Annotated in this window: 52 protein-coding genes and 2 tRNA genes (2 of these 54 running past the window's edge); 29 read left to right on the top strand and 25 right to left on the bottom strand. The window is 64.3% G+C overall.

Annotated elements, in window-relative coordinates; genetic code table 11:
• Both betA and betB read right to left on the bottom strand, forming a co-directional pair.
• Positions 1-1478, bottom strand: partial view of a choline dehydrogenase gene (betA, locus tag AC3G7M_RS11845; RefSeq protein WP_489212185.1) — the 5' portion only. The gene continues 178 nt to the left of window position 1, outside the view; the window shows 1478 of its 1656 coding nt (coding positions 1-1478); its start codon is at positions 1476-1478; its stop codon lies beyond the left edge, outside the window.
• Positions 1478-3568 (bottom strand): betaine-aldehyde dehydrogenase, encoded by a 2091-nt coding sequence (betB, locus tag AC3G7M_RS11840; RefSeq protein ID WP_489212183.1) that lies wholly within the window; start codon positions 3566-3568, stop codon positions 1478-1480. The genes betA and betB overlap by 1 nt, the downstream gene beginning before the upstream one ends.
• A gap of 294 nt (positions 3569-3862) precedes the next feature.
• Between betB and choX the strand changes: the two genes are divergently transcribed.
• From choX to AC3G7M_RS11795, 9 genes are all read left to right on the top strand, one after another.
• Positions 3863-4825: a choline ABC transporter substrate-binding protein gene (gene choX, locus AC3G7M_RS11835; RefSeq protein WP_489212181.1), complete on the top strand. Its 963-nt coding sequence runs from the start codon at positions 3863-3865 to the stop codon at positions 4823-4825.
• Positions 4826-5022: 197 nt separating this feature from the next.
• Positions 5023-5871, top strand: coding sequence for a choline ABC transporter permease subunit (gene choW / locus AC3G7M_RS11830; RefSeq protein ID WP_489212180.1), 849 nt, complete (start codon positions 5023-5025; stop codon positions 5869-5871).
• Between the two features lie 4 nt (positions 5872-5875).
• The gene (choV, locus tag AC3G7M_RS11825) at positions 5876-7102 is read left to right on the top strand and encodes a choline ABC transporter ATP-binding protein (RefSeq protein WP_489212178.1); all 1227 of its coding nucleotides are present in this window, start codon (positions 5876-5878) and stop codon (positions 7100-7102) included.
• A 59-nt stretch (positions 7103-7161) separates the two neighbouring features.
• Complete coding sequence (gene parA, locus AC3G7M_RS11820; RefSeq protein WP_489212176.1) at positions 7162-7791, top strand: ParA family partition ATPase; 630 nt, start codon at positions 7162-7164, stop codon at positions 7789-7791.
• A complete protein-coding gene (locus AC3G7M_RS11815) occupies positions 7788-8234 on the top strand; it encodes a hypothetical protein (protein WP_489212174.1) in 447 nt (148 codons plus the stop codon). Before parA ends, AC3G7M_RS11815 begins: the two co-directional genes overlap by 4 nt.
• A gap of 23 nt (positions 8235-8257) precedes the next feature.
• Positions 8258-9040 carry a phosphate/phosphite/phosphonate ABC transporter substrate-binding protein gene (locus AC3G7M_RS11810; RefSeq protein WP_489212172.1) on the top strand — a complete coding sequence of 261 codons (783 nt, stop codon included), beginning with the start codon at positions 8258-8260 and terminating at the stop codon, positions 9038-9040.
• Positions 9041-9128: 88 nt separating this feature from the next.
• Positions 9129-9701: an alpha/beta family hydrolase gene (locus tag AC3G7M_RS11805; protein ID WP_489212170.1), complete on the top strand. Its 573-nt coding sequence runs from the start codon at positions 9129-9131 to the stop codon at positions 9699-9701.
• Between the two features lie 63 nt (positions 9702-9764).
• On the top strand, positions 9765-10049 hold the full coding sequence (locus tag AC3G7M_RS11800) for a type II toxin-antitoxin system Phd/YefM family antitoxin (protein WP_489212169.1): 285 nt from the start codon (positions 9765-9767) through the stop codon (positions 10047-10049).
• Positions 10046-10489, top strand: coding sequence for a type II toxin-antitoxin system VapC family toxin (locus tag AC3G7M_RS11795; protein ID WP_489212167.1), 444 nt, complete (start codon positions 10046-10048; stop codon positions 10487-10489). Before AC3G7M_RS11800 ends, AC3G7M_RS11795 begins: the two co-directional genes overlap by 4 nt.
• Here the strand turns inward: AC3G7M_RS11795 and AC3G7M_RS11790 are convergent.
• The 3 genes from AC3G7M_RS11790 to AC3G7M_RS11780 form a co-directional block, all read right to left on the bottom strand.
• Complete coding sequence (locus AC3G7M_RS11790) at positions 10486-10917, bottom strand: type II toxin-antitoxin system VapC family toxin (RefSeq protein ID WP_489212165.1); 432 nt, start codon at positions 10915-10917, stop codon at positions 10486-10488. The two genes, AC3G7M_RS11795 and AC3G7M_RS11790, sit on opposite strands and share 4 nt — an antisense overlap.
• Positions 10918-11175, bottom strand: a complete 258-nt coding sequence (locus tag AC3G7M_RS11785; protein ID WP_489212163.1) for a type II toxin-antitoxin system Phd/YefM family antitoxin — start codon at positions 11173-11175, stop codon at positions 10918-10920. It lies immediately after the preceding gene.
• 67 nt (positions 11176-11242) lie between these two features.
• Positions 11243-12238: a fatty acid desaturase gene (locus tag AC3G7M_RS11780; RefSeq protein WP_489212161.1), complete on the bottom strand. Its 996-nt coding sequence runs from the start codon at positions 12236-12238 to the stop codon at positions 11243-11245.
• Positions 12239-12378: 140 nt separating this feature from the next.
• Between AC3G7M_RS11780 and AC3G7M_RS11775 the strand changes: the two genes are divergently transcribed.
• Positions 12379-13242 carry a helix-turn-helix domain-containing protein gene (locus AC3G7M_RS11775; RefSeq protein WP_489212159.1) on the top strand — a complete coding sequence of 288 codons (864 nt, stop codon included), beginning with the start codon at positions 12379-12381 and terminating at the stop codon, positions 13240-13242.
• 9 nt (positions 13243-13251) lie between these two features.
• On the opposite strand, the gene AC3G7M_RS11770 is transcribed toward AC3G7M_RS11775, so the two are convergent.
• Genes AC3G7M_RS11770 through AC3G7M_RS11760 form a run of 3 tightly spaced genes read right to left on the bottom strand, consistent with a single transcriptional unit; the run spans position 13252 to position 15831 of the window.
• Positions 13252-14010 (bottom strand): ABC transporter ATP-binding protein, encoded by a 759-nt coding sequence (locus tag AC3G7M_RS11770; RefSeq protein ID WP_489212157.1) that lies wholly within the window; start codon positions 14008-14010, stop codon positions 13252-13254.
• Positions 14007-14858 (bottom strand): ABC transporter permease, encoded by an 852-nt coding sequence (locus tag AC3G7M_RS11765; RefSeq protein ID WP_489212156.1) that lies wholly within the window; start codon positions 14856-14858, stop codon positions 14007-14009. The genes AC3G7M_RS11770 and AC3G7M_RS11765 overlap by 4 nt, the downstream gene beginning before the upstream one ends.
• On the bottom strand, positions 14851-15831 hold the full coding sequence (locus tag AC3G7M_RS11760) for an aliphatic sulfonate ABC transporter substrate-binding protein (RefSeq protein WP_489212154.1): 981 nt from the start codon (positions 15829-15831) through the stop codon (positions 14851-14853). The genes AC3G7M_RS11765 and AC3G7M_RS11760 overlap by 8 nt, the downstream gene beginning before the upstream one ends.
• 194 nt (positions 15832-16025) lie before the next feature.
• On the opposite strand from AC3G7M_RS11760, the gene AC3G7M_RS11755 reads away from it, so the two are divergent.
• Positions 16026-18332 carry an AsmA family protein gene (locus tag AC3G7M_RS11755; protein WP_489212152.1) on the top strand — a complete coding sequence of 769 codons (2307 nt, stop codon included), beginning with the start codon at positions 16026-16028 and terminating at the stop codon, positions 18330-18332.
• Between the two features lie 64 nt (positions 18333-18396).
• Here AC3G7M_RS11755 and AC3G7M_RS11750 read toward each other — a convergent pair whose 3' ends face one another.
• The 6 genes from AC3G7M_RS11750 to AC3G7M_RS11725 form a co-directional block, all read right to left on the bottom strand.
• Positions 18397-19167 carry an L-iditol 2-dehydrogenase gene (locus AC3G7M_RS11750; RefSeq protein WP_489212150.1) on the bottom strand — a complete coding sequence of 257 codons (771 nt, stop codon included), beginning with the start codon at positions 19165-19167 and terminating at the stop codon, positions 18397-18399.
• Positions 19164-19991, bottom strand: a complete 828-nt coding sequence (locus tag AC3G7M_RS11745; RefSeq protein ID WP_489212148.1) for a carbohydrate ABC transporter permease — start codon at positions 19989-19991, stop codon at positions 19164-19166. The genes AC3G7M_RS11750 and AC3G7M_RS11745 overlap by 4 nt, the downstream gene beginning before the upstream one ends.
• Positions 19988-20917: a carbohydrate ABC transporter permease gene (locus AC3G7M_RS11740; protein ID WP_489212146.1), complete on the bottom strand. Its 930-nt coding sequence runs from the start codon at positions 20915-20917 to the stop codon at positions 19988-19990. Before AC3G7M_RS11740 ends, AC3G7M_RS11745 begins: the two co-directional genes overlap by 4 nt.
• A gap of 138 nt (positions 20918-21055) precedes the next feature.
• On the bottom strand, positions 21056-22360 hold the full coding sequence (locus tag AC3G7M_RS11735) for an ABC transporter substrate-binding protein (protein ID WP_489212144.1): 1305 nt from the start codon (positions 22358-22360) through the stop codon (positions 21056-21058).
• Positions 22361-22489: 129 nt separating this feature from the next.
• Positions 22490-23452 carry a sugar-binding transcriptional regulator gene (locus tag AC3G7M_RS11730; protein WP_489212142.1) on the bottom strand — a complete coding sequence of 321 codons (963 nt, stop codon included), beginning with the start codon at positions 23450-23452 and terminating at the stop codon, positions 22490-22492.
• A 108-nt stretch (positions 23453-23560) separates the two neighbouring features.
• A complete protein-coding gene (locus AC3G7M_RS11725; protein WP_489212140.1) occupies positions 23561-25702 on the bottom strand; it encodes a ComEC/Rec2 family competence protein in 2142 nt (713 codons plus the stop codon).
• Between the two features lie 25 nt (positions 25703-25727).
• Here AC3G7M_RS11725 and gltX point away from each other — a divergent pair, with 25 nt between their 5' ends.
• The 8 genes from gltX to AC3G7M_RS11685 all read left to right on the top strand — a co-directional run bounded on the left by gltX (position 25728) and on the right by AC3G7M_RS11685 (position 37897).
• Complete coding sequence (gene gltX / locus AC3G7M_RS11720) at positions 25728-27140, top strand: glutamate--tRNA ligase (protein WP_489212138.1); 1413 nt, start codon at positions 25728-25730, stop codon at positions 27138-27140.
• 27 nt (positions 27141-27167) lie between these two features.
• Positions 27168-28103, top strand: coding sequence for an aspartate carbamoyltransferase catalytic subunit (locus tag AC3G7M_RS11715; protein WP_489212136.1), 936 nt, complete (start codon positions 27168-27170; stop codon positions 28101-28103).
• Positions 28104-28126: 23 nt separating this feature from the next.
• Positions 28127-29401, top strand: coding sequence for a dihydroorotase (locus AC3G7M_RS11710; RefSeq protein WP_489216036.1), 1275 nt, complete (start codon positions 28127-28129; stop codon positions 29399-29401).
• Positions 29402-29549: 148 nt separating this feature from the next.
• Positions 29550-30143, top strand: a complete 594-nt coding sequence (plsY, locus tag AC3G7M_RS11705) for a glycerol-3-phosphate 1-O-acyltransferase PlsY (protein WP_489212134.1) — start codon at positions 29550-29552, stop codon at positions 30141-30143.
• The gene (dprA, locus tag AC3G7M_RS11700; protein ID WP_489212132.1) at positions 30140-31276 is read left to right on the top strand and encodes a DNA-processing protein DprA; all 1137 of its coding nucleotides are present in this window, start codon (positions 30140-30142) and stop codon (positions 31274-31276) included. The genes plsY and dprA overlap by 4 nt, the downstream gene beginning before the upstream one ends.
• Positions 31277-31296: 20 nt before the next feature.
• Positions 31297-34002 carry a type I DNA topoisomerase gene (gene topA / locus AC3G7M_RS11695; RefSeq protein ID WP_489212130.1) on the top strand — a complete coding sequence of 902 codons (2706 nt, stop codon included), beginning with the start codon at positions 31297-31299 and terminating at the stop codon, positions 34000-34002.
• A gap of 11 nt (positions 34003-34013) precedes the next feature.
• A complete protein-coding gene (gene rnr / locus AC3G7M_RS11690; RefSeq protein ID WP_489212128.1) occupies positions 34014-36410 on the top strand; it encodes a ribonuclease R in 2397 nt (798 codons plus the stop codon).
• Positions 36407-37897 carry a S41 family peptidase gene (locus AC3G7M_RS11685; protein WP_489212127.1) on the top strand — a complete coding sequence of 497 codons (1491 nt, stop codon included), beginning with the start codon at positions 36407-36409 and terminating at the stop codon, positions 37895-37897. The genes rnr and AC3G7M_RS11685 overlap by 4 nt, the downstream gene beginning before the upstream one ends.
• 12 nt (positions 37898-37909) lie before the next feature.
• Here AC3G7M_RS11685 and AC3G7M_RS11680 read toward each other — a convergent pair whose 3' ends face one another.
• The gene (locus AC3G7M_RS11680) at positions 37910-38890 is read right to left on the bottom strand and encodes a glutathione S-transferase family protein (protein ID WP_489212125.1); all 981 of its coding nucleotides are present in this window, start codon (positions 38888-38890) and stop codon (positions 37910-37912) included.
• 145 nt (positions 38891-39035) lie between these two features.
• On the opposite strand from AC3G7M_RS11680, the gene AC3G7M_RS11675 reads away from it, so the two are divergent.
• Together AC3G7M_RS11675 and AC3G7M_RS11670 are read left to right on the top strand one after the other, a co-directional pair.
• Positions 39036-39110: transfer RNA gene (locus AC3G7M_RS11675), tRNA-Thr, on the top strand.
• Between the two features lie 260 nt (positions 39111-39370).
• The gene (locus AC3G7M_RS11670; protein ID WP_489212124.1) at positions 39371-39907 is read left to right on the top strand and encodes a hypothetical protein; all 537 of its coding nucleotides are present in this window, start codon (positions 39371-39373) and stop codon (positions 39905-39907) included.
• Between the two features lie 41 nt (positions 39908-39948).
• On the opposite strand, the gene AC3G7M_RS11665 is transcribed toward AC3G7M_RS11670, so the two are convergent.
• A complete protein-coding gene (locus AC3G7M_RS11665; RefSeq protein WP_489212123.1) occupies positions 39949-40839 on the bottom strand; it encodes an FRG domain-containing protein in 891 nt (296 codons plus the stop codon).
• Between the two features lie 150 nt (positions 40840-40989).
• Between AC3G7M_RS11665 and AC3G7M_RS11660 the strand changes: the two genes are divergently transcribed.
• Together AC3G7M_RS11660 and AC3G7M_RS11655 are read left to right on the top strand one after the other, a co-directional pair.
• The gene (locus AC3G7M_RS11660) at positions 40990-41844 is read left to right on the top strand and encodes a hypothetical protein (RefSeq protein ID WP_489212121.1); all 855 of its coding nucleotides are present in this window, start codon (positions 40990-40992) and stop codon (positions 41842-41844) included.
• A gap of 299 nt (positions 41845-42143) precedes the next feature.
• The gene (locus AC3G7M_RS11655; RefSeq protein ID WP_489212119.1) at positions 42144-42920 is read left to right on the top strand and encodes a toll/interleukin-1 receptor domain-containing protein; all 777 of its coding nucleotides are present in this window, start codon (positions 42144-42146) and stop codon (positions 42918-42920) included.
• Between the two features lie 1122 nt (positions 42921-44042).
• On the opposite strand, the gene AC3G7M_RS11650 is transcribed toward AC3G7M_RS11655, so the two are convergent.
• Positions 44043-44339 (bottom strand): addiction module antidote protein, encoded by a 297-nt coding sequence (locus AC3G7M_RS11650; protein ID WP_489212117.1) that lies wholly within the window; start codon positions 44337-44339, stop codon positions 44043-44045.
• Positions 44340-44627, bottom strand: a complete 288-nt coding sequence (locus AC3G7M_RS11645) for a type II toxin-antitoxin system RelE/ParE family toxin (RefSeq protein WP_489212115.1) — start codon at positions 44625-44627, stop codon at positions 44340-44342.
• Between the two features lie 174 nt (positions 44628-44801).
• Between AC3G7M_RS11645 and copM the strand changes: the two genes are divergently transcribed.
• Positions 44802-45188, top strand: a complete 387-nt coding sequence (copM, locus tag AC3G7M_RS11640) for a CopM family metallochaperone (RefSeq protein WP_489212113.1) — start codon at positions 44802-44804, stop codon at positions 45186-45188.
• A gap of 35 nt (positions 45189-45223) precedes the next feature.
• On the opposite strand, the gene AC3G7M_RS11635 is transcribed toward copM, so the two are convergent.
• From AC3G7M_RS11635 to AC3G7M_RS11625, 3 genes are all read right to left on the bottom strand, one after another.
• Positions 45224-45586, bottom strand: a complete 363-nt coding sequence (locus AC3G7M_RS11635; protein ID WP_489212111.1) for a hypothetical protein — start codon at positions 45584-45586, stop codon at positions 45224-45226.
• A gap of 416 nt (positions 45587-46002) precedes the next feature.
• The gene (gene polA / locus AC3G7M_RS11630; protein WP_489212109.1) at positions 46003-48807 is read right to left on the bottom strand and encodes a DNA polymerase I; all 2805 of its coding nucleotides are present in this window, start codon (positions 48805-48807) and stop codon (positions 46003-46005) included.
• 24 nt (positions 48808-48831) lie between these two features.
• Positions 48832-49035: a zinc-finger domain-containing protein gene (locus AC3G7M_RS11625; protein ID WP_489212107.1), complete on the bottom strand. Its 204-nt coding sequence runs from the start codon at positions 49033-49035 to the stop codon at positions 48832-48834.
• Positions 49036-49081: 46 nt separating this feature from the next.
• Here AC3G7M_RS11625 and AC3G7M_RS11620 point away from each other — a divergent pair, with 46 nt between their 5' ends.
• The 5 genes from AC3G7M_RS11620 to AC3G7M_RS11600 all read left to right on the top strand — a co-directional run bounded on the left by AC3G7M_RS11620 (position 49082) and on the right by AC3G7M_RS11600 (position 54328).
• Entirely contained in the window at positions 49082-50086 is a 1005-nt protein-coding gene (locus AC3G7M_RS11620) for an alpha/beta fold hydrolase (RefSeq protein ID WP_489212105.1), read from the top strand.
• Between the two features lie 71 nt (positions 50087-50157).
• Positions 50158-50234: transfer RNA gene (locus AC3G7M_RS11615), tRNA-Arg, on the top strand.
• Positions 50235-51022: 788 nt separating this feature from the next.
• Positions 51023-51373, top strand: coding sequence for a hypothetical protein (locus tag AC3G7M_RS11610; RefSeq protein ID WP_489212103.1), 351 nt, complete (start codon positions 51023-51025; stop codon positions 51371-51373).
• A 956-nt stretch (positions 51374-52329) separates the two neighbouring features.
• Positions 52330-52767 (top strand): dihydroxyacetone kinase subunit DhaK, encoded by a 438-nt coding sequence (locus AC3G7M_RS11605; RefSeq protein WP_489212101.1) that lies wholly within the window; start codon positions 52330-52332, stop codon positions 52765-52767.
• A complete protein-coding gene (locus AC3G7M_RS11600) occupies positions 52676-54328 on the top strand; it encodes a dihydroxyacetone kinase subunit DhaK (protein WP_489212099.1) in 1653 nt (550 codons plus the stop codon). Before AC3G7M_RS11605 ends, AC3G7M_RS11600 begins: the two co-directional genes overlap by 92 nt.
• Here AC3G7M_RS11600 and AC3G7M_RS11595 read toward each other — a convergent pair.
• The 4 genes from AC3G7M_RS11595 to lon all read right to left on the bottom strand — a co-directional run.
• On the bottom strand, positions 54249-54548 hold the full coding sequence (locus AC3G7M_RS11595; RefSeq protein ID WP_489212097.1) for a molybdopterin cofactor-binding domain-containing protein: 300 nt from the start codon (positions 54546-54548) through the stop codon (positions 54249-54251). The genes AC3G7M_RS11600 and AC3G7M_RS11595 overlap by 80 nt on opposite strands.
• Before the next feature lie 54 nt (positions 54549-54602).
• Positions 54603-55214 (bottom strand): chemotaxis protein CheB, encoded by a 612-nt coding sequence (locus tag AC3G7M_RS11590; protein WP_489212095.1) that lies wholly within the window; start codon positions 55212-55214, stop codon positions 54603-54605.
• Positions 55215-55408: 194 nt separating this feature from the next.
• Positions 55409-55705 carry a hypothetical protein gene (locus AC3G7M_RS11585; RefSeq protein WP_489212093.1) on the bottom strand — a complete coding sequence of 99 codons (297 nt, stop codon included), beginning with the start codon at positions 55703-55705 and terminating at the stop codon, positions 55409-55411.
• A 279-nt stretch (positions 55706-55984) separates the two neighbouring features.
• On the bottom strand, positions 55985-57512 hold the 3' portion of the coding sequence (lon, locus tag AC3G7M_RS11580; protein WP_489212091.1) for an endopeptidase La. Its footprint extends 926 nt past the window's final position; the window shows 1528 of its 2454 coding nt (coding positions 927-2454); its start codon lies off the right edge, out of view — the gene reads right to left on this strand; its stop codon occupies positions 55985-55987.

The raw sequence follows: 57512 nt of genomic DNA, 5'->3' as shown, positions 1-57512 counted from the left end.
AAACCGATGACGCGGGTTTCAGGGTCGACCACGGCCATGGGATCTGACGGATCGCCCATCTTGTTGCTGCAGGAGGGATGATAGGCGCTTTCGACTTTGGCCGCGATGAAGGCGTCAATCTGCTCATCGGTGACCACATCCTGGCCCGGCTGCAATTCCCGGCCGCGATAGGGATCAAACGCCTTCTGGCCGAAGATTTCGCGCGTGAGACGTACACAGGCCCGCATCTCAGCCCAGTCATCCGCATGGCTGAGATAATTGAAGAAGACCTTTGGCTTTTCCCGCGCATCGGCGGAGCGCAGACGCACCCAGCCCCGGCTTTTGGACCGCATTGGCCCGACATGGGCCTGCATCCCATGCTCGGTCGCCAGGCTATTGCCGTCATAGGACACGGCCAGGGGCAGGAAATGGTACTGGATATCGGGATAGGGCACGCCGGCCCGGCTGCGGATGAAGCCGCAGGTCTCAAAATGATTGGTCGCACCGAGGCCATCGCGGCGCAGCAGCCAGCGCGCGCCGATCATCCCCTTGGAGATCAGCGATTGCGCCGAGAAGAGCGTGATCGGCTGCGTGACCGCGACCTGGAAATAGAATTCCAGATGATCCTGCAAATTCTCGCCGACGCCGGGCCGGTCGGCCGCGACCGTGATGCCGTGCGCGCGGAGTTCCGCCGCCGGACCGATCCCTGAAAGCTTGAGCAATTGCGGGGAGTTGATCGGGCCGCCTGAGAGGATGACTTCCTTTCGCGCGCGAACCTCAATCTCCTGCCCAGCCGTATGATAGCGGATGCCGACCGCGCGGCGCCCTTCGAGCAGGATCTGGCTGGCGAGCGCGTTCGTGCGCACCTCCAGATTCTTCCGCTTCATGGCGGGTTTCAGATAGGCGTTCGCCGCACTCCAGCGCTGGCCGCGGCGGACCGTCTGGTCCATGCGGCCGAAGCCTTCCTGCTGGTAGCCGTTGACGTCGGCCGTTTCAGGATAGCCCGCCTGTTTGGCGGCTTCCACCCAAGCCCAGTAGAGCGGATTCTTGGTCGGGCCATAGGAAGTATAGAGCGGCCCTTCGCCGCCGCGATAGGCGTCCCCACCCTCCTCCCGATGTTCGGCCCGGCGGAAATAGGGCAGCACATGCCGATAGCCCCAGCCGCGGGCGCCCCCCTGCTCCCAGCCCTCAAAATCCAGGGCATTGCCGCGGATATAGACCATGCCGTTGATGGAAGAGGAGCCGCCCAGCACCTTGCCGCGCGGCGTATGCAGCCGGCGCCCGCCTAAATGCGGCTCGGGCTCGGTCTCATAGAACCAGTTATACTGTTCGCGGTTCATCGGGATGGAGAGGGCCGCCGGCATCTGGATGAAGATGGAGGCATCCGATCCGCCATATTCCAGCACCAGCACGGTGTTCTTGCCGTCTTCGGTCAGCCGGTTGGCGAGCACACAGCCGGCCGACCCGGCGCCGACGATGATATAGTCAAAGCTATCCATCAGTACGGCGCCTCCACCGGGGCCAGCGCCACATAGACGCTTTTGATCTGCGAATAATGGTCGAGGGCCGCGCGGCTATTCTCCCGGCCCAGGCCCGACTGCTTATAGCCGCCGAAGGGCAGCTCGATCGGCGTGATATTATAGGTGTTGATCCAGCAGGTGCCGGCCTGAAGTTCGGCGATGACGCGATGGGCGCGCGTCAGATCCTGCGTGAAGACCCCGGCACCGAGGCCGAATTCGGTGTCATTGGCCCGCGCCACGACCTCCTCCTCCGTATCGAAAGTCAGGATCGTCAGCACCGGGCCGAAGATCTCCTCCCGCACGATTGTCTGATCATCGTTGCTCGCGTCGAAGACCGCAGGGGAGACGAAATTGCCCAAGGCGAGCGGACCGTCCGAGACGCGCTTGCCGCCGCAGAGCAGTTTCGCACCCTCAGCCACGCCGCGTTCGATATAGGACAGAACCTTATGCAGATGGGGTGCTGAGATGAGCGCGCCCATCTGGGTCTCAGGGTCCAGCGGATCGCCGATTTTGATTGTCGCCGTGCGTTCCAGCAGGCGGGCAATGAACCTGTCCTTAATGCTGCGATGGACGAAGACGCGCGTGCCGTTGGAGCAGACTTCGCCGGCCGAATAGAAATTGCCCAGCATGGCGCCCGAAATCGCGGATTCGATATCGGCATCGGCGAAGACGATAATGGGCGATTTGCCGCCGAGTTCGAGCGTCACATGTTTCAGCGTCTCGGCCGCCGCCGCCATCACCTTCTTGCCCGTCGGCACCGAGCCGGTGAGCGATATCTTGGCAATGGCGGGATGGGCGGTGAGAAGGCTGCCGGTGCGGCCGTCACCCGGCAGGACGTTGAAGACGCCGTCCGGCACGCCGGCTTCGGTCATGATCTCAGCCAGCTTGAACGCGGTCAGCGGCGTCAGTTCGGAGGGCTTGAAGATCATGGCATTGCCGCAGGCCAAAGCGGGTGCCGACTTCCAGCAGGCGATCTGAATGGGATAGTTCCAGGCGCCAATGCCGGCGACGATCCCCAGTGGCTCCCGCCGTGTATAGCCCATGGCATGGGGGCCGAGATCGACGCTTTCCCCGGTGATGCCGCCCGCGAGGCCGGCAAAATATTCGATGCAATCGGCGCCCGAAACGACATCGACGACATTCGTCTCCTGGATCGGCTTGCCGGTATCCTGGGTCTCCAGCCTTGCCAGATCATCATTGCGGGCACGCAGCAGGTCCGCCACCCGGCGCAGCACGCGGCCGCGCTCCATCCCCGTCATCCGGGCCCAGATCTTCTGACCCGTCTTTGCAGAGACGATCGCGGCGTCCAGCTCGGCCGCGCCGGCGATCTCGATCTCGGCCAGGACCTCACCCGTTGCGGGATTGCGCGTGACGAAGGTGTCGGCCGCCGGATTGGGGCGATAGGCGCCGCCGATCCAATTGGCGATGCGCGGAATGGGCGCAGACGGTGTGGCAGGCACGTGCGACATGGTCGGTCCTTCAGGGCTCACGGGGAGCTGCGTGTCGATGAAGCCGGCGGCGATGCGGCGGGCCGCTTCGGAATCGGACGGGCTCCAGGCGGCGGCGAGCGTCGTGCGCAGCCAGAGACCGTCGATGATGGCGGCGATGATGATGGCAAGGCGCTCGGCTTCCTCATCGGACGTCATGGAGCGCAGGGCGTGGCGGAGATTGGAGAGCACGCGCAGCTGATAGATGCGCTGCACCCGCTTGAGACGGTCGGAATGGATGGCCTGGCCCCAGAAGGCGAGCCAGACGGCGCTGGTCTGGCTGTCCATCTCCTCCGGCGCCAGATTGGCGTCGATCACCGCCTGCAGTCTTTCGCGCGGGGTGCGCGCGGCCCGCATGCGGGCCGCGGCGGCGCGGCTAAGGCGGGAAGCGAGGCTGCGCAGCGTCGCTTCCAGCAAGCCGTCCTTATCGCCGAAATAATGCGCGACGAGGCCGGCCGAAACACCGGCATGCTTGCCGATGAGGCCCAACGTTGTCGCATTGAAACCAACCTGCGCCATGACGTGAATCGTGGTGTCGATCAGCTGCTTGCGGCGAATATCTTCCGAATCCCGGCGTGACACGCCTCTCTCCGCTTCTGTGGCGGCGAAACGGCCGCCCTGGTTTTGTATGATTGCTTGAACGTGCAATCAAGGTCCGATCGTGAGCCTATCGAAAAAGGTTCGATATTAGGCAATGACTGCCTAATTGCGGTGCAATTTGCCTATATTGTGCAATGCAAAACAAAAAACTCGTCCTTTTCTTGAATAAAAAGGGATGACCGCCAGCGAAGATTGAAAGTATGTTCAACTTATGGCTCCGGGCGGAGCGGCCTAGAGCGCTTGAGACCTTCCAAAACGCGAATAAAGGACGGCAAGATGCGTAAACACCTTCTGCAGGCTGTGGCGGCTTTGGGACTGATCGCGGGAAGCGCGGGACTGGGCAGCGCCGCCCAGGCCGCGGCCGATCCGGCGTCCTGTAAGAACATCGCCTTTTCCAATGTCGGCTGGACCGATATTTCGGCCACGACCGGTACGGCGACCTATATTCTGGATGCGCTGGGCTACAAGACGACGACGACGATCCTGTCGGTGCCAGTCACCTTCGAGGAAATGAAGCAGAAGAAGATCGACGTCTTCCTCGGCAACTGGATGCCGACGATGGCCGACAATATCAAACCCTATGTCGCCAACAAAACAGTCGATGTGCTGGGCGCCAATCTTGAAGGTGCGAAATACACCCTGGCGGTGCCCACCTATCTGTACAATCAGGGACTGAAGTCCTTCCAGGACATTGCCAAGTTCTACAAGGAGCTTGACGGCAAGATCTACGGCATCGAGCCGGGCAATGACGGCAATGCCCTGATCCTGACCATGATCAAGGACAATACCGACGGTATCGGCAAGTTCACGCTTGTGCAGTCCAGCGAACAGGGCATGCTGGCCGAAGTGACCCGCAAGACCAAGGATCACAAGGGCATTGTCTTCCTGGGCTGGGAACCGCATCCCATGAATACGAAGTATGACATGCAGTATCTGTCGGGCGGCGACGCCATCTTCGGGCCGAATTACGGTGGTGCGACCGTCTATACCAATACGACCGGCGGCTATGTTCAGGCCTGCCCGAATACCGGCAAATTCCTGACGCAGCTGAAATTCACGCTGGAGATGGAGAACAAGATCATGGGCTCCATCATGTATGACAAGCAGGACCCCGCGGTGGCCGCCGCCGCCTGGCTGAAGGCCAACCCGGATGCGATGACGCCCTGGCTTGCCGGCGTCACCACCGCCGATGGCAGCCAGCCGGCGGACGCCGTCGTGAAGAAGTCGCTCGGCCTCTGATCGGCTGCGATTTCGTCTGTTGTGATGTCGCCCGCGTGCAAGTCGCGCGGGCGACACGACCGCTCATAATAGCGTGTCTTCCCCTGCTTCCCGACCGCTGAACCCTGGCAATGCGCCCATAAAACTCTGAACCGATCAGGGGTTTTATGCTCTGATGCTGTCAGGACACCCGCGACCTTCTGGAATGGAGTGCCTTCATGCTGAACGGGCTGGCGGATATCGTCTCAGGCCATAAGATCCCGCTCGGCGACTGGATCGCCAATGTCGTCAATTCGATCAGCGGTTCGGACGCGATCGATGCCTTTTCCAACGGCGTGGCGGCCGCCATCAACGGGCTGACCTGGGTTCTGGAAGCCATACCGGCCATCGTGCTGATCCTGCTGATCGGCGCCATCGCCTATGCCATCCAACGCTCCTGGAAGCTCGTCCTTTTCGTTGTTCTGGCGCAGCTTTTCATCCTCAACCAGGGCTACTGGTCGGCGACGATGGAGACGACCTCGCTCATCATCTTCGCGACCCTGATTTCCATGGTCATCGGCGTGCCCATCGGCATTGCCTGCGCGCATCGGCCCTGGCTGTTTACCTTCGTGCGGCCGCTGCTGGATCTGATGCAGACGCTGCCGACCTTCGTCTATCTCATCCCCACCGTCGTGCTGTTCGGCCTGGGCGCCGTGCCCGGCCTGATCTCGACCATCATCTTCGCCATCGCCGCCCCCATCCGCCTGACCCAGCTCGGCATCGCCTCCGTGCCGCCGCCGCTGATCGAAGCGGGCGAGGCCTTCGGCGCCTCCAAAAACCAGCTGCTGTGGAAGGTGGAGCTGCCGCATGCACTGCCGACCATCATGGCGGGCCTCACCCAATGCATCATGCTCAGCCTGTCGATGGTCGTCATCGCGGCGCTGGTCGGGGCCGGTGGCCTAGGCGTGCCGGTGGTCAGCGCGCTGAATACGCTGCGCGTCGATGTCGGCTTCGAATCCGGCCTCTGCATCGTCGTGCTGGCGGTGATCCTGGACCGCGTCTGCCGTCCGCGTGAGAGCGAGGGTTGAGACCATGACCGAGACCCATCCCGTCATCGAATTCGCCAATGTCGATATCCTGTTCGGCAGCCATGGCCGCTCGGGCGGCAAATCGGAAGCCGCGGCCATCCAGCTGATGGATCAGGGCCTCAGCCGCGAGGAGATTCTGGCCAAGACCGGCGTCGTCATGGGCGTGAAGGATGCGACGCTGACCGTGCGCGAAGGCGAGATCTGCGTGCTGATGGGCCTGTCGGGCTCGGGCAAGTCGACGCTGCTGCGTGCCGTCAACGGTCTCAACAAAGTCACCCGCGGCCGCGTGCTGGTGCGTGATAAGGACCGCCAGGTCGATATCGCAAGCTGCGACCGGGCGACGCTGCGCTATATGCGCACGCGTCGCATCGCCATGGTGTTTCAGCAATTCGCCCTGCTGCCCTGGCGCACGGTGCGCGAGAATGTCGGCCTTGGCCTCGAACTCCGCGGCGTGTCGGGCGCTGAACGGCGGCGCATCGTGGACGAGAAGCTGAAGCTCGTCGCCCTCGACAAATGGGCCGATAAATATGCGCGCGAACTCTCAGGCGGCATGCAGCAGCGCGTGGGCCTGGCGCGGGCCTTTGCGACGGACGCCGATATTCTGCTTATGGATGAGCCCTTCTCCGCGCTTGACCCGCTGATCCGCACCAAGCTGCAGGACGAGCTTCTGGCGCTGCAAAAGGAAGTGAAGAAGACAATCATCTTCGTCAGCCATGATCTGGATGAGGCGCTGAAGCTGGGCAACCAGATCGCCATTCTGGAAGGCGGTCGCATCATCCAGGCCGGCGAACCCGAGGATATCGTGCTGCGTCCGGCGAATGATTACGTGCGCGAATTCGTGCAGCACATGAATCCGCTGAACGTGCTGCGCGGCCGCACCTTCATGACGCCGCTGGATGGCCTCGCCGCGCGCGACGGCTGGGCGGTGCTGGATGCCTATCGGCCGGTCCTGCTGCATTCCGGCGGTGCCGTCGCCGGCAGTGCCATCACCGCGGCGGGCGTGCCGGTGCCGATCGTGGCCGTCACCGACGAGGCCGACCTGCCCGCCGCCGGTACCTGTGCGGCGGTCGATTGCGAGGCGACGATGAAGACCGTCATCCAGCTGCGCCAGGCGACCGGCATGCCGGTGCTGATTACCCAGCGGGGCCAGATCGTCGGCATGTGCGGCGAGGACGAGATCCTGCACGCGCTCGCCTCCGAAGGCTGGCAGACGGTGCAAGCGGCGGAATAGGCGCTCGCCTCCCCGCCCTGCCCGCCTATAGTGGCGCCGTGCAGCGGAGTCTCTGACCCATGGCGCTTGTGATCACCGTCGCCCAGCAGAAGGGTGGCGCGGGTAAAACCATGCTCGCCGCCAATCTGGCCGCCGCTATGGCCCTCCATCGGCGCGTCTGCCTGCTGGATATCGACCCGCAGCGCAGCCTGACCCGCTGGCATGAGATTCGCGGCCGCTTCGCAAAACCCTTGGCCGCCATCGGCGTCTCAGACGTCGCCGGCTGGCGGCTGCGGGCCGAACTGGACCGGCTGACCAGGAGCCATGACGCCGTCATCATCGATACGCCGCCGCAGGTCGATACAGAGGCCAAGCTCGCCATCCGCGCCGCCGGGTTGGTGCTGGTACCGCTGCAGCCGAGTCCGCCCGATCTATGGGCGGCGCAAGGCACCGTGCAGCTGGCGCAGGCCGAAGGCCGCAAGCTGCGGCTGGTATTGAACCGGGCCCCGGCGTCATCGCGCCTGCGCACGCAGGTGGAGCGGGAAGCGGCAGCAGCCGGGTACGAATGGCTGGACAGTACCCTCGGCAACCGCGCGGGCTTCGCGAATGCCTTTGCCCAGGGGCTGGGTGTGGTCGAGGCGGCACCGAAATCGGTCGCCGCCCAGGAAATCATGGCGCTGCTGCGCGAAATCGAAGGAGTGGTGGCGTGACCTATCTTGTCTGGCTGATAACCGCGGTCCATCTGCTCTGCGTCGTGCTGTGGGTGGGCGGCATGGCCTTCCTGCTGCTGACGCTGCGCGGGAGCCTGGGCGCCATCGACCCGACGGCGCGGCTGGTGCTGCAGGGGGCAGTGTTCCGGCGCTTTTTCCGCACGATATGGCAGGTGATGCCGATGGCCATCGTCAGCGGCCTGCTGCTGGTGATCCTCGTCTACAGTCACCAGAAGATGCCCTGGGAGGTGATGGTGATGCAGACCGGCGGCGTGCTGATGGCAGCCCTCTTCATCGGCACCGTTCTGGTCCCGAACAAGCGGTTCCAGGCGAAGCTCGCCGCCGGGACGGCGACCGCCGCGGATGCCGCCCCTGTCCGTCGGCTGATCTGGCTGAGCCTTGGCATCGGCGCGGTCGTCCTGGTTTGCGTCGCGAACCTCTGACCATGTGGCGCGCGAGCCTGCCGATGTATGCGCTGCCAGAGATGGCGGCGGCCAACGACGCGCTGTGGGTGGCCTTGCGCGCCGCGGCCGACATCGAAGAACCGCAGGCGCTGTCGCCCAGCCCGCTCGCCTTGCCCGGCGCCATCGCGGCCGACACCGTCTTCAGCCAGATGTGCGGCTATCCGCTGAAGACGATCTATCAGGGCCAGTACCGCCTGCTGGGCACGCCGCTGTATGATCTGCCGGGCTGCCGGCTGCAGCCCGATGGCATGCCGACGCATTGTTCCTGTCTCATCACCCGCGCGGATTCCCCTGCTGTCGTCCTGGAGCATCTGCGCGGCAGCCGCTTCGTCATGAATGGCGCGGATTCCAATTCCGGCATGAACCTGGCCCGCCGGCTGGTCGCACCCTGGGCGCGCGCGGGGCGGTTCTTTGGCGCGGTCATGGTCAGCGGCAGCCATCTGCGCAGTATGGAGATGATGGCGGAAGGACTGGCCGATGCCGCGACCATCGATTGCGTGACCTATGGCTTCGTGACGCGCTATCGGCCGGAGCTGACGGACAAGCTGCGCGTGGTCTGCGAGACGCCGCCGAGCCCCGCCATTCCCTTCATCGCGGCAGCCGCAATACCTTCGGCAATCGCGGCCCGGCTGACGCGGGCGCTGATTGACCCGACGCCCGCCTTGGCGGCGGCGCTGCGGGGCCTTGCCATACGCCATGTCGCGCCGCCGCGACCTGAGGCCTATGACGCGGTTCTGGCCTATGAGGCGGACGCGGCGGCGATGGGCTATCCGACGCTCGCCTGAGCGGGTTTGACAGGCCGGCCGGCCGCCGTAATCTGATCGGTATCGAAAGCAATGGCGCGAGAACGCCCCAGCAAAAGTGTGCGCGAGGATGGCAGCATACGACGCGGTTTATCTATCGGGTGATTCGTTTCCGCAGGACGAACATATAGAGGATGCGATCAGGAGCCGGCTGTCGCGCAACTTTGCGCATTGGATCAATCAGCAGGAGATCCACCGGATTTGCGAAAGCCATCATTTCGATGGTGCGATGGACGCACGTCAGGTCGCGCTCCGTAGGGTGAAGACCACACTGGACGCCACCCGTCCCTGGGTGCTGTTCGGCCGCTCATCCGGCTGCCGCGTCGCCACATTGTTTGCCGCCGAAGCTGCCGCCCTGGCTGTCGTCTGCCTGGGCTACCCGTTTCGTCACCCCGATGGGCCCGAGGAACCGCAGCGCTTCCAGCATCTGGCGACGATGACGACGCCAACCCTGATCGTCCAGGGCCTTCACGATGCCTATGGCGGCAGCAGCTTTCCGCTGCACTACGGGCTATCCCGCACGGTCGAAGTGCAGTTTGTGGACTGCGCGCATGACTTCCGTATCACGGCGCCGATGTGGGACGCCGTCGCGCAGAAGATCGCCGCTTTCCTCACCAAAGCCGCGGCGGCCGGGAGGCGCTAACGACGATATGGGTTTGGCCGCGATAGGTTGAGATCGTGCCAGCCAGTATGATATCTAGTCAGCATGACCAGTTTTAGCCAATCAAACGGCCCGTCACGTCCCTGGCTGTTGCAGGATGCCAAGGCGCGTTTCAGTGAACTGGTGCGCCGGGCGCGCAGCGAGGGCGCTCAGCATGTCACCGTGCATGGCCGGGAGGCCGTCGTTGTCGTATCCGCTGAGGAATATCGGCGATTGAAAGGCGAGCGGATGGGCACCGCCCTGCTAGACGCCATGCAGGCAGCACCTGGACCAGACCTTGATTTCGACCCGCCTGCCACGCCTATGCCGGTGCGTGACGTCACGCTGTGACCGGCTGGCTGCTCGATACCAATATTCTGTCAGAGCTGCGGCGACCGAAGCCCGACGGAAAGGTCGTGCGCTTCATTGCCAGCCAACCCCTCGACAGGCTCTTCATCAGCATCGTGACCTTGGCGGAAATCCGCTTCGGTATCGAAAAGGTGGATGACCCGACGCGCCGTGCTGCGCTTACCGACTGGCTGACGCATCAGGTCCGGCCCATGTTCGATAGTCGCGTGCTGCCCGTGAGCGAGGCCGTGATGCTGCGGTGGCGGCTGCTTGTGGACGATGGGCGCCGCGTGAACCACACCTTCTCGCAGCCTGACCTCATCATCGCGGCGACCGCGCTCGACCATGGCCTGACGCTGGTCACGCGGGGCTCTGGCGATTTTGCCAGAACCCCGGTCGCCGTATTCAATCCCTGGGTCGATGCACTGCCGCAGTCTTCTTAGACTGGGCCCGGCCAGTTCCAGGGATTGAGCAGAGCCACGCCCGTTGCCGCAAAATCATCGACGTTGCGCGTCACCACTGTCATGCCATGGACAAGGCCGGTCGCTGCGATCAGACGATCGCGCTCAGACCGGCGGTCCGGCACATGCAAACGCGCGCTGCGCAGCGCCACCGCCGTATCGATGGGCAGCATCCGGCCGGCAAAGGCCGGCAGGACATGGTCATCCAGCCAAAGCCGGAGAATGGCGCCCTGCGCTTTGTCCCGCCTTTCAACGCGGAGCGCGCCCAGCTCAAGCTCCTGCACGGACATGACTGAAAGATAGAGGCTGGCAGACGGCACGCTACTGGCCCAGGCGACAACCTGAGCGTCAGCCTTTCCCGCCCGCGCCTTACGCAGTTCCGATACGACGTTGGTGTCGAGCAGGAACATTCAGGCGAAGTCGGCCGGTTTAACCTCAAGATCAAGCCGATCCGGCTCGAAACTGATCTCGGCGACGCCATCGGGGGCACCGAGACGATCGATGATGCTGCCCGCCTCACCTGTCAGACGGAGGTACGCCTCCATGCTCAGCAGGACGTGCGCGGGCTTGCCGCGATCGGTGATGAAGACAGGGCCTTCGGCCGCCGCCTTTTTGGCGCGGCTGGTGTCCTGGTTAAATTCGCGGCTTGAGAGCGTAGTGAAGGCCATGGTGGCACCTGCAAACGACCCGATATGTAGAAACATATCTACATAACTAGCCATTGCCTAGCCTGCCTCAGTCCCCCGCACCCATCTGCGCGGCTGCGGGCGAGGCCACCGGCGCAGGGCGCGGCTGCGGCAGTTCAGCCCGCGAGGCGATGAAACCGGGATGCGGGCCGCGGTGATGCGGGGTCACGAGATAGCGGCGCGCGACATCCAGGTAGCCGTCATAGACCAGACCGCCATTGGCCCGGACGATCTCAGTTCGATGCGCCCGGTAATAGGCCGGGATGCGATACCAGGGCATGCCCGGCGCATCATGATGCACGACATGAAGATTGTTGTGGAGAAACAACAGTCCGAGGATTGGCGCATTCTCGACGATCGCCGTCCGTTCGGATTGGGCCGGCGCCGCCCTGTGCTCGGCGAAGGCGCGTATCGAAGCGAGCATGCGGCCGGGAATGACGAAGCACAGCAGATAGGTCCAGAGCGGGAGGTGGCAGACGCCCATCACCCAGACCAGCACGACGGCGACGCCCAGCGCATGCGGCAGCCAGATGCGCAGCTCCGCCCGGTTGCCGCGCAGGCAGGCACCCAGATGCAGAAACAAGAAAATCGCCACGCTGCGCAAGGAGCCAAAAGTGATGCGGCCAAAAAACGTATTGCTGAAGCGCAGAAAGGCGCGCGCCAGCAGACCGAGGCGGCCGAAACGGTCCTCAGTGAGATAATAGGTTTCGGGATCTTCCAGCGGGTCGGTCAGATGCTCGTCCCGGTGATGGCGCAGATGGCTGAGACGGTAGATATGATACGGCAACCATAGCGTCAGCGGCGGAAAGCCGAGCGCATCATTGATGCGGCGCGAGCGCGTCGGGTGGCCATGGAGCAATTCATGCTGCAGCGACATGTGCCAGGCGATGATCCAGCTGCCGCCTAGAAGCAAAAGCGGCCAGGGAATGTTACGATGAAAAAAGGTCAGCGCCGCCCAGCCGCCATAGATCAAAAGGCACAGCACGACCGTCGGCCATTCGATGGTGGCGACAGGCGGTTGCGATGCGGGGAACCGGTTGGACATATTCCGATCCTGAGCGGTGAAACATTTAGGATCAATGACCAAACCACTTCGTGAGCGTAGATAATGCGCATCTTGCGTGACATTAGCCACGAATCCACCCTTTATGGTGCGTTTCCACACATTAGTTTATAAACTCCCACATGACCTTCACCTCCACTGACCGTGCCGAGCTTGTCCGCCTGTTCCGGGAAAGGCTGATGACCGTCATGACCCGGTCGGGGCTCAACCAAAGCGCCTTCGCGACACGCGTGGGAATCGACCGGTCCACTCTGTCGCAGCTGCTGTCACCGGCGAATGACCGCCTGCCGCGGCTGGAATCGGTCGCCAGCATCGCGCGGCTGGGTCAGGTCTCGCTCGACTGGCTGCTGGGCCTGCGCGATGTCGAAATCGCCGAACCCGGACTGCTGACGGATACGCTGAGCTTCGAGCGCGACGCGGTCTCTCCGGTCGATGAGCGCCTCGTGCGCTGGCTGGAGGAAGCCGCCGGCTACAAGATCCGCCATGTGCCGGTGAGCTTCCCGGACGTGCTGAAGACAGAGGCTGTGATCGCCTTTGAATACGAAAACTTCACCACCCTGTCGCCGCAGCGGCGGATGGAGATCACGCAGTCACGGCTCGACTATCTGCGCCGGCCGGAGACGGATATGGAAGCCGCGACCCCGGCCCATATGATGGAAAGCTTCGCCCGTGGCGGCGGGCGCTGGCAGGGATTGCCGGCCCCTGTGCGGCGGGCGCAGCTGGACCACCTGATCGACCTCTGCGACGAGCTTTACCCGCGCTTCCGGTGGTTTCTGTATGACGGGCGGGAGATGTATTCGGCGCCCATCACCATCTTCGGCCCGGCACGCGCCGCCATCTATATCGGCCAGTCCTTTCTGGTGATGCAGAGCCGCGACCATATCCGGTCCCTGATCGGCCATTTCGACCAGCTGCTGCGCGCCGCGAAAGTGGAGCCGCGCCAGATGCCGGACCATCTGCGCGGGTTGCGGCAGCTGTGCCGCTGACGGGATGAGCTATTCGGCCGCGAGCGCGTGCTGCTCCAGCGCGTCGATCAGCCGGCGGCGTAGCGCCTGGAAGCCAGCGCTGGTACGGTCACGCGGGAAGGCATAGTCCGGGTCATCGCCGGGGATGTCGATATCAAGCACGACCCGGCCGGGCGGTCCGCGCAGCACGATGACGCGGCGGGCGAGCGCCAGCGCCTCATCCATATCATGCGTGATCAACAGGATGGTGGCGCGGACATGCTGGGCGATATGCAGGATATGGTCCTGCATCTTCTCCCGCGTCAGCGGATCGAGCGCGCTCAGCGGCTCATCCAGCAGCAGCAGATCGGGGCGCGGTGCCAGAGCGCGCGCCAGCGCCACCCGCTGCGCCATGCCGCCCGACAATTGCTTCGGCAAATAGTCTGCGGCTGCGGAGAGGCCGACGAGTTCCATGGCCGCCGCGACCGCCGCGTCACGCTCGGCCTTCGGCGGGTGCGTCAGGCCGAAGGCGATATTGCGCCGGACGGTCAGCCAGGGCATCAGCCGCGGCTCCTGAAAGACATAGCCGACCTCGGCCGGGCGGATGGGGCGGCCGCCCAGCAGGGCCGTGCCGCGGGTCGGCGTTTCCAGCCCCGAGAGGCAGCGCAGGAAGGTGCTTTTGCCGCTGCCGCTGCGGCCGATGATGGCGGTGATCCCCTCACCTTCCAGCGTCAGCGATACCGGGCCGAGCACGGGGGCGGCCGTGCCGAAGGCCTTGGTGAGGCCGGAAATCTCCAGACGGTTGCTCATGCCCCGGTCTCTGGATGCAGGGTATCCTGCCAGGCTGTCAGACGGGCGGCGCCGCGCGCCAGCAGCCAGTCGGTCGACTTGCCCAGCACGGCGAAGGCGAGGATGGCGACGATGATCTGATCGGGCCGGCCGATCTCCTCGCCATTGGTGAGGATAAAGCCGAGGCCGTTATTCGCGCCCATCATTTCGGCCGAGGCGATGAACATCCAGCCGAGCCCGAGGCCGCCGCGAATGCCGGTGAGATAGAGCGGCAGGGCGGCGGGCAGCTGAATGCGCAGCATCTGCCGCAGCCAGCCATAGTCATGCACGCGGCCGACCTCGATCAGCTTGCGGTCGACGCCCGCGATCGCTGCCATGAGATTGAGATAGATCGGAAAGAACACCCCGACCGCGATGAGAATGACCTTTGACGTGTCATAGATGCCGAACCACAGGATGAACAGCGGCACCCAGGCCAGCGAGGGCACGCTGCGCAGCGCCTGCAGCATCGGGTCCAGCAGGCGGCGTGCGAACGGCATAGACCCGGTGAGCAGGCCAGCAACGGTGCCGGCCGCCGTGCCGATGACAAAGCCCAGGGCCAGGCGATAGACCGTGACGGCGATATCGGTCAGCAGCGTGCCATTCTGCAGCATCGACCAGAAGGTCCCCGCGACGGTGCCGGGTGACGGCAGAATGTCGGCATCCAGCCATTGGTGCTGGGCCGCGGATTGCCACAGCAACAAGAGCAGAGCCGGCACGATCAGACCGATCGCCCAGCCGAGACCGGGCAGCCGGAGCCGCGCGCGTGACCGCGCTTCAGCCCGGCCGGGCGCCTGAAGGGCGTCGGCCGAGACTGTCCGCTCAGCCATTGACGAGCTGATCCACAAAATGCCGGTTGTTCAGCGCGGCCACCGTCTGCTTGATATCGACATCCGGCTTGATGAAGCCGAATTTCTGGAAGATCGCGCCATCGGCGGCGATTTTGGCAGCCCCCGCATCGTCCAGCACCGGGTTGGCGAAGCTCTGGCGCGACAGTTCCAACTTGGCGACATCCGGCGTGAGGTTTGCTTCCTTGACCAGATTGGTCACCAGCAGATCCGGGTTGGCCAGCGCCTGCTTGCGCACGATCTCATAGGCCTGCAGCAGCTTGAGAATGACGTCGGGCTGTTTCGCCGCGTAATCCTCGCGCACCACCAGCACGTTCGGCGTGATGATGGCGGTGTTGCGGTAGAAAAGCCGGTCGCCGTTCTGCAGCTGCCCTTCCGCCATGAAGGGGTCGAGCCCCGCCCAGGCATCCACATCACCGCGATTCAGCGCGGCATGGCCCAGCGGGTGCTGCAGCGGCACGATGGTGATGTCGGAGGGTTTGAGCCCGGCCCCGGCCAGCGCCTGGAGCAGGAAGGCATAGGGTTCGGTCCCCGGTGTCACTGCGACCTTCTTGCCCTTGAGGTCAGCGACCGTCTGGATAGGAGATGCCTTTTTGGTGACCAGCGCCGTCGTCTCAGCCCGGTCATTGACATAGACGGTCTGCACCGGCGTGCCGTTGGCGCGCGCCAGCAGCGTGGCGGAGCCCGCGGCCGAGCCCAGCACGATGGCGCGGCCACGCAAAAACTCCAGCGCCTTGTTGCTGCCCTGGCTCAGCACGAAATTGACCTTGGTATCGGGCAGCACCTGCTTCAGCGCGTCGCTATTCTTCAGCAGCAGGCTGAGCGGGCTGTAATAGGCATAATCGATGGTGATCTGGTCCGGCAGCGCAGCCCGCGCCCGGCCGATGGCGAAGAGCGGCAGGGTGGTGGCGCCAAGGCCCGCGGCGAGAAGGGCACGACGATTTACACTAATCATTATCGTATTTCCAAATCAGAATGGGCTTATATCTCCGTACTTTGCGGCGTGAATCAATAGCCCGAACATTTGTGAGGGAATTTCTCTACACCACTCGTTTTAGGGAGAATATCAGCCCAAGGTCGTGAGTTGCCTAAACCGGCAGAGAATGGGCAAACGGGATCATCTGAACGGACCTGACAGAGGAAGTGCGCTTGTCCCGCCGCGCCTGGTTGCTTTCTGCCCTTGCCGTGATCGTTGTGCTGCCGGCCGCCGCCATCGGTCTCGCCCTCGCTTTGGCCGACCCGAATGACCTGAAACCCGCCATCGCGGCCGCCGTGCAGCGGGCGACGGGCCGAACCCTGACGCTGGACGGCCCCATCCGCGTCAGCCGCTCACTCTCCCCCTGGATCGAAGTGAGCCAGGTGCGGCTGAGCAATCTGCCCGGCGGATCGCGCGATTATATGGTGCGGGTGGACAAGATCCGGGCCCAGATTTCGCTGCTGGCGCTGCTGCGCCAGCGTATCGAGGTGACCCAGCTCGATCTCACCGGACCCAATATTCTGTTCGAGGAGGTGAAGGGGCAGCCGAACTGGCTCTTCCAATCGACGGCTGACACAGCGGCGACCAGCGCGCCCTCCGCCATCCCCAGCTGGTTTCACCCCCAGCTGCGCATCCGGCATCTCCATATCGTCAACGGCATGGTCACCACGCGGCTGCCAGCGCGCACCAATGTCATCGGCATCCGCACCCTCACGGTGACGCATCCGCACGATCGGGCACCGTTCGATCTGGTCTCCACCCTCGTCTATTCGGATTTCGCGCCGTTCGACCTGGCCCTGAAGGCGACGCCCACCGGTCAGGCCGCCGATCCCTGGCGTACCGAGATGCATTTCCGCGCTTTGGCGACGCGCGCCGATGCGACCGGCACCATGACGCTGGCCGGCGGCTATGACCTGTCCGTCACGGCGGCCGCACCCGCGCTCGAATCGCTCAACGCCCTGCTTCCGGCCATGCGCCTGCCGCCCCTGCATGATTTTTCGGTCGCAACGCATATCGCCAATGGACCGGTGCGCGGCGATCTGCCGGTGATCGGCCAGACCACAGTGCAGATCGGCAGCGCCGATCTCAGCAAGATCATCCCAGACCTCACGCTGGGCGCGGTCAGTGCGACGCTGGACAAGGCCGGGGGCACGGCACAGGTGAAAGGCCAAGGGCGCTACGCGGGCGTGCCTTTCACGCTGGCGTCCGCAGTCGGCGTGCCCGAGCATCTCGACGGACAGAACACGGTGCCGGTGACCATGGATGCGACCGCGCTGGCGACCGACCCGGCGCGGCTGCATCTGAACGGCCAAGTCTCCGCCGATACCACGACCTTCGCCGGCCTGCGCGCCCAGGTGGTGCTGGACACGCCCGAACTATCGCGCCTGCGGCCGCTTATCTCTCCCGCCCTGCCGGCGCTGACCAAGACGCATTTCACCGGCGCGGTGACCCTGCCGGCGGATCTCAAAACCCTTGGCCTGACCGGCGCCAAGCTGACGGCCTCAGCCGGAGACCTTGCCGGCAGTGCGAGCTTCGGCCTGGGTGGGGGCGTCGCCGTGACGGCGCAGCTGACCTCGACCCGTCTCGATCTCGACGCGCTGCTGAAGGCACTGGGGCTTGGCGTCTCCCCTGCCGCCCCCTCGGGCGTGGCCGGGCCGGTCTTCTCCGACAAGGCGTTGCCCTTCTGGCAAGCGCTGCGGGGACCAGCCATCGACGTCTCCGGCACGGTCGGCACGCTGACCTTCCAGGGCCAGTCCTGGCCCAAGGTCGGCCTGGCCGTGAAGCTGAAGAACGGACAACTGGCGCTTGACCGGATGCAGGCCGGCCTTCTCGGCGGCGCGGTTGAGGGATCATTCCTGGCGAACGCCTCCGTCAACCCGCCCAGTATGCGTCTGGTGCTGCGGGCGCCGGACCTGCCGGTGGCCCTGCTCATCCAGCGTTTCGGCGTGCCGGGCCCTGCGACCGGCACGCTGCGCGTGGATGCCGATCTCTCCGCGGCGGGGGCGAGCCCGCATGCGATCGCGGCCACGCTCAGCGGTCAACTCTCTGCCACGATGGGGGCCGGGAGCATCAGCAACCGGGCCTTGATCGCACTCGCCGACGCGTCGCTTAAAGCGCTGAACATTGCCGTGCCGACCCAGGGAGAGACACGCATCCGCTGCTTCGGCATCGTCAGCAAGATCTCAAAAGGTGTGGCACAGCTCAGCACGCTCGCGCTCAGCAGCACCTATCTGCAGATGGATGGCCAGGGCGAGGTCGATCTGGGGCGAGAGACACTGGCGCTCAAGCTCAATCCCCTCGCCCAGGTGTCCGGCTCCGCCGTCTCGGTGCCGGTTGTGGTGAACGGGCCGTTCCGCGACGCGAAGGGCCAGCTCGATGCCGGGGCGCTGCAAAAGGTGGGGATTCTGCTTGACGCGCTGTTCGGCGGCGACAAGCCCAAAACCTGCGCCGATAACGGGCTTGTGCCGGCCAAGGGTTGACGACGCGCCAAAGAAAAGGGGCCGCGATGGCGGCCCCTTTTCATCGTCCGTGCTGCGCGGAAACTCAGCTCATCCAGTTGCCGCCATCGACATTGAGCGTCTGGGCGACAATGTAATCCGCATCCTTGCTCGCCAGAAAGACCGCGGCGCCGGTCATATCTTCCGGGTAGCCCATGCGGCCATAAGGCACCGCCGCACCGACCTGGCGCTTCTTCTCACCCAGGGGCAGGTTTTCGTATTTGGCGAAAGCCGCATCGACCACGTCCCACATCGGCGTATCGACGACACCCGGCGCGATGGCGTTGACATTGATGCCGTATTTGATGAGGCCGAGGGCCGTGCTCTGCGTCAGGCTGATGACGGCGGCCTTTGACGCACAGTAAACGGCGACCAGTGCCTCTCCCCGTCGGCCGGCCTGGGAGGAGAAATTGATGATCTTGCCGCCCTCACCCTGGGCGACCATCTGGCGTGCCACCGCCTGCAGGGTGAAGAGCAGCCCTTCGACATTGACCGCGAACTGCTTGGCGTAGCTGTCGCGCGTCACTTCCAGCACCGGCGCCATCTCAAAAATGCCGGCGCCGTTGACCAGGATATCGATCCGACCGGCACGCGCGACGACGGAGGCGACCATGGCATCGATCGACGCCTGCTTCGTCACATCCAGCCCGACGCCGATGGCGCCATGCCCGATTTCCCCGGCGACCGTTTCCGCTTCCACCCCATTGATATCGGCCAGCACGACACGCGCGCCTTCGGCCGCGTAGCGTGTGGCGATCGCGCGGCCAATACCACGCGCCCCGCCTGTAATGACGGCAACCTTATTCTCAAGCCTCATTTAACCGCTCCAAATGTCAGTCCGCTGACCAACTGCTTCTGACTGATCCAGCCGAAGATGAGAATAGGCGCGATGGCGAGAACGGAGGCGGCGGAGAGTTTCGCCCAGAACAGACCCTGGGGCGCGGAGAAGCTGGCGATGAAGGCGGTGAGCGGTGCGGCGCTATGGGCGGTGAGATTGAGGCTCCAGAAAGCCTCGTTCCAGCAGAGGATGATGCCCAGCAGACCGGTGGAGGCAATGCCGGGCATGACCAGCGGCAGCAGCACATGGACGAGAACCTGGCGCAGATTAGCGCCGTCGATGCGGCTGGCCTCGATGATGTCCTTCGGCAGGTCGCGGAAGAAGGTATAGAGCATCCAGATCGCGATCGGCAGATTGCTCAGCATATTGATGATGATGAGCGCGGTCTTGCTGTCGAGCAGGCCGGCATCGCGGCAGAGAAGATAGATCGGCACCAGCACGCCGACGGCGGGCAGCATCTTGGTGGAGAGCATCCAGAGCAGCAGGCCGCGGGTGCGGTGCGTCGGGTAGAAGGCCATGGAGAAGGCCGCCGGCACGCCGATGATGAGCGACAGCACGGTCGCGCCTACCGAAATCGCGATGCTGTTCCAGGCGAATTGCAGATAATTCGCTTCCGAGAAGATATCCCGGTAGTTGACCAGCGTCGGCGAGAAGAAGATCAGCGGCGGCGTCTGCACCGCCTGCACTTCCGTCTTGAAGCTGGCCAGCACCATCCAGGCGATGGGGAAGAACATGAGCAGCGCCACGACCCAGGCGATGGTGCCTGCAACGGGGCTGCTTTTTTTCGCGACACCGTAACTCATACCTCAAGCCTCTTGGCGACGCTGCGCGTCAGGAACGCGGAGACGATATTGGCGAGAATGATGGCGATGACGCCGGCAGCCGAGGCGCCGCCGACATTGAAGGCCAGCAGGGCACGCTGATAGATCAGGAAGGTCAGGTTCGTGGTCGCATAGCCCGGACCGCCACCCGTGGTGACATAGATTTCCGCGAAGACGCTGAGCAGGAAGATCATCTCGATCATGATCGTGACCGAAATGGCGCGCGCCATATGCGGCAGCTGGATGCTGAAGAAGATGTCGATGGGCGTGGCGCCATCCAGCCGCGCCGCTTCGAGCTGTTCCTCATCCATCGACTGCAGGGCCGTGAACAGAATGAGGAAGGCGTAAGGCAGCCATTCCCAGCAGAGGATGGTCATCACCGAGCCGAGCGGAAAGACGCTGAACCAGGCGACCGGCTGCAGGCCGACCATGCGGAACATCGCCGCGAAGAGGCCGCTGACGGGATCGAGCAGCAGGTTCTTCCAGACCAGCGCCGAGACCGTGGGCATGACGAAAAACGGGGAGATCATGAGCACGCGGGCAATGCCCTGGCCGCGGAAGGGCTGGTTGAAGATAGCTGCCAGCACGGCGCCGAGGCAGACCGTGATGAGAATGACGCCGACGACGATGATGACCGAGACCACCAGCGAATGGAGCAGCGCCGGATCTTCAAACAGATATTTGAAGTTACGCAATCCCGCCCAGCCGTGGATCATCGGGTTGAGCAGATTGTAGCGGCGGAACGCAAAAAAGAGCGTCATGGCCAGGGGCACGATCATCCAGATCACCAGCAGGATGACGGACGGGGCGAGCAACGGCAGCGTATTGACGCCACCACCCGGACCCTTCTTTTTCTGGCGCGGGCTGGGTGAAGCCGATGCCCCTCCGCTCACAGTCGTAACACTCATGACGATCCTTTCCGGTCCCAAGGCGACTGCCCCTGCACCGTCCTGGAGACAGGTGCAGCGCAATCCGGGTCCGCCCGCGAGAGAGACGCGGCCCGGAACACAGAGTTCCGGGCCGCGTCGTCCTGGTTCAGCCGCAGATCACTGCGTGTAGCCCGCCTGATCCATGGTCGAGGCCACGGAGGACTGAGCCTGCTTGAGCGCGCTATCCTCGCTCTGCTGGCCGGTGAGAGCCGCGGCCACGAGCTGGCCGACCGTCGTGCCGATCGATTCGAATTCCGGGATCGAGACATACTGAATACCGGTATAGGGCACCGGGTTCAGGGTCGGGTGATCGAGATCCGCGGTTTCGATGGCGGTCTTGACGGCACCGGCGAAGGGTGCGGCCTTCAGATAGTCAGCATTGGCATAGGTGGAGAGGCGCGTGCCGGGGGGCAGCGTCGTCCAGCCTTCCTTTTCACCGACAAGGTCGATGTAATCCTTCGAGGTCGCCCAGGCGATGAAGTCCTTCGCGGTCGCTTCCTGCTTGGACGTCGCCGGCACGGCCAGAGCCCAGGCCCAGAACCAATGCGAGCCGTTCGGCGTCACATCGACCGGGGCCGCGGTGAAGGCGGTCTTGTCGTACACCTGGCTGCTGTTCTTGTCGTAGATCAGGCCAGCGCCCGAGGTCGCGTCGATCCACATGGCGCAATGGCCAGTGGAGAAGAGGGCCTGGTTTTCGTTGAAGCCGTTGGAGCTGGCGCCCGGCGGGCCGTAGTCACGCAGCAGATGGATGTAGAAGGCGAGCGCGTCATGCCAGGGCTTGGTGTCGAGCTGCGCCTTCCAGCTTTTGTCGAACCATTCGCCGCCATAGGTGTTCAGCAGCGTGTCGAAGAAGGCCATGTTCTCGCCCCAGCCGGGCTTGCCGCGAAGGCAGATGCCGTATTGCTGCTTCGACTTGTCGGTCAGCTTGGCGGCGTATTGATCGATCTGCGCATAGGTGGGGTGGTCAGGCATGGTGAACCCGGCCTGCTGGAACAGATCCTTGCGGTAATAGGTGAAGGAGCTTTCCGCATAGAACGGCAGGGCATAGAGCTTGCCACCCTGGCTGAGCGACTGCAGGACGGAGGGGAAGACGTCCTTGTAGTCATAACCGGTGATGCCATCGAGCGGCTTCAGCCAGCCCTGCTTGCCCCAGAGCGGCGCCTCGTAGGAGCCCAGCGTCACGATATCGAACTGACCGCCATGGGTCGCGATATCGGTCGTCACGCGCTGGCGCAGCACGTTTTCTTCCAGAACCACCCAGTTGATGTGGTTGCCGGTCTTCTGCTCCCAGGTCGAGGAGAGCTTCTGCATGGTGACCATCTGCGAGTTGTTGACGGTCGCGATGGTGATGGTCGCGGCCTGCGCGAAGCAGGTGCCGGATAGAAGTGCCACCGCGAAGGCGGCGATCGCTCTTAGACGCATGTTCCGTTCCCTATTGTTTTAGCCACTTGTGGACGACGCTCGTTGGATCGAGCGTATGCTCAGACCGCGGGCAGAACATCAAGACCTGACAGGACTGTCAAGTGTTCTTCCCGCGGCCCGCGTAAAGCGTCACCCTTCTGCCAGAAGGGCTTGCGCCGTTGCTTCGTCGGTCAGCAGCCCGTCGATCATCTTTCCCACCATGGCGGCCCTGATCGCCGCCACTTTCTGGGAACCGAAGGCCGCCCCGATGCGCAAGGCCTGCGTCGACAATGCATGCTCCCAGATTCCCACAACACGTTCGTTCACGGGGCCACCGAGGATCTTGCCCTGCGCATCGAAGGACCAGCCGCAAATCTCTCCGACGGCGCCATCTTCGATCAGAGCTGCGAGTTCCAGATCGGAGACGCATCCGTCATTGTGCAGCGCACATTTCCAATCGATGGAGCCGACGCCGACCAGCAGACAGCGCGCTTGCGGCAGAAGTTCCCGCATGGTCGCGTAGGGCTGTTGCTTCTGCAACACTTCCCGCTCCTCAACCGTCGCCGCGATCACGGGACAGGGCAGCGAGAAGCATTGCGCGCCGGAAAGCTCAGCCACACGCAAGACAGGGTCAAGCGCGATGGCACGGCCCATGGGCAGAATACTGCCGCAGAGCGAAAACACCTTATGCTGCGGCGCAGCAATGGGTGAAAGCTCATTCGCGATGGCGCGCAGCGCGCGGCCAGTGCCCAGACCCATCACGACGGGCGTGCGTTGCGACAGCCACTTTTCGATGAATTGCGCCCCGGCTATGGCAATGGAGCCAAGTGTCGCCGCGGGGTTTCCCATCGTCGGCACCACTTCGCAGAGAGAAAGTCCGTAGCGGCGGGCGAGCGCGTCACCCGCTTCCATGCAGGGACCGACTTCGTGATCGAAGCGGAATTTGATCAGTCTTTCGCTGAGGGCGAGGGAGATCAGACGCTGCGCGGCCTGCCGGGAAATATTGAGCTGGGCGGCGACCTCATCCTGCGTATGACGGCCGACATAGTAGAGCCAGGCTGCACGGGCCGCCTGTTCCAGCCGCAAGCCCTGACGGGATCGCGTATCCACCATTGATCTATCCGGCGACTGATCCGCCATGAACGCTCCACGGATGTCATCGCATCCTTCGGACGAAGTAATGCTCGGATTGCGGGCATTTGCCAAGGCCCTACCGGAGGATCAGGGCTGGTTTCTGCGGACAGGATGCGCGGAGGGCAGCCAGGGCCAGTCGCCGCGGGCCGGCCGGTCGGTGACGATGCGCGGACGGGCGCCCAGATAGACGGCGACCGCGCCCGCCCTTTGCACCAGGCTGCGGTCGACGAAGGGCGTCAGCGCGCAGGCGCCCTGTGGCGGGGCGTCCCAGTAATCCAGGCTGAAGATGAAGCCGACGTCGCTGCAATCGGCGGGCTGGGTATCCCCGCGCCAGAAGAGCGTGCGCGCGCGCGCGTTTTGGGCGAGGACGCAGCCCTGGCTGGCGCAGTCTATGCCCGGCGCGCCACCGTCCGGCCAAGGCCGCATCGGCCGGGCGCCGAAGAAGCGGCGCCAGTCCTGGAGCGTAAATGGGTCTTTGGCGGTCGAGACAAGATAGACCGCATGCGGCATGCGAAATGCGATGAGGCGGAAATCGGGCGCGACCAGAATGTCGGGCATCCGCGATAGCGCCGGGAGAAGGAACACCGCGAACAGCAAGGGCGGCACCGCGATCAGCCGCCCGCGGCTTTGCCACAGACAGAGCCAGACGAGGCTGAAGCCCGAAAGGAGCAGACCCCAGAGCGGCACCGGCGGCACGGCGATGGCGGCGGCGGGCAGTGAGGATGCGGTGCGCGCCACCCAGACCAAGGCAGCGCAGCCCCAGCCCATCGGCACCAGGCCGAGACAGGCCAGATGCAGCGGCATCAGGCAGTAGCTCAGCAGCCCGCAGGGCAGCACCCAGAAGGCCGTCAACGGCACGGCCAGCATATTCGCCGGGATGGAATAGGTCTCGATCTGGCCGAAATGATAAGCGGCGAAGGGCGCGGTCGCGATCGAGGCGAGGATGCTGGTGGTCATCACGAAGCCCAGATCCCGCACCAGGAAGCCGATAACGCCGGGACGGTGACGCAGGAAGCCGGGTGGCGCACGCTGCAGCTGCTCGTAGCCCGCGATCAGCACCAGCACGGCGGCAAAACTCATCTGGAAGCTGACGCCGCCGAGCGACTGCGGCTGCAGGAGGAGCAAGAGCGTCGCCGCGACGGCGAGGCCCCGCATGGAAATGGCCCGCCGGCCGGCGAGCAAGCCCAGCGTGACCAGCGCCGCCATGACGAAGCTGCGGATGATGGGCAGATGCATGCCGGTCATCGCCATGTAGAAGCCGCCCACCGCGATGGCCGCCAGGCCTGCGATCTGCTTGATCGGATAGCGCAGCGCGACCCAGGGCCAGTGCGCCAGGGCGAAGCGCAGGCTGACGAAGACGGTGGTCATGACGATGCCGATATGCAGGCCCGCGACCGCCAGGATATGGGACAGGCCGGCGGTGGAGAAGGCCTGGCGGTCGCTGAGCGGAATGGCCGAGTTGAGACCGGTGAGCAGCGTCGCGGCGACCCCGCCGGCGGTGCCGGGAACAGCCGCGATCACGCGCGCGGCTACGCCCTCACGCATACCTTGCCACCAGCCGGCCAGACCGCTGGGACGCACAGACTGGATGCGCCGGGCAATCTCCAGCGCGAAGCCCACCCCGCCCAGATTTTGAAAGAAGGCGTCCCGCCGCTGGTCCCAGCCGCCGGGGAAGCTGGGCGCATAGGGCGGATGCAGCAAAGCGCGGAGAGACAGCCGGTCACCCGGCTCGATCGGCTGCGTGTCTTTCGTGCGCAGCCGGATGCGCAGGCTGCGCCGCCAGGTCTCCGCCTCCGGTCCGAGCCTGACACCGGTCAGCAGCACGCGCCGCCCCTCGGGCAGCGGATCGACCGCCGCGACCAGACCGACGACCAGCACCGCGCGGCGGGGCAGATCGGGCATCGGCGGCATGGCATGGGTTTTAAGGCTGGCGGCGGCGAAGCCCAGCGCTGCCGCACAGAGGCAGAGGGCAGCCGGCCGGCCGAGGAAGCTACGCCAGAGCAGCGGCAGCGTTGCACTCGCCAAAAGCAGGAGAAGCGGGCCGACCCAGCCAGCCGGCATGCGGCTCGCAGAAAAGAATGAAAGATTGCCCAGCGCGATGAAGACCGGCAGCCAGGGCAAGAAGCGACCTTGTTCGGCCACTATCCAGTTTTCCACAAGCGCCGAAAGCGCCGGTCGCCATCGCGTCAGAAAGGGGGCCGTCAGGCGCGCGCGGACGTTTTCAGCCAAGGGCGAAATGCTTTAAGCAGCCGTCATGACCGACAAGCCCCTTATCCGCACGCGCTTCGCCCCCAGCCCCACGGGGCTGCTGCATATCGGCGGCGCCCGTACCGCCTTGTTCAATTTCCTGTTTGCCCGCCATCACGGCGGCGAATTCGTGCTGCGCATCGAAGATACCGATCGCGCCCGCTCGACCGCCGAGGCGACCCAGGTGATCCTGGACGGCCTCGCCTGGCTGGGCCTGACCTCCGACGCGCCGCCGGTCTATCAGTCGACGCGGGAGGCGCGGCACCGCGAGGTCGCGCTGCAGATGCTGGGCGAGGGCCGCGCCTATCGTTGCTATGCGACGAAGGCGGAGCTGGACCAGATGCGCGCCGACGCGACCGCCGCCGGCCGCCCGCCCCGCTATGACGGCCGCTGGCGCGACCGCGACCCGGCCGAAGCGCCGGAGGGCGCGCCCTTCGCCATCAGGCTCCGCGCCCCGCGCGAGGGCGTGACGGAGGTCGATGATCTGGTGCAGGGCACCGTCCGCGTCGGCAATGCCGAGCTGGACGACATGATCATCCTGCGCAGCGACGGCACGCCGACCTATCTGCATGCGGTGGTGGTGGACGACCATGACATGGGCATCACCCATGTGATCCGCGGCGATGACCATCTGACCAATACCTTCCGGCAGATCCAGGTCTATCGCGCCATGGGCTGGGAGACGCCGCGCTTCGCCCATATTCCGCTCATTCACGGCGCGGATGGCGCGAAACTTTCCAAGCGCCATGGTGCCGTCAGCGTGCTGGAATTCGAGCGCGAGGGCTTTCTGCCCGAGGCCCTCTGCAATTATCTGCTGCGTCTCGGGTGGGGCCATGGCGATGCCGAAATTCTCAGCCGCGAGGAGGCCATCGCGCTGTTCGACCTGGACGGCGTCGGCCGCGCCGCGAGCCGCATGGACTATGCCAAGCTTACCCATCTCAACGGTGTGTGGCTCCGCCAGGCCGATGACACGCGGCTGACGCAGGACGTGGTGCGGCGCCTGTCCGAGAATGGCGACCTGACGCTGGATGACACGGCCCGCGCCCGCATTCTGACCCTGATGCCAGCCCTCAAAGAACGCGCGAAAACGCTGGTGGAACTGGCCCAGGCCGCGGCCTTCCTGGCCCGCCCCCTGCCCTTGCCCTTCGAGCCCAAGGCCGAAGCGCATCTGACGCTGGACGCGCGGCAGATGCTGTCGGAACTGGCGCCACTGCTGGCCGAAAGCGATTTCACGGCCGCCGGTGTGGACGCGGCGCTGCGCGCTTTCGCCGAAGCCGCAGGCAAAAAGCTCGGCCAGGTGGCGCAGCCGCTGCGCGCCGCCCTGACGGGCTCGACCACCAGCCCGCCGATCGACGCGACGCTCGCGGCCCTGGGCCGCACCGAGGCGCTGGCGCGCATCGCGGCCGTCAGCGAGGGCTGAGCGAGACAGACCGAAGAGGACCAGACAATGCGCCATCTCCTCGCCATCGAAGGGCTTTCGCCGGTCGTCATCGGTGATCTTCTCAACCTGGCTGAGAGCTATGCCCTGCTGAACCGCTCGGGCAAGACGCAGCGCGACCGGCTGCGCGGCCGGACGCTGATCAACCTGTTCTTTGAGGACAGCACGCGCACGCGGACCAGTTTTGAACTGGCGGGCAAGCGCCTGGGGGCGGACGTGATCAATATGTCGGTCTCGACCTCGAGCGTAAAAAAGGGCGAGACGCTGCTCGACACCGCCTGGACGCTGAATGCCATGCAATGCGACCTGCTGGTGGTGCGGCATGACCAGTCCGGCGCGCCGAACCTGCTGGCGCAGAAGGTGGAAGCCGCCGTCATCAATGCCGGGGACGGCATGCATGAACATCCAACCCAGGCGCTGCTGGATGCGCTGACCATCCGCCGCCATCGCGGCAAGCTGGAAGGGCTGACGGTCGCGATCTGCGGCGACGTCGCGCATTCCCGCGTTGCGCGCTCCAACATTCATCTGCTCAATGCCATGGGCTGCACGGTACGCGTCGTGGGACCGGCCACGCTGATGCCGACCAGCATCGCCGAGCTTGGCGTCACTGTCTTTCATGACATGGCGGCTGGACTGGAGGGCGCCGATGTGGTCATGATGTTACGATTGCAGAAAGAACGCATGTCCCGCAACCTTCTTCCCAGCAGTCGCGAGTATTTTCGCTTCTTCGGTTTGGATGCGCAGAAGCTCGCTTTTGCGAAGCCCGACGCGCTCGTCATGCATCCGGGACCGATGAACCGCGGCGTCGAGATCGACAGCGCCGTGGCTGACGACCCGAGCCATAGCGTGATCAGCGAACAGGTGGAGATGGGCGTGGCCGTGCGCATGGCGGTGCTCGACATGCTGTCGCGACCGCCGGCCGTCCCAGCCGGAGGCCGCCACTGATGAACGGCATGATCACGGCGAGCCTGCGCGACACGGTGATTGCCGGCGCGCGGGTGATGGACCCCGCGACCGGCCATGATGCGGTGGCGGATGTTCTGATCCAGAACGGTGTCGTCGCCGATATCGGCCTCGGCCAAGGCAGGCCGGAGGGCGCCGAGCTTATCGAGGCGCGCGATTGCGTCCTCTCCCCCGGCCTGTTCGACATGCGGGTGGAATTGGGGGAGCCGGGACGGGAGGATCGCGAGACCATCAAATCCGTCTGCCGCGCGGCGGCGGCCGGCGGCATTACCAGCCTGTGCGCGCTGCCGGATTCGGTGCCGGCGACCGATGACCCGGCGCTGGTGCGCGCGCTGATTGCGCGCGGCGAGGATACCGGCAGCCTCTCGATCCATCCGTATGGCGCGGTGACGCGCGATTGCGCAGGCGAGCAGATGGCCGAGCTAGGGCTGATGCAGGAAGCCGGTGCGGTCGCCTTTACCGATGGCGCGCGGGCGATCGGGCCGGCCAGGCTGATGCGCCTGGTGCTGGCCTACACGCGCGGCTTCGGCGGCATCATCGTGCAGCACCCCGAGGACCCATCGCTCGCGGGCGGCGGTGCCGCGACTCAGGGAGAACTGGCGACGCGCCTGGGCCTGCCGGCGATCCCGGCGGTGGCGGAAGCCATTCAGGTGGCGCGCGATATCGCGCTCGCCCGCGACACGGGCGGGCGGCTGCATTTCGCCCATGTCTCGACCGGAGCGGCGCTGGCTTTGATCCGCGCGGCCAAGGCTGAAGGCGTCGCCGTGACCTGCGACACCGCGCCGCCCTATTTCGATCTCAACGAAATCGCCATCGGCAATTTCCGCACCTATGCCAAGTTGTCCCCGCCGCTCCGCACCGAGGCGGACCGGGAAGCGGTGGTGGCGGCGCTGGCGGACGGCACGATCGACGCCATCGCATCCGACCATCAGCCGCGCGACGCCGACGACAAGCGCCTGCCTTTCGCCCTGGCCTCGGCCGGCGGCACCGGGATCGCGACGCTGCTGCCGATTACGCTCGCGCAGGTCCACAGCGGCCATATCAGTCTGATGCGGGCGATTGAGCTGATGACGGCGGGGCCGGCGCGCCTGCTGGGCCTGTCCGTGGGCCGCATCGCCCGCGGCGAGGCCGCCGACCTCTGCCTGTTCCATCCCGACCGCGCCTGGAAGATCGAATCCGGCAAACTGCCGGGCAAGGCGCAGAACACGCCTTTCGACGGGCGCGCGGTCGAAGGCCGCGTCACCGGCACCTGGAAGGCTGGACGGCGGGTGTTTGGATGAGCGCAGCCAATCACATATGTGCAAAAACAGTCACCCGCGGGCCTGTCCCGCGGGTCTACCCGCCTCAGCGCCCAAACGGTGCTTCGGCGCCCGAGCGGGTAGATGCGCGTGTCAAGCACGCGCATGACGAGGGAAAGGTAATCGCGTCGTGATCCTCCTCCTTCCGATACTTTTGGGCTATCTGCTCGGCAGCATTCCCTTCGGTCTGATCGTGACCCGCCTCGGCGGGGCCGGAGACATCCGCACCATCGGTTCCGGCAATATCGGCGCGACCAATGTGCTGCGCACGGGCCGCAAGGGCCTGGCCGCCGCGACGCTGCTTCTGGATGGCCTGAAGGGTGCGGCCGCCGTTCTGATCGCCGCCAATTGGCCGCTGCTGGCGCAAGCGCATCATGCCGGGCTCTGGGCCGGGCTTTTCGCCGTCATCGGCCATATGGCACCGCTCTGGCTGCGCTTCCGCGGTGGCAAGGGGGTCGCGACCGGCCTGGGCGTTTCGCTCGCCGCCTGCTGGCCGGCCGGCGCGCTGATGTGCCTGATCTGGCTGATCGGCGCGAAAGTGACGAAAATTTCCTCGGCCTCGGCGCTCGCCGCCTTCGTCGCCGCCCCTTTCCTGGCCTGGATCTTCGCGGGGCCCGCGCATGCGCTGCTGGCGCTGGTCATCACTCTGCTGGTGCTGGCGAAACATCACGCCAATATCCGCCGCCTGATGGCGGGCAGCGAACCCCGCATCGGCGCCGCATGACCGCGCCGCCCTCTGCCCTTGTCGACCGGATCAGGTTGGCGCGGACGGAGGGTGTGGGGCCGATCGGCTTTGCCCGGCTGATGGCGCGATTCGGAAATGCCCCCGCCGTGCTGGAGGCCCTTCCCGGCCTTGCCCGCAGCGCCGGGCGCGCGCGCATCGCGATTCCCAGCCGCGCCACCGTCGAAGATGAGATTGCGGCCACGACCAGGCTGGGCGGCCAGTTCCTGACGCTGGGCGACGCTGGCTATCCGCCCCTGCTGGCGCTGCTGCCCGATGCGCCGCCGGTGCTGATCGTGCTGGGCGATCCGCGCCACCTGTGCGCGCGCACCATTGGCATCGTCGGCGGCCGCAATGCCTCCCTCAACGGACAGCATATCGCGGCCACCCTCTCGGCCGATCTCGCCCGCGAGGGCCTCACGATCGTCTCGGGCATGGCGCGCGGCATCGACGGGGCTGCGCATGAAGCGGCCCTCAGCCTGCCTGAGGGCCGGACGCTCGCCGCCGTCGCGACCGGCATCGACCGCCCCTATCCGCCCCAGCATGAGGGGCTGCAGAAGCGCATCGCGGCCCAGGGAGCGGTGGTGACGGAGGCCCCCCTCGGCACCGAGCCGCAGGCACGCCACTTCCCGCGCCGCAACCGCATCATCGCGGGCCTCGCACTCGGCGTCGTCGTGGTGGAGGCCGCCCGCCAGTCCGGCAGCCTGATCACGGCGCGGCTTGCCCTGGAAGCGGGGCGCGAGGTCTTCGCGGTGCCCGGTTCCCCGCTCGATCCGCGTTCGCAGGGCAGCAATGATCTGATCCGCCGCGGCGCCTGCCTGACCGAAACGGCGGAGGACGTGCTGGGGGCGCTGCCGCAGGGGACTGACGATTTCTCCTTTCGCCAGCGGCAGCCGGTCGCGCCCGAAACGCTTCGGGAGGATGCCGCGCCGGCCCCGGCCGAGGCCCATAAAATCCGCGCGTCCGTGCTTGCCGTGCTGGGTCCCGCACCGACATCGGTTGACGATCTGCTCCGACACTGCCAGTTCACGACAAGAGCCGCTCTTGTGGCCACCCTGCTGGACCTGGAACTCGGCGGCTTTGTCGAGTCCTTGCCCGGCAATCGTGTGGCCCTGATCGCAGATCAGGGCGGATGAGCGCCTAGTTCAGGATGAGCATGTCGGACGTCGTCGTCGTCGAATCCCCCGCCAAAGCCAAGACGATCAATAAATATCTTGGCGATGGTTATACGGTTCTTGCGAGTTTCGGCCATGTGCGGGACCTCCCGCCCAAGGACGGCTCCGTACGCCCGGACCAGGACTTCGCCATGGACTGGGAGGCCGACGAGCGCGGCAGCCGCCAGGTCTCGGCGATCGCCAAATCCATCAAAAAGGGCACCACCCTTTATCTCGCGACTGACCCGGATCGCGAGGGCGAGGCCATTTCCTGGCATGTCCGCGCCATGCTGGAGGAGCGCAACGCGCTGAAGGGCGTCACCGTCCGTCGCGTGACCTTCAACGAAATCACCCGCAATGCGGTGACGGCCGCGATGGCCGCGCCGCGTGAGCTGGACCAGCCGCTGATCGAGGCCTATCTCGCCCGCCGCGCGCTGGACTATCTGGTGGGCTTCACCCTGTCCCCCGTTCTGTGGCGCAAGCTGCCCGGCAGCCGCAGCGCCGGCCGCGTGCAATCGGTCGCATTGCGCCTGGTCTGCGAGCGCGAAGCCGATATCGAGGTCTTCCGGGCGCGGGAATATTGGACGATCGAAGCGCTGCTGGCGACGCCGGCTGGCGCCCCCTTCTCCGCCCGGCTCACGCATCTGAATGGCCGCAAGCTCGAGCAGTTCGACCTGCCCAACGCCGCCACCGCCGAAGCCGCCCGCCAGGCCGTGGCCGCCGGTGCCTTCTCGGTCTCGACCATCGAGCGGAAGCGCGCGCGCCGTAATCCGATGCCGCCCTTCACCACATCGACCTTGCAGCAGGAAGCCAGCCGCAAGCTCGGCTTCGGCGCGCAGCAGACGATGCGCGTGGCGCAGCAGCTGTATGAAGGCGTGGATATCGGCGGTGAGACGGTCGGTCTGATCACCTATATGCGAACCGACGGCGTCCAGATGGCCCGCGAGGCCATCCATGCCATTCGCGACCATGTGCGGGACAATTTCGGCAAGGACTACCTGCCGGGCGTGCCGCGGGAATACAGTACCAAGGCGAAGAACGCCCAGGAAGCGCATGAAGCCGTGCGCCCGACCGATGTCGGCCGCCGCCCGGAGACCATGACGCGCTACCTTAGCCACGACCAGGCGCGGCTGTATGAGCTGATCTGGAAACGCGCGGTCGCGTCGCAGATGGCGCAGGCCGAATTCGACCAGGTCGTGGTGGATATGGGCGACGGCGCGCGCAATACGCTGCGCGCCAATGGCTCCCTGCTCGCCTTCGACGGCTTCCTCAAACTGTATCGCGAGGACCGCGACGATCAGGCCGAGGATGACGACGAAAGCCGCGTGCTGCCGCCGATGACCGAAGGTGACCCGCTGTCTCAGCGCGACATCAAGTCGAGCCAGCATTTCACGCAGCCGCCGCCGCGCTACACGGAAGCCTCTCTGGTCAAGAAGATGGAGGAGCTGGGCATCGGCCGCCCCTCCACCTATGCCTCGACGCTTTCGGTGCTGCGCGATCGCAATTACGTGCGGCTGGACCAGAAGCGGCTGGTGCCGGAGGATCGCGGACGGCTGGTGACGGCCTTCCTGAGCAGCTTTTTCAACCGCTATGTCGATTACAGCTTCACCGCCAATCTCGAAGAGAAGCTCGATGAGATTTCGGACGGCCGCGCCGACTGGCGCGCGGTGATGCGCGCCTTCTGGCAGGACTTCTCGGAGGCCGTCGATCAGACCAAGGATCTGAAAATCTCCGATGTCATCAATGCGCTGGATGACGATCTCGGCAGCCATTTCTTCCCGCCCAAGGACGACGGGTCCGACCCGCGCGTCTGCCCCGCCTGCAGCAACGGCCGTCTGGGCCTGAAACTCGGCCGCCATGGCAGCTTCATCGGCTGCTCCAACTACCCGACCTGCCAATATACGCGGCGCCTGGCCGTCAATGGCGGAGAGGAAGGCGAGGAGACGCTGAAGGAGGGCATGCGCCTGCTGGGTCAGGACCCGGATACGGGCGAGGATGTGTCCGTGCGCCGCGGTCCCTACGGGCTTTACGTGCAGCTCGGCGAACCGCCGCCGGCCACCGAAGACAAGAAGGCCAAGAAAGAAAAACCGAAGCGCATGTCCCTGCCCCGCGGCATGGACGGCGAGACCATCAGCCTGGATCAGGCGCTGGGTCTGCTGACCCTGCCGCGCCTGATCGGCCTGCACCCGGAGACGGGCGAGCCGATGGAAGCCGCCATCGGCCGTTTTGGCCCCTATATCCGCATGGGCGCGGTTTATGCCTCGCTGGATAAGGATGACGACGTGCTCGCCGTGGGGTCCAACCGCGCGGTCGATCTGCTGGCCAAGAAGCTTGCCTCGGTGCGCTCGCTGGGCGCGCATCCCAAGGATGGCGAAGGGATTCTGGTCAAGAAGGGTCGCTTCGGCCCCTATGCCCAGCACGGCAAGATCGTCGCGACCCTGCCGCGCACTGTGTCGATGGACGATATTACGCTGGAGGAAGCGGTCACCCTGCTCGCCGAGAAGGGCAAGGAGCTGAAGCCCAAGGCGGGGGCCAAAGGAAAGACGGCGGCCCGCGCCAAGCCCAAGGCGACGAAGGCCGCCGCGGCCACCGGGGCTGCGGCCAAGCCGAAGACTGCCGCGCCGAAGAAGCCGGCAGCGTCAAAGAAGCCGGTTGCGGCGAAAAAGCCTGCGGCGCGCAAGCCGGCCCGCAGCGAAGCCGCAGATTGACGGCGCGGACATTGACGAAGACCGCGCGCAAGAAGCCCAAAGCCGCCCGCCAGACCGCGGGGGCGGAGAACGCCCCTCCGTCCCGCCCTTTTCCGAGCCGCGAGCAGCTTCGCGAATTCATCGCCCAAAGCACCGGCCGGGTCGGCAAGCGCGAAATTGCGCGCGCCTTCGGCCTGGGACCCGAACATAAGCTGGCGCTCCGCGATACGCTGCGCGACATGGCGCATAAGGGCGAAGCCGCCCCGGCCGGCCACAAGCGCTTCGCCTCGCCCAGCGGCCCCGGGCCGGACAGCGTGGTGCCCCGCTCCATCGGGCGGCTGACGCGGCGGCACAATACGCCTTTACCGGAAGCGATCGTGGTTGAGATCACCGGAATCGATACCGAGGGCGATGCGATCGGCCGCCCCGTCGACTGGCGCGGCGACGGGCCACCGCCGACAATTTTCATGGAGCCCGAAGCGCGCGGCCAGACGGCACTTGCCCCCGGCCATCGCGTGCTGGCGCGCATCCGCCCCATCGGCAGCGCCCAAGGCGCGCGCAAATATGAAGGGCGCACGCTCAAGCGGATCGAAGGCAGCGCCGGCCGCGTCATCGGCATTTTCCGCCGCCGCGGCGCGCTGATGCGCATCGAGCCGACCGACCGCCGCGTCAAGGCGGAATGGACCGTGCCGCCGGGTGAGGATGCCGGCGCCCAGGACGGCGAAATCGTCCGCGGCGAGGCACTGCCGATGGGCGGGCTCGGCCTCAAGCCCGTGCGCATCACGGAGCGGCTGGGGGATGCGAGCGGTGCTAAGGCCGTCAGTCTTCTGGTCATCGCGACGCTGAATATCCCGGAAGTTTTTTCGGACGACGTTCTGGCCGAGGCCGAGGCTGCGCGCGGCGTCGGCCCCGAGGGGCGGGAAGACCTGCGGCAGATCCCGCTCATCACCATCGACGGGGCGGATGCGCGCGATTTCGACGATGCGGTCTATGCCGAGCCGGACGGCGACGGCTTCCGCCTCATCGTCGCGATTGCCGATGTCTCGCATTATGTGACGCCCGGCAGCGCGCTCGATCGCTCGGCGCGGGAGCGCGGTAATTCGGTCTATTTCCCCGATCGCGTGGTGCCGATGCTGCCCGAGGCGCTGTCCAACGGCTGGTGCAGCCTGCGCCCGAACGAGGATCGCGCCTGCCTGTTCGCCGAAATGCGGATCGGGCCGGATGGCCGCAAGCGGTCCCACCGCTTCGGACGCGGCCTGATGCGCTCGGCCGCGCGCATGACCTATGAAGACGTGCATGAGGCCCATGCGACGGGGCGGGAGACGCCGGCCTTCCCGCTTGATCACCTCTATGGGGCTTACGAACTGCTGCTGGGTGAACGGCAGCGGCGCGGCACGCTGGACCTGGATGTGCCGGAATGGAAGGTGACGCTGGACACCGAAGGCCGCGTCGCCAATGTCGCGAAGCGCACGCGTCTCGACAGTCATCGCCTGATCGAAGAATTCATGGTGCTGGCGAATATCGCGGCCGCCGAGGAATTGGAGCGGCTGCACCGCCCCTGCGTTTATCGCGTTCATGCGCCACCGTCAGAGATTAAATTAGACGGGCTTCGTACCTATCTGCATGGCATGAGCATCAGCCTGCCAGCCGGCGACCAGATCCACCCGCGCGATCTTGACCAGGTGCTGAGCCGCGTCCTTGGCACCGACGAGGCGCCGCTGGTCAATGACGCGGTTCTGCGCAGCCAGTCCCAGGCCGAATACAGTATCGCGAATATCGGCCATTTCGGCCTGGCCCTGACGAAATACGCCCATTTTACCAGCCCCATCCGCCGCTATGCCGATCTCCTCGTGCATCGCGCGCTTATCACCGGCCTGGGGCTGGGCCAGGATGGCTTGCGGGCCGAAGACGTGGCCCGGTTGGAAGATACCTGCGCGCATATTACCGGCACCGAACGGCGCGCCGCGCAGGCCGAGCGCGATGCCGTTGACCGCTACATGGCGGCCTTCATGGCTGACAAGCTGGGCTGCATATTTGATGCGCGGATTTCCGGTGTGACGCGCTTCGGCCTGTTTGTTACTTTGACGGATACTGGCGCATCTGGAATGATTCCGCTCAGCGCCCTTCCCGATGACTTCTGGATGCACGACGAAGCAACACAGAGCTTGAACGGCAAGCGCAGCCGGGTGGTCTTCCATCTGGCGCAAATCGTCTCCGTTCGCCTGGTGGAAGCGAAGCCCGTGACCGGCGGTCTGCTGTTCCAGATGATGATGCCCGGCACTGACGCGCGTGGCCAAGCCGGCACCCGGCCGTCTGCAAAATCCTCGCCCGGCAAAGCGCCCGCGGGGAAACCGCAGCCTGGCAAAGGTGCCGCCTCATCGAAGCATCCGCGGGACGGCGCAAAAAAAGCCCGCACCACGCGGACGTGAAGCGGCACGCCTTTCTTGTCGTGCTGCTCTGTGCGCTGCCCTTCCGGGCGGAGGCGCAGAGCAACTGGAACCAGGCACTCGCCGGCAGCGTCTACGATGCCGCCTTCGCCTTCATGGGTCCACGCACGCTGGAACCGATTCCGCTCGCCAATCTGACGCTGTGGGGCCTGCGCGGGCTGACCGCGCTTGACCCGTCCATCGCGCCGTCGATGACGCCGCGCGCCATGGCGCTGAACGATCGCGGTGCCGTCGTGCTCAGCCTGCCGCTGCCGCAGGCCGATGACACGGCAGCCTGGGCGACGCTCGCGGCCGTGATGTGCGGCAAGGCCGCGACCCTGTCGGCGGCTGTCGCCCAGGCGGGGACGGGCGGCATCGTGACCAGCTTTTTTGACGAGTTGTTCAATCACCTCGACCCCTATTCCCGCTATATCGCGCCCGATTCTGGCCATGGCCCGCCGGCCATGGCCGATCCCGGCTTTTCCATCATCCTGACGCGCCATCATGCCGTGGTGGGGGATATCGATCCCAATGGTCCCGCCGCCGCCGCCGGTCTGCTGCCGGGTGACCGCATCCTCGCGATCGACGGCGTTTCCACCCGCTACCAGGACAGCTATGGCCTGAACGCGGCGCTGAGCGGGGCCGAGGGGTCTGAAGTCACCTTGCGGATCGACCAGCGGCACGGCAAGCCGCACGACCTGTCGCTGACGCGTGTGGCGACCCCGCCGGTGACGGTCGCCTCGGGCCTCGCGGGACCCAATCTTCTGGTCCGCATCACAGGATTTGAGACCGGAACCGCGGCAGCGTTTCGCCAGCAGGTGGTCGCGGGTCTGGCGGCCCATCAGGGTGTCCAGGGCCTCATCATCGATCTGCGCGGCAATCGCGGTGGCTTGCTGGAACAGGCCATCAGCGTCGCGGACAGTCTCGTCAACAGCGGCACCCTGGCCCGCGCCGTCGGCCGCGACCGGGAGGCGAACCAGCAATGGCAGGCGGACGCCGGGGATATCAGCAGCGGCCTGTCGGTCGCGGTGCTGGTCGACGGCCGCACCGCCAGCGCGGCGGAAGTGCTGGCCGCGGCCCTGGCCGATGACCGCCGGGCCGTGGTGATCGGCAGTGCGACCTTCGGCAAGGGTCTGGTTCAGGCCGGCACCGACCTGCCGGATCAGGGCCATCTGCTGGTGACCTGGGCGCGGCTGCTTGCCCCGCTCGGCTGGCCGCTGCAGGGCCTGGGCGTGATGCCGCAGGTCTGCACGAGCGGATCGGCGGATGCGGTCGAAAGCCAGTTGCAGGCGCTGACCGCCGGGCAACAGCCCATGGCCGCGGCCCTGCGGGCCGAGCGCGCCGCCCGGCCTGGCATGACGCTCGACCAGATTCTGCAGCTGCGCGAGGCCTGCCCGGCGGCGCTGGGCTCCTCCCTCGATCTGCAGGCCGCCCAGTTTCTGCTCTCGACCCCGCCCGCCTATCAGACCGCGCTGATCCCGCACGGCTGAGCGCGCCGGAGGTCAGCCAAGCACGACACGCCGCCGGGATGGCTCGGTGAAGTCCAGCAAGGGCCCCACCGGCACGATCCCGGTCGGATTGATCATGTCATGGCTTTGAAAGTAATGGCCCTTGATATGCTGGAAATTGACTGTCTCGGCGACGCCCGGCGTCTGGAACAAAGCGCGCGTATAGTCCCACAGGTTCGGGTAATCGACGATCCGGCGCAGATTGCATTTGAAATGGGTGACATAGACCGGGTCAAAGCGCAGCAGCGTGGTAAACAGCCGCCAATCGGCTTCAGTGACGTGATCGCCGCAGAGGAAAGCGCGCGTCGATAGACGCTCCTCCAGCCAGTCGAGCGTCTCAAACAGCGGATAGACCGCCTCCTCATAGGCGTCCTGGCTGGTGGCGAAGCCGGCCTTGTAGACGCCGTTATTGACGGTGTCGTAGATGCGGGCGTTGAGCGCGTCGATCTCTGTCCGCAGCGCCTGCGGATAATAGTCCCCGGCGCGCGCGCCCGTGCCATCGAAGGCGGTATTGAACATGCGGATGATCTCCGCACTCTCGTTATTCACGATGGTGCCGCGCTGCTTGTCCCACAGCACGGGCACGGTGACGCGGCCGGAATACCGGGCATCCGCGCGCAGATAGATATCGAACAGGGTGGCGGCATCGTGCGGGTCCGGCACCACGCCGGGGCCCGCGTCGAAGGTCCAGCCGCGCTCGCGCATCACCCAATTGACGATGGAGACCGGCAGGACATGGTCCAGGCCCTTGAGGGCGCGGAAGATGAGGGTGCGGTGCGCCCAGGGGCAGGCGAGCGAGACATAGAGATGGTAGCGGCCCTCCTCGGCGGCGAAGCCGCCCTCGCCGCTCGGTCCCGGACGGCCGTCCGGCGTGATCCAGTGGCGGAACTGGGCGGCGCTGCGCTGGAAGCGCCCGCCATGGGATTTGGTATCGTACCAGCCGGTGTTCCAGACGCCGTTGTCGGCAAAGCCCATGACCCTGTTCCTATCCGTGATCGCCACCTGAGCCGCGGCCTCAGCCATGGGCCCGGACCGCGCGGGAGGCAAGCGCTGCGGCCGCCCTGGCCTATCAAACTAGGGTGTTGCGCCCGGCGCCGGATAGCGATAGATCACCCCCGACGCCGGCATAGCTCAGGGGTAGAGCAACTGATTCGTAATCAGTAGGTCGTAGGTTCAATTCCCACTGCCGGCACCATTTTTTCAATGAGTTACGCCTCCTTCCGACATAGCCATAGGCGCGTCGCAAATTGCCCCAACGGGATATTTGCAGGATGGCGAGGCGAACGGCGCGGGATGTCCCGCGATGCGCCAGAAGCGCCTGCTGACGGGCGCTCATACGCAGCATCCCGAATTGTCGCGCCTGCCCCCGCATGATCGTCCCGGGCGACAGGCGGCGCCTTTCCGGTGCCATGCGAGACGCGGGTTGGGACAATGGAATGTCATCAGGAGGACGCCATGACATTCACATCCTATAGCTCAAAAGCGACTGCCTCACGCGGCTTCGAGCGCCATTTCCCACGTCACGATGCCGCCCCTTACCTTGAGCAGATAGGCGGCAAGTGGGGCTTCGACGCCGACCGGGTCGCTACCACAGGCGAGATCGAAGCCATGGTAGCCGAGTTGGAAGAGGCCGACATGCCCACCGACCTATCCGCCCCCGAGCATCAGCTGGACGCCCCGGTCGAGGACGAACTCGTGCTGGTGCAGGAAGAGGTGCTTCCCGTGGTGCATCCGATTCCGCCCGCGCCCTGCGAGGCCGAAAAGGCGCTTGCCGTAACGGACATGAGCGGCGAAGACGTCGGGAAGGCGCTAGCCTCTCGCCACAAGTCCCAGGTGGAGGGTGCCGTCAAGCACTGCTGGGACTTCTTCACGGCAAACCCCGATCTCCGCCGCAAGGACGCCGTCGCGGGCGCCGTGGCCACAGGGGTCGCCTTCTATACCGCCCGCACCCAGTATCAGAAGTGGTTTGCTGCGCGCCGCGCGGAAGATTGAATATCAGGCACGTACAACCCTCCGTCGTGGCCTTCGACGAGTCAGCTGGACGCTCGCCACGCCGTCGCCATATCGTCACTCGCGGCCCTTGCAGCCCCATAGAAATCTGGAAACACTGACGCGCCTGTAAGACCATAGAGGCCGCAAAGATATAGAGCTTGGGGCGCCTGTGAGACGGGCAAGGTAACCTTCATCAGGGGAATCGGGAGGGGTGCATTTTCGTTGATGAAATAGCCGTCTACAGAAGCCTCACCCGTGAACGGCGCTCCTCTCCCACCATCTTGCCTTAGCAAGGTGAATAATCCGCCCTGTGCGGCGAGGTTAGCGCTGTTCCCGCCCGGAACGCTGACTGTGATCATCTTTCTCCAATGTGTGGCAGCGGTGAGATCGAGTGCCCACACCGCGAGACGTTCATCGTTCCGCTGGATGCCTTTTCGACTCAACGCCCCCGAAATCGCGAAATATGCGGCAACGTAGGATCGTCGTGACCAGTCGAGCAGCCGCGTGGGGAGACCGTGATGTTGGGCTAGTGCAAGCAACTCAAAAAATCGCGCGTCTGGCCAACGGTCAGTGTAGACAAATGCCTGCCCAGGCCCCGAGGGAGCGTTCTGATTGAGAAAAGCATCGCGAAATTCAGGGGTATCGTTGGGGAGCGAAAGACCAATTGAGTCGCAATGATCAACGAATCTTTTTAGATAAAACCACTCTTTGAACACCTGCATATCTGACGCCACAAAACCCCCGGCTTCCAAAACTCCCCGTTTGGTTTCCGGTGGGCGCAAGATGGATGGCGTGAGGCTCCATGACGCAACTGCCTGACCTCGGAAGATGACTTGATGCGCGGGCGCGAACAAAGAGCACCGAGGAGAAAGAATATCCCAAAACTCCTCGGCGGTGGCAGCCGCACGCTCCACGATAGTCCGCTCGCCCAATGCCTCCGGCATCCTCACCTCAATCGGATTGTATTTACTAGGATGGACACACGATGCAGGAGCGCCTCTTATGTCATTTCCTGACTATCTGGCAATGATGCAAGTCGGTGTCCGCTTTACCGGACGCTCAGCCCATTAAGGTGTAGCAGCATGATTCCGCTGGATGCCGAGCCTGACCCCGCCATGATGCGGGAAGCGCTTGCATTGATCGCAGGAGGCCTGGGTAAAGCCGAGGTCGAAGTTGCCGCCTCGATAACTGCCCCTCTTTTCTGGGTGCTTCGAAACGATGGCATCGACCGGATGAAAAACGGTTCTGTGTTCTTTCTTGACACTGGCGAGCGCATGTTCGGCGTCACGGCGTCTCACGTCGTCGAGGAGTGCCTCGCCGACACGAGATTGCCAACGTTCGTCCAATGTATGATAGGCAACTACAATGGAAGCAGCTTAGTTATTCACCTTGGCGACCGTATCATCGATGCGCACCATGACATCGACATAGCGACCCTTAGGTTTACCAGAGCCGAAGTCGCACAGATCGGACGAACGGTCCTAACCGGTTGTCAGAAAGTGTGGCCGCCCCCCTTGCCCCAGTTAGACCGGGGAGTCACTTACTGCGGGTTTCCGGGCAATGGGAGAGAGGTAGTGGCACCCAAAGTAATCAGCTTCGGATGCGTTACGGCAGGCGGCCTCGCAACTAGCGTGAACGACTTATCCATCTCCGTGCAGATTGAACGTGAGCACCTGACGGATGTGGTCGGCAAAGGCATGTTCCCGGAAAACTACGACTTCGGGGGCATCAGTGGGGGCCCGCTTATTACTATCGTCCAGACTTCCACCCTGCGATCGTGGATGCCAGGCGGTGTCATTATCCAAGGTCCCAATCCATCTCTTGATGCTTCGCAAGCTATACAAGGCTTTGAAGTCATCAAGGCGCGACCAATCAAATACATACGTTCGGACGGCATAATTGACAAAGAACTCTGGGAGCAAAACGACATTCGCTAACGGTGCTCGGGCAATCCGATGAGGCGAACCGGAGACCGTCCGGTTTCCGATCAAAATACACACCGTCCAGTTAGGATGCGCTGCCTCTTTAACCGGGACTAGGCAATGGCTAGCGCCCGGTTTACAATTGAATAATCAGCGATCAGAAAATCAGCGGCAACGCCAACAATAGCGGGCCCTCTGCAATCCTGAGGCATAGTTGATCTCGAATATTTATAAGATAGTATGAGCTTTGCGGAGCAGACTGGGATGTGGAGCGGTTGTGTTCCATCGAGTCTTGCCGTGTATGGGGGATCGCAATGTATCGTGGGTTCGATGTGCGTTTTTCGTTCGAAGACGATCTGACAACTCAAGCTTGGGCTGCAGCTGCCCATGAACAAAAGATTGATCATGATGGCTATGTACAGGGCGCGATTGCGCAATTTACTGACCGAAGGGGAACAGTTAATGCCACCGACCTAAAGGATCACTGGTTTCCCCAAATTAAAGCAGAAGTCTTCATCTCTCATTCCCACGCAGACGAATATACTGCCCTCCAGCTTTCCGGAGCCCTACAGAAGTATTTTGGGATCACATCGTTTATCGACTCATCAGTATGGGGCTATAGTGACGTTCTTCTAAAGCAAATCGACAATGCTTTTTGCCAAAATAAAGATTCATCTACCTATAGCTACGATCTTCGGAATCGTTCCACTGCCCATGTTCATATGATGCTGTCAATCGCGCTTTCGCAAATGATGGATAGAACGGAATGCGTGATATTTTTGAATACACCCCGCTCGATATCAACCGAGAAGGTTGTCGGTAAAGCTCCATCCGACTCCACTCCATCTCCGTGGATTTACGGCGAACTTGCAATGACGCGTCTGCTTCGTGAGAGGCCTCCTGAAAGGGGGCTCAAGCGCATGGTGAAAGGCGCACTAGAAGAGGCAATTAATTTCAATTACGATGTAGATTTGAGCAATTTGATATCGCTTAGTACAACAGATTGGCGGTCATGGGTTGCTAAAGGGAAAGGAAAAAGCGCTGGCTCGGCGCTAGATTGCCTATACGAGTTGAAGAATGTCAGTCTATAGAACAATGGAGGGGAAGATGGCAGATTTAGACCAAAAAATTTCTCATTTGGGATTCATTCAATCCGTCATTTCACGGATGAGCGGAAACTCGTTTTTAATGAAAGGCTGGGCCGTTACTCTGATTTCAGCAATCTTTGCATTGTCAGCAAAAGACTCAAACCGTCATTTTTTTTGGTTGCGTACCTCCCGTTGTTCGCATTTTGGATATTGGACGCCTATTTTCTTAAAGAAGAGCGCCTGTATCGAAAGTTATATAAGGAGGTCGCAAACGATTCTCCGGAGATACCTCCGTTTTCGCTAGACGCTTCAGGTTTTTCAAAGTCTGAAAATACGTTAAAGAAGACCATTTTATCTGAGACTTTGCTCGGATTTTACAGCCCGATTTTGGTAATTTTGTTGGTGCTATCGTGGATTTTCTTGTAACGCTAGCGGTTCACACCATTAGCAAGATATAGGATGCATTCGCCGAGCCGAAATTTCCCTTCGCTTCGGCGACCGAATTTACTTTGACGGATTAATATTCGGAACTCGCAACATATCCGACACTCAGTTTTAAAAACTATCGAATTTTGCTTTACCTCTACCAAACCGCTTGGTCGCCCTGCATCTGCGCGATGCCTGGCTTTGCACTTCAAGCAAAAGACTCAGAATAGCTGGTAAGCGCTAAGGTGACACCTGCGCCGATACCATCGACGCCCCCTTGGATTGCTCACGGCATGTTCGCTAGCCTTTGCCGCTCGTTGAGCTGCCCTCTATCAGAAACATCGACAACGAATGCGCCTGCAACCAATTCAACAATAACGGCAATTCAACTCACCGCCTCTTTTGCGGGAGCACTAGATAGGCAAAACCCGATTACTGTGGCGGTGTCAGGTGGGGTTCCACCCTACAATTACAGCCTGGCGATTGAAAATCCGGGCCCTGACAAGAACGCCATCTCGGTTGTTCCAGATACCAGCTCGGCCAAGACATCCTACAAAATCAGCACGACGCAACCGCTGACTGCCGGCTCGTTCGACTTTGTTGTGACCGACGGCAAAAGCACGCCTGGGGCCCTTCATATAGTGACAGACGGAAAATAGGCGCCTCAGCATCAGCCTCTCAGGCGGTGCTCGCTGGCCGTTACTCGCCCGTCGGCGCCGGCTTGATCGACAGGCTAAACCCGAGCGCCTTGGTTACGGCGGTGAGCGTGGATAGCGTCGGATTGCCCTCCGGCGAGAACGCGCGATACAGCGTCTCCCGTGTCAGGCCCGTCTCCTTTGCGATCGCGGTCATATTGCGGGCGCGGGCGACGGTGCCAAGCGCAGACGCGATCTCGGCGGGATCGCCCCCCGCGAACGCCTCTTCGAGATAGGCGGTGACAACCTCGTCATTGTCGAGATATTCGGCCGCGTCGAAAGGCTTCGTCTCAAGCGCCATCTAGATCTCCTTGGCCATCTCTATGGCCGTCCTGATGTCCCTGGCCTGGCTGGATTTGTCGCCGCCGCACAGCAGAATGACCAGAACATCCCCGCGCTTGGCGAAGTAAACCCGATAGCCCGGCCCGACATTCACCCGCATCTCACCAATGCCGTCGAAGAACTTGGCGTCGCCGAAATTGCCTGCCTGCATGCGCTCAATGCGCGTGACGATCCTGGCCTTTCCGACATTGTCCCGCAGGGCCTTCAACCACTCGGAGAAAGCCGCAGTACGGCGGACTTCGATCATGTGTCAGTTATATCGGACGGCTCCAATTATGTCAATTATATCTGACGAACGGGGCATGTCAGGCGGCGATCTATTCGTCCCCTGCCCAGCGATCCTCGCCCCCTATCCCATTGACCTTGCCACTATGGGAAGGTTTAGGACGGCGGCCTGGTTCCAGTGACTGAGGCAATGGTGATGATGCGCGTATCGGATTTTCTGACTCTGTCCTTGCTCGCCGTCGGGGCTGCGGCACCACCGGCTTTGGCCCAATCCAGCGGCAGCGCGATGGCCACGATGCCCGGGATGGCCGCACCGGACAAAAGCCCTGCCGATCAGGCTATGGCCGCCGGCATGGCGGCGATGAACCACGGCATGGCGACTGCGCGCATGAACGGCGATGCCGACCAGGATTTCGTCGCCATGATGATCCCGCATCACCAGGGCGCTGTTGCCATGGCGGAGGTGGAGCTGCGCTACGGGTACGACCCGTTCCTGCGCAAGCTCGCGCGAAGCATCATCGCGGCGCAGGATGAGGAGATTGCGGCCATGCAGGACTGGCAAAAAAGCCACCCCGTCCCCTGATCGGGACGGGGCGCGCGGCCAGGATCAGATCAGGATCAGGCCTGCTGGGTCGGCCTCGCGCAGACGCGGTTCCAGAGCACGTCAAACGACCCGTCGCCATTTTCCAGCACAGTGGACTGCCGCTGCCCGAAGATGGAGATGAAGCGCTCGCCGCCCATGCCATCGCCATAGGCGGCGGTGCCCGGCAGGGTGCCGCAGAAGGAGACGATGCGGCCAGTGCTGACGCTGACGAAACTATCGGCGAATTGCGCGAAATTCGGATCGGTGAGCGCCATGCGAACCGATTTGACGCCATCGCTCCAGACGGAGCGCTGCAAAGGGTCGGTCAGGCTCGGCGCCGGCGCGGTGACAGCTACCGGCGCAGCCGCCAGAAACGGCACTGCGAGGCTGCTGGTCACACCCTGCACTTGTGCCGCATAGGCCGCGGACAACATCAAAGGAACTGCGACAAAGGCCAGCAAAAACCGGCGGCCCCGCCGTTTACGGCCGCCACCCGTTGCTACGGCCGGGGCTTCCGCCTTCAGGACCGGGTTCTCCAAACCGCATTCAGGGCACATCCTGACGCTGGCTTTGACCTCGGTCTCACACCACACACAATTGGCAATGGCAGCAGAAAGCATGGAGGCCACCCTGTTGCATGTTGAACGGAAAGTCATTTATGCAGCCAGGACGCCGGAGCACAATCACGATTTAGTGATTGCAGCCATAACGCGCAACGCAAGCCCTATTTGGGTCTATGTTTCACCTTTATTAATACAATTCCCGGTGAATTTATCGCCGTGCCGCCCTCTCGGTGGCACGCCGGGTCGGGCGCCTAATGCGCCTCAGCCCAGCTCGAACCGATTCCGGTTTCGACCACCAGCGGCACCCGCAGCACGGCCGCCTGCTGCATGACATCACGCACGATAGCCGCGGTCGCTTCGGCCTCCGCCGCCGGTGCCTCGAACATCAATTCGTCATGCACCTGCAGCAGCATCCGCGCCGACAGGCCGGCGTCGCGCAGCGCGGCCGGCAGGCGCACCATGGCCCGCTTGATGATATCCGCGCCGCCGCCTTGCAGCGGCGCATTGATGGCCTGACGCTCGGCATAGGCGCGGCGGGCGCCGTTCTTGTCGGCGATGCCGGGAATCCAGCAGCGCCGGCCGAAGGGCGTCAGCACGAAGCCGTTCGCCCGCGCCTCCTGCTTGGTCTGTTCCATGTAATCGCGGATGCCGGGATAGCGCTCGAAATAGGCGTCGATGTAGCGCTTGGCCTGGCCCGGCTCGATCTGCAGCTGACGCGCGAGACCAAAGGCGCTGATGCCGTAGATGATGCCGAAATTGATCGCCTTGGCGCGGCGGCGCGTGAGGCTGTCCATCCCCGCCATCGGCACGCCGAAGACCTCGGACGCGGTGCGGGCGTGAATATCCTCACCATTGCGAAAACTCTCGCGCAGCACGGGCAGATCGGCGACATGGGCGAGCAGCCGCAGCTCGATCTGCGAATAATCGGCGCTGACCAGCAGATGCCCGGGCTCGGCCACGAAGGCGCGGCGGATGCGCCCGCCTTCCTCGGTGCGGATGGGAATGTTCTGCAGATTGGGCTCGGTCGATGACAGCCGCCCCGTCGTCGTCGCGGCCATGGCGAAGCGCGTATGCACCCGCCTGGTCAGCGGATTGATCTCCTCGACGAGCGCATCGGTATAGGTCGATTTCAGCTTGGCGAGCTGGCGCCACTGCAGCAGCCGCTCAGGCAATTCGTGCCCCTGCTCGGCCAGATCCTGCAGCACCGAAGCATCCGTCCCCCAGGCGCCGGTCTTGCTGCGCTTGCCGCCCGGCAGACCCATTTCGTCGAACAGGATTTCGCCCAGCTGCTTGGGACTGCCAAGGTTGAAGTTGCGTCCGGCCAGCCGATGAATTTCCAGCTCCTGCGCCGCCATCCGCTCGGAGAAATCAGCCGAGAGCCGGCGCAGCTCGGCCGCATCGACCGAGACCCCCGCCTGTTCCATGGCTAGCAGCACGGGCACCAGCCGCCGCTCCATCAGCTCATACATCGCGAGCGACTTCGTCTCCCGCAGGCCGGGGCGCAGCTTATGCCAAAGCCGGAGCGTGAGATCGGCATCCTCGGCCGCATAGGCGGTGGCGCGTTCCAGCGGTACGGCGGCGAAGGTGACGCGGCCGCGGCCGGTGCCGGTCGCGGCCTCCAGCCCCATCGGCGTATGGCCGAGATGAAGTTCCGAGAGTTCGGCGACCGAGTGGCCGTGGCGCCCGGCATCCTGGGCGTAGGAGATAAGCATCGTGTCATCGAGCGGCGCAGTGCCGGCTGGAATGCCCGCACGCTCCAGCACCGCCAGATCGAATTTGGCATTGTGGAAGATCTTGAGCACGCCGGGATCGGCCAGAACCGGAGCAAGCGCCGCGATCGCCTCCTCCGGGTCCAGCTGGGCGCCGGCAAGCAGATCCTGTCCGAAGGGCATATAGACGGCGCGGCCGGGCGCGCTGGCCAGCGCGATGCCGACCAGCGCGGCCTGGATGGCGTCCACGCCATCGGTCTCAACCCCGATGGCGATCATGCCGCCAAGCGTCGCTTCCGCCAGGAAGGCGACCAGAGCCTCGCGGGTACTGACGGTCTGATAGGGGCCGAAGGCGGCCTGCCCCTCGTTCTCCGCCCGCGCTGCCTGCGGCTCAGGATGCGGCGCCGGGGCGCCGAAGGGCGCGCTGCGATCAGCGGGCTCTGCCGGCCGCGGCCGGGCGGCCGTCTTGCCGGCGTCTACCCCGAGCCGGGTCGCGATGGACCGGAAGCCCTGTTCGGCGAGGAACGGCTGCAGCTTGTCTGCCGCCCAATCCCGGGCGACCAGCGCTTCGACCGGCTGCGGCAAAGGCACGCTGTCGCACAGCTCGACCAGCTTGCGGGAGATCCGTGCGGCTTCGGCATGTTCCACCAAGGCGTCACGCCGCTTGGAGGGTTTCATATCGGCCTGCGCGGCCGCCAGAATGGCGTCCAGCGAGCCGTATTCCGCCATCAGCGCCGCCGCCGTCTTGGGGCCGATGCCGGGCACGCCGGGCACGTTATCGACCGAATCGCCAATCAGCGCCTGGACATCGATGACGCGATCCGGCGTGACGCCGAATTTCTCCATCACTTCGGCCGCACCAATGGGCTTCTGTTTCATCGGGTCCAGCATCTCAATGCCGTCGCCAATGAGCTGCATGAGGTCCTTGTCGGAGGAGACGATGGTGCAGCGGCCGCCGAGGCGCCGCACTTCGGCCGCGTAGGAGGCGATGAGGTCATCGGCCTCCCAGTCATCCAGCTCGATGCCCGGCACGCCGAAAGCCGCGGTCGCCTCACGCACCAGGGCGAATTGCGGGATCAGGTCATCGGGCGCCGGCGGACGGTGCGCCTTGTAGTCGGGATAGAGCCGGTTGCGGAAAGTCAGCCGCCCGGCATCGAAGATGACGGCGAAATGCGTGCCGACATGGTCCTTCAGCAGCCGCGCCAGCATATTGGTGAAGCCATAGACGGCATTGACCTGCGTGCCGTCCGGCCGGTTCATCGGCGGAATGGCGTGGTAGGCGCGGAAGATGAAGCCCGATCCGTCAATCAGGATCAGGTGCAGCGGGGCGGCGGCATCGTCGCTCATGGTATGTTTATCCTGGGCCCGGGCTCAATGCCCTTCGGCCACGGCGTCACCGCTGAGGATGAAGACGCGGGAGCAATAGGGGCAGACCGCCTTTTCGGCGCCGCCCAGCATCTGCGGCAGGCGCAGATAGACTTTCGGATGGCCGAGCTGGCCGCCGGTGCCCTCGCAGCTCACCACATGGGTATTCACCGGCTCAACCTCGACCGGCTTCAACATCGTCTGGCTCATCTCTTTTCCCCTTGGGCGGTGAACGGGCCGATGATAGCCATGCTGGGTGCGTCGAACCATCCCCCCTGCCCTGGCACTCGCCGTGGCTCTCGGTCTCGCGGCCTGCACGCCGCCGCGCGCGGCGCCCGTATCGCCGCCCCAGCCCCCGGTGGTGACCGACGGCGTCTTCACCATGGCGGACGGCGCCCGCCTGCCCTATCGGCAATGGCTGCCCGCGGGCGACCCGGCCGTGGTGGTGCTGGCCTTGCACGGCATCGATGACAGCCGCGACGCCTGGGAGATGCCGGCGCCCCTGCTGGCCGCCCAGGGGATTGCCGTCATCGCGCCCGATGAGCGCGGCTTTGGCGCCACACCCGGCCGCGGCTACTGGCCGGGTACGGCGCAGATGGTGGCGGATGCACGCGCCATGGCGCGCGACGTGCGGCAGCGCTACCCGAACGCAAAACTCTATCTGATGGGCGAGAGCATGGGCGGCGCGGTGCTGCTGGCGCTGGCCGCCAGCCCTGACCCGCCGCCGGTCGCGGGCTATGTTTTCAGCGCCCCGGCCGTCTGGGGCCGCAGCCAGATGAATATTCTGTACCGCTCGGTGCTGTTTCTGGCCAATCGCACGGTGCCCGATGTGCGCCTGACCGGCCGTGGTGCGGGCGTTAAGCCCACGGATAATGACGCGGCCTGGGAACGCCTGTCACGCGATCCGCTGACGGTGACCGAAACCCGCGTCTCGACCGTCAAGGGCCTGGTCGATCTGATGGATCAGGCATTGGCGGGGGCTGGGCATCTCCGCGCGCCGGCGCTGTTCCTCTATGGCGGGCATGACGAACTGGTGCCGAAACCCGCCATGGCGGCGGCCTGGCGCGCCGCCGCGGCGAGCGGCGATACACAGCTGACCTTCGCCTTCTACCCCGCCGGCTATCACCTGCTGGAACGGGACCATGAGGGGGCCATGGTCACGGCCGATATTGCCCATTGGCTGCTGAACCCCCATGGCCCTCTGCCGTCGGGGGCCGAAGCGCGGGCGCGGGACTGGATCGGGCACCAGCCCGGCGCCTGACCGCTGTGCTGCCTGCCCCCTTTTCACGGCCGCCCGATCCGGCTAATGGAGTGGCACGCGCCGTATGGCACGGACCCGTAGCTCAGCTGGATAGAGCGTTGCCCTCCGAAGGCAAAGGTCACGCGTTCGAATCGCGTCGGGTCCGCCAATGAAATCATAGTCTTAGCTGAAAATTCCAATAGGCGCCGAAGACGCCGGGTAACGCCGGGGTAACAGCTTGGCGTAAATCGGGCTGGCGGTTGCCCGGCACAGCCGGGAGCAGAATTTCGTGCCGCACTGACTGGATCGCCTGCTGTGCGGCCGGGCTCGATCGGGTGGAGAGCGCCTATAATAAAGCCTAGCATCGAAACCGCAGGCGGCAGTTGGCTCAGCTCTGGGCCGACCTTCCGATGACGGGTGCGACGCCGGCGGCGGCCCTTAGGGATTTGCCAAGGCGACCGGAGGTAAACAAAATTCACGATGTTGCCATCGCAGAAAATAGCCGCGACCCTGTTATGATCGCTGATCCAACTTGACCTTCAAGGCAGAGAGAGCCAACTCTACCCCCATGTCAATATTCGCGTTACTCTGTGATCTACCGAACGAAGGCATCGAGCCAAGTTTGGCTGCTGCGTTCCCTGACCGTTGGTACAAAATTGCCTCGGGACAGTATTTTATATCGACAGGGCGCCTCACCGCGAAGCAAGTTTCAATTAAATTGGGCTTGCCGGACGGAAAATTAGGACGAGCGGTCGTTCTCTCTGTATCAAATTATAGCGGATGGCATTCGAAGGACATGTGGACCTGGTTGAACGTCCAATCGAAGGAATCTGACGACGCTGACGCTCAGGCGCCGGAGTAGCCTTGATGGCTGGTGGCCGGTCATCAGACGATAACGTACCGTCCCCGGACCCTAACGTTGGGGCTTCCGGGAACGTCCATGAACTATTCCGGACTATGGACGGTCGGCATATCATCGAAAGAACGGCGGAGCTTGGGGTCAGGGTCGAGCGGCTGATCTCGGATGTGAAAGACCAGGGTGACAAGCTCGAGCAGATCAGACATCAGCTTTCTCTTTTGGCAACGCTTCCTGATCTCGTAAAAGATCAAAGTGGTAAGCTTGAACTAATCAGGCAGCAGACGTCACCATTGTCGACGCTACCTGAGCTGGTATCGAAACAGGGCGAACAGCTCAGTAAAGTCAGTCACCGTGTGGCATGGCTTATGGGAATTGGCGCAGGGCTGGGCGCAGTACTTCTCGGCGCTCAAGTTTTAATATTGGTAGCTCAACACATCTCATTTCATTGATCATGCCGCCGGCTAAGCGGTGTCAGACAGCCGGTCTGCCTGATGAGCGGGCTCGGCTATTGATCCACTCGTCTATCTCAGATGCCTTCCACCGGACGGTCTGCGTTGCAGTGCAGCAGCCCGGGCCCAACACGGCGCAGACCACTTTGTGTCGGCTAGACCAGAACTGACCCAGCCGGCTTTCCGCCCCGAATTTTTGGAAACCTCTCAGATGTTTGGTCAGTTTCTGAGAGGCGGAAAGCCTGGATAGATTGCCCTTGTATCCACACGTTCCATGCTTTAGCGGAGAGCAGCGCGGTGGTCTCCCCATGCGTCCACCTGCATGCGGCCGAGCATTGCGACGCCCTAGGCCTAGCTGCCCTTCGGCGGTCCAAAGATGAGGCCCCTCACGAAGTCGCTGAAGCCTTGCGGGTCAAAGTCTCCGTCAAGGTCATCGAGCACCGACTGAGCGTCCCATCCCTCGGTCGGCCCGCGCTGGCGCCCCCCCCTTGGGGCCTGCCTCTGGATCGAGGAGCGTGCCAGTGCATCGGGGCTCGGATGCCTTTCACCGTGGCCTGAGCGTATCTCCGCCTCGCGCCTTGCGGCTCACTTCTACGCCCCCTCATGTTTTCAGACGGGTATCAGGTTCAGGCAAAGGCCATCAAACCCCATCAGACCCACACTTTTGCCCTCCGAAGGCAAAGGTCACGCGTTCGAATCGCGTCGGGTCCGCCAGCGTTTTAAAGCACATAAGGCGATCCGCGGCGCATACCCGCGAAGGACGGAGTTCCACTGGGGTTCCAGCGTCTTCACCGGCGTGCCGCGGATCACCCCGTCAATGCCCATCGGCTTCATGAGCCTGGCTGTTATGGTGCGGACAAACACGGCACCTTTTCGATGCAACTGTCGCCAGACCTTGTTTATGCTAGAGACTCGCAAAGTCTCTTCAGCAGAACGCGGCAGATCGTCTCGACCCCTTGCGCATCCTGGTAATCGTCGATGAAGGCGTATCGCAATATCCGGTCTTGCTCGTCGCGGGCGGCGGGGCGGGCCACGAGCCGATGCACATAGGCGATGTCGGCCACGGTATGCTGGATGCGGCCTGCGCCGGCCGCATCTTGACCTCGCCCACGCCGGACCAGATTCTGGCCGCGGCCGCGATGGTGGATAATCGCGCGGGCGTTCCCGGCATCGTCAAACATGACCCCGGCGACATCATGAATTTGGAAATGGCGGCGGAAATACGCCGGCCTTCCGGTGTTTCGGGCCCACGATCCCGTCTATTGACCCAACAACCTGACCGACAAATGGAAGGGCCGTGTCATGCGCAGTTTCTACAATCAGCGGGACGACATCGTCTCGGACGCGCTGGATGGGCTGGTCGCCGCCAGCGGCGGCAGTCTGCTGCGATTTGATCCGGCGTCGCGCGCGCGGGTGGTACTGCGCGGTGACTGGGACAAATCCAAGGTCGCTATCCTCTCCGGCGGCGGATCAGGCCATGAGCCAGCCCATGCGGGACTGGTCGGCCGGTCGCTGCTGACGGCGGCGGTCTGCGGCGATGTCTTCGCGTCGCCGAGCGTCGATGCGGTGCTGGCGGCAATCATCGCCGTGACCGGCCCGGCAGGATGCCTTCTGGTCGTCAAGAACTATACCGGGGATCGGCTCAACTTCGGCCTGGCCGCAGAAAAGGCGAAGGGGCTCGGTTTGAGGGTCGAGATGGCGATCGTTGCCGACGACATCGCAATCCCGGACGCAACCCAGCCGCGGGGCGTGGCCGGCACCGTCTTCATCCACAAGCTTGCCGGGCACCTCTCCGAAAGCGGCGGCAGCCTGGATGAGATCGTCGCCGCCGTGAAAGCGGCCTTGCCCGGCCTCCTCACCATCGGCGCCGCCCGCGACACCTGCACCCTGCCGGGGCGCGAGAAATCGGATCGGATCGGCCGCGACGAGGTGGAGATCGGCCTTGGCATCCATGGGGAACCGGGCGTCGAGCTGGCCCGCTTCACGACCTCGGCGGCGCTCATCGAAACCCTGGCCGCCCGGCTCCGCCGCGTGATCAAGCCCAAGGCGCGCTACGCGCTGCTTTTCAACAATCTCGGCGGATTGCCCGGCATCGAATGCGGCGTGCTGCTGCATGACGTGATGCGCTCCGACCTGGCCAGCCAGATCGCCTATATCGCCGGCCCTGCCAGTGTCATGACGGCGCTCGACATGCCGGGGTTTTCCCTCTCTCTGGCCGAATTGACCCCCGCCTTGGAGGACGCGCTTCTGGCATCGACCGGCTGCCCCGCCCTGCCCCCCTTCCGCGCCGTGCAAGCTGCCACGCCGGTGGCGCCCCCCGCGATCGCCCGCACGCAGAACCAGCCGCCCTCGTCCGATCCCGCCGTAGAACGCGTGATCGACATCCTCGTGCACACCTGCATCGACGCCGAGGACGAGATCAATGCGCTTGATGCGCAGGTCGGCGACGGCGATACCGGCACCACCTTCGCCGCCGCGGCACGCGCTGTGCGCCAGTCCTCCGCCCAGCTGCCCTTCGCCGATGGGACCGCGCTGCTGGCAGCGCTCAGCGATATCAAGCGCGAGGCCATGGGCGGATCGAGCGGCGTGCTGTTCGCGACCTTTCTCGCCCGCGCCGCGGACACCTATCGGGTCACGCCGGACTGGATCGCAGCGCTGATCGAGGGACTGGCGGCCGTACAAAGCTATGGCGGGGCGCAGCCGGGCGATCGCACGCTGGTGGATGCCTTGAAGCCCGCCCTGGACAGTCTCGGCGCCGGCGAAGGCATCGCCCGCGCCGCTGATAAGGCCCGCGCAGGGGCCGACGCAACCGCGGCCATGACGCGCGCCCGTGCTGGCCGCTCCGCCTATCTCGAAACGCGCTCCCTGATCGGCGTCACCGATCCCGGCGCGGAGCTGGTCGCGCGCATGGTCGAGGCCCTGGCCAGGGAAAGCCGGCCGCCGCACGGTCTATGAATGCGGCGGCCGCCGGGTAAGGACATTGTCTGACCTGGCGCGCCCGATATGAGGGACGTCGAGAGTGGGCGCGCGGTCCAGCAGCGTCGCGGGCCAGACAAGTCAGCATCTCCTCCTGCCGCGAATTGACGAGGGGGACGGGGCGCCCCGATGTGCGGGCCAGGATGGCCGCAAAAACTTCAGGCGAACACTGGAACTTCAAGCCGAAGGCACCACCCACGGCGGGCACCGCCGCACTCGCGCGTCTGCATCCAGTCCAGCGCCCATCTGGCCACTACCACTGATCTGACAAAGCCGCACGCGCATCCGCTTGCGCTATCAACACTATTTTCTGAGCGATCTGCTCGGGTGAAAGGACAAAATCTATGCATCCGGTCGCTATCGCGCTCTCCGGCATATCCGGCTGCTTTGCTGTGTCGAGCTTCTGCGCGATGGTGATACCGCCCGCCTCCTGTATGCTGCACATGGCCGCAGCGCCATCGCCGTCGTAGCCGGAGACAATGACGGCGATGAGCTTTCCGTCCCAATGCTGGGCCAGGGACTTCAGAAACACCGTGATGACATCCGGCCATCCCCTCGGCTTTGAAATCGGTTCCAGATGGAATTCTCCATCGAGAACGTGCAAATCGCGCCGCGCCGGAATAATGAACACATGATCAGGTTTGAGAACCAATCCTTCCGTGATCAGTTCAACCGGCATTTGAGTATACCGCGGCATAATTTCATGAAGCTGGGTCGCGACAAATCTCAGGTGGTTCACGATGACGATCGCAACGCCCATATCGCTCGGCAAGTGTCGTAGTAATCGGGTGTAGGCATCGAGGCCGCCCGCCGACCCACCGACGCAGACGACAGGGAAGCTCTTTTCGCGGCGGCGCGTGGTCATGACCCATCCCTTCGGCAGACGTCCAGCAGGCGAATATAAGCTCGGAACCACCTGGCGCGGGTGACGACGTAGGACTGCTGCCGCCGAAGCTCCGCACCCTGATGTGGTCTGTCACCGACCGAGCCGCTCAGCATTGGCAACGACGGTGCGCCCCATGGGCGCCAATCTCTGGCCTTCTATTGCCCCACCCCACCCTACTGCCCCGACGAATTCGCCGGCTTTTCGCCCTGGGTGAGGATACCGTTTTTGCCCGTTGCGTTGACGCCGGTTTGGCTCGCATGCTCGGAATGGCCGCCGGGGAAGATGCCCAAAACGAGAGCGCCGATGCCCAGCGCACCGACCACGCCGCAAAGGAGGAAGACGCCGCGCAGCCCGTTCAAGGCCAATTTGGACATCGACGTGCTGATACCCATCATGATGGAAGCCACCAGCCCGCCCACGCCGATGATCAGCAGGGCGATCGCTAGCCAGCTCAAGGCGTCGTAAAACATGATGGCTCCTGGCCGTTCGTTCTCCTGAAAAGATGGGGATGGTTGCTGGGACGGCAATATCGTCTTGCTTCCCGGGGGAGGCGGTGGCGCTGCGCTACCAGACGCTAGGAGACCTTGGCCGACGCGCCGGCCAAGGTCTCCCAGCGGCACCCGTCATACGGGCGGCCTTCGTCGGCTTTCAGACGCAGCTGTTCAGCGAAGCCGCCCGCTAGAGTTGTCCGCGCACGCTGGACGCCTGCACCTGCGGCGACCGATCGGACGACACATTGAGGCAGCAACTCACACCGCGCCCACCTCACGCCGATGCGTCCTTGGCGGCGCGGGTGGCAGGACATCGTCCGCGGGGGCAGTGCCGCCGCCGATGGTGGCCGCGACCGCATCGTCGATCGTCTCCAGCCACACGAAGCGCAGCCGGTCACGCGCCGTTTGCGGAATATCGTCCAGGTCGCGCCGGTTACGCGCCGGCAGCAGCACGGTGTCGATGCCGGCGCGGGCCGCCGCGATGACCTTTTCGCGAATGCCGCCCACAGGCAGCACCAGGCCGCGCAGGCTGATTTCTCCGGTCATGGCCGTCGTCGGCGGCACGATGCGGCCGGTCATCAGCGAGGCGAGGGCCGTGAACATGGCAACACCCGCCGAGGGTCCGTCCTTGGGCGTGGCACCGGCCGGTACATGCACATGCACGTCGCTATTGGTGAAGAGTGCCTCATCAATCCCCATCGAGGCCGCACGGTTCTTGAGCAGGCTCATCGCCGCCTGGACGCTTTCCTTCATGACGTCGCCCAGTTGGCCGGTCAGGATGAGCTTGCCGGTGCCCAGCACGCGGCTTGCCTCGATGAACAGGATGTCGCCGCCGACCGGCGTCCAGGCAAGGCCCGTGGCGACACCCGGCATCGCGGTATGTTGCGCGACATCCGCATCGAAGCGCGGCGCGCCAAGGATGGTGATGATTTCATCCGCGCTGATGACCAGATGCGGCACCGCCCCTTCGCCCGCGTCGGGCGGTAGCGTGATGGTTGTGCCCTCAGCGACACGGACGGCGACGCTGCGGAAGACGGCGCCGATTTCACGCTCCAGATTGCGCACGCCGGCTTCGCGGGTATAGCCGTCAATCAGCAGGTTGAGCCCCGCATCGTCCAGCACGACCGAGCCTGCCGGCAGGCCGTTGCGATGCAGCTGGCGCGGAATGAGATGGCCACGGGCGATCGCGACCTTCTCCTCGGCCGTATAGCCCGAGAGGCGCACCACCTCCATGCGGTCGCGCAGGGGCCCTGGGATGGTATCCAGCACATTGGCGGTGGCGATGAAGAGCACGCGGCTGAGGTCGAAGGGCACGCCGAGATAGGCGTCGCGGAAGGTCGCATTCTGCTCGGGGTCCAGCACTTCCAGCAGGGCCGAGGCCGGATCGCCCTGGAAGCCGCCCGCGCCAAGCTTGTCGATTTCATCGAGCATGACGACGCCGTTGCGCGCGCCCACACGCCGTAGCGCCTGGATGATATTGCCCGGCATGGCACCAACATAGGTGCGGCGATGGCCGCGGATTTCGGCCTCGTCATGCACGCCGCCCAGGCTGACGCGAACGAATTTCTGGCCGATCGCGCGCGCGATGGACTGGCCCAGAGAGGTCTTGCCGACGCCGGGGGGACCGACGAAGCACAGGATCGGGCCGTGGCCATCGGGGTTGAGCTTGCGGACGGCGAGATATTCCAAAATGCGCCGCTTGATCTTCTCGAGGTCATAGTGATCCTCGTTGAGGATATCGCGGGCGAGACCGATGTCGATCGGTGCCTCGGGCGCCACCCGCCAC

Source organism: Acidisoma sibiricum, from assembly GCF_057837225.1.
Note: the sequence above shows the minus strand (reverse complement) of the source record. Positions and strands in the feature narration are given on the sequence as shown.

Bases quoted from the DNA above. Each gene is read 5' to 3' on its own strand.
- AC3G7M_RS11680 (WP_489212125.1), bottom strand. From the start codon at position 38,890: ATGGGCTTTGCCGACAACGGCGTCTGGAACACCGGCTGGTACGATACC.
- AC3G7M_RS11600 (WP_489212099.1), top strand. From the start codon at position 52,676: ATGCGCAGTTTCTACAATCAGCGGGACGACATCGTCTCGGACGCGCTG.
- choX (WP_489212181.1), top strand. From the start codon at position 3,863: ATGCGTAAACACCTTCTGCAGGCTGTGGCGGCTTTGGGACTGATCGCG.
- AC3G7M_RS11780 (WP_489212161.1), bottom strand. From the start codon at position 12,238: ATGTCCAACCGGTTCCCCGCATCGCAACCGCCTGTCGCCACCATCGAA.
- parA (WP_489212176.1), top strand. From the start codon at position 7,162: ATGGCGCTTGTGATCACCGTCGCCCAGCAGAAGGGTGGCGCGGGTAAA.
- AC3G7M_RS11670 (WP_489212124.1), top strand. From the start codon at position 39,371: ATGACATTCACATCCTATAGCTCAAAAGCGACTGCCTCACGCGGCTTC.
- AC3G7M_RS11590 (WP_489212095.1), bottom strand. From the start codon at position 55,214: ATGACCACGCGCCGCCGCGAAAAGAGCTTCCCTGTCGTCTGCGTCGGT.
- AC3G7M_RS11585 (WP_489212093.1), bottom strand. From the start codon at position 55,705: ATGTTTTACGACGCCTTGAGCTGGCTAGCGATCGCCCTGCTGATCATC.
- AC3G7M_RS11805 (WP_489212170.1), top strand. From the start codon at position 9,129: ATGGCAGCATACGACGCGGTTTATCTATCGGGTGATTCGTTTCCGCAG.
- AC3G7M_RS11810 (WP_489212172.1), top strand. From the start codon at position 8,258: ATGTATGCGCTGCCAGAGATGGCGGCGGCCAACGACGCGCTGTGGGTG.
- AC3G7M_RS11770 (WP_489212157.1), bottom strand. From the start codon at position 14,010: ATGAGCAACCGTCTGGAGATTTCCGGCCTCACCAAGGCCTTCGGCACG.
- AC3G7M_RS11650 (WP_489212117.1), bottom strand. From the start codon at position 44,339: ATGGCGCTTGAGACGAAGCCTTTCGACGCGGCCGAATATCTCGACAAT.
- AC3G7M_RS11660 (WP_489212121.1), top strand. From the start codon at position 40,990: ATGATTCCGCTGGATGCCGAGCCTGACCCCGCCATGATGCGGGAAGCG.
- AC3G7M_RS11760 (WP_489212154.1), bottom strand. From the start codon at position 15,831: ATGATTAGTGTAAATCGTCGTGCCCTTCTCGCCGCGGGCCTTGGCGCC.
- AC3G7M_RS11715 (WP_489212136.1), top strand. From the start codon at position 27,168: ATGCGCCATCTCCTCGCCATCGAAGGGCTTTCGCCGGTCGTCATCGGT.
- AC3G7M_RS11645 (WP_489212115.1), bottom strand. From the start codon at position 44,627: ATGATCGAAGTCCGCCGTACTGCGGCTTTCTCCGAGTGGTTGAAGGCC.
- AC3G7M_RS11610 (WP_489212103.1), top strand. From the start codon at position 51,023: ATGGACGGTCGGCATATCATCGAAAGAACGGCGGAGCTTGGGGTCAGG.
- AC3G7M_RS11750 (WP_489212150.1), bottom strand. From the start codon at position 19,167: ATGAGGCTTGAGAATAAGGTTGCCGTCATTACAGGCGGGGCGCGTGGT.
- AC3G7M_RS11790 (WP_489212165.1), bottom strand. From the start codon at position 10,917: ATGTTCCTGCTCGACACCAACGTCGTATCGGAACTGCGTAAGGCGCGG.
- AC3G7M_RS11785 (WP_489212163.1), bottom strand. From the start codon at position 11,175: ATGGCCTTCACTACGCTCTCAAGCCGCGAATTTAACCAGGACACCAGC.
- AC3G7M_RS11775 (WP_489212159.1), top strand. From the start codon at position 12,379: ATGACCTTCACCTCCACTGACCGTGCCGAGCTTGTCCGCCTGTTCCGG.
- topA (WP_489212130.1), top strand. From the start codon at position 31,297: ATGTCGGACGTCGTCGTCGTCGAATCCCCCGCCAAAGCCAAGACGATC.
- AC3G7M_RS11655 (WP_489212119.1), top strand. From the start codon at position 42,144: ATGTATCGTGGGTTCGATGTGCGTTTTTCGTTCGAAGACGATCTGACA.
- AC3G7M_RS11625 (WP_489212107.1), bottom strand. From the start codon at position 49,035: ATGAGCCAGACGATGTTGAAGCCGGTCGAGGTTGAGCCGGTGAATACC.
- AC3G7M_RS11745 (WP_489212148.1), bottom strand. From the start codon at position 19,991: ATGAGTTACGGTGTCGCGAAAAAAAGCAGCCCCGTTGCAGGCACCATC.
- AC3G7M_RS11735 (WP_489212144.1), bottom strand. From the start codon at position 22,360: ATGCGTCTAAGAGCGATCGCCGCCTTCGCGGTGGCACTTCTATCCGGC.
- copM (WP_489212113.1), top strand. From the start codon at position 44,802: ATGATGCGCGTATCGGATTTTCTGACTCTGTCCTTGCTCGCCGTCGGG.
- choV (WP_489212178.1), top strand. From the start codon at position 5,876: ATGACCGAGACCCATCCCGTCATCGAATTCGCCAATGTCGATATCCTG.
- AC3G7M_RS11730 (WP_489212142.1), bottom strand. From the start codon at position 23,452: ATGGTGGATACGCGATCCCGTCAGGGCTTGCGGCTGGAACAGGCGGCC.
- AC3G7M_RS11800 (WP_489212169.1), top strand. From the start codon at position 9,765: ATGACCAGTTTTAGCCAATCAAACGGCCCGTCACGTCCCTGGCTGTTG.
- choW (WP_489212180.1), top strand. From the start codon at position 5,023: ATGCTGAACGGGCTGGCGGATATCGTCTCAGGCCATAAGATCCCGCTC.
- dprA (WP_489212132.1), top strand. From the start codon at position 30,140: ATGACCGCGCCGCCCTCTGCCCTTGTCGACCGGATCAGGTTGGCGCGG.
- gltX (WP_489212138.1), top strand. From the start codon at position 25,728: ATGACCGACAAGCCCCTTATCCGCACGCGCTTCGCCCCCAGCCCCACG.
- AC3G7M_RS11740 (WP_489212146.1), bottom strand. From the start codon at position 20,917: ATGAGTGTTACGACTGTGAGCGGAGGGGCATCGGCTTCACCCAGCCCG.
- AC3G7M_RS11765 (WP_489212156.1), bottom strand. From the start codon at position 14,858: ATGGCTGAGCGGACAGTCTCGGCCGACGCCCTTCAGGCGCCCGGCCGG.
- polA (WP_489212109.1), bottom strand. From the start codon at position 48,807: ATGAGCGACGATGCCGCCGCCCCGCTGCACCTGATCCTGATTGACGGA.